Annotated in this window: 55 protein-coding genes, 1 tRNA gene, 1 other RNA gene and 2 riboswitches (1 of these 59 only partly in view); of the genes, 25 read left to right on the top strand and 32 right to left on the bottom strand. The window is 65.7% G+C overall.

The features are described 5' to 3' along the window. Positions 1–383: 383 nt before the first annotated feature. From HCZ97_RS20475 to HCZ97_RS13490, 7 genes are all read right to left on the bottom strand, one after another. Positions 384–572, bottom strand: a complete 189-nt coding sequence (locus tag HCZ97_RS20475) for a hypothetical protein (RefSeq protein WP_217701786.1) — start codon at positions 570–572, stop codon at positions 384–386. Positions 573–796: 224 nt separating this feature from the next. Further along, positions 797–1,846 carry an amidohydrolase gene (locus tag HCZ97_RS13465; RefSeq protein WP_217701787.1) on the bottom strand — a complete coding sequence of 350 codons (1,050 nt, stop codon included), beginning with the start codon at positions 1,844–1,846 and terminating at the stop codon, positions 797–799. Between the two features lie 48 nt (positions 1,847–1,894). Further along, on the bottom strand, positions 1,895–2,896 hold the full coding sequence (locus HCZ97_RS13470) for an ABC transporter ATP-binding protein (RefSeq protein ID WP_167689238.1): 1,002 nt from the start codon (positions 2,894–2,896) through the stop codon (positions 1,895–1,897). After that, complete coding sequence (locus HCZ97_RS13475; protein WP_167689239.1) at positions 2,893–3,891, bottom strand: ABC transporter ATP-binding protein; 999 nt, start codon at positions 3,889–3,891, stop codon at positions 2,893–2,895. Before HCZ97_RS13475 ends, HCZ97_RS13470 begins: the two co-directional genes overlap by 4 nt. After that, entirely contained in the window at positions 3,888–4,808 is a 921-nt protein-coding gene (locus HCZ97_RS13480; RefSeq protein WP_167689240.1) for an ABC transporter permease, read from the bottom strand. The genes HCZ97_RS13475 and HCZ97_RS13480 overlap by 4 nt, the downstream gene beginning before the upstream one ends. Beyond that, complete coding sequence (locus HCZ97_RS13485; protein WP_167689241.1) at positions 4,808–5,782, bottom strand: ABC transporter permease; 975 nt, start codon at positions 5,780–5,782, stop codon at positions 4,808–4,810. The genes HCZ97_RS13480 and HCZ97_RS13485 overlap by 1 nt, the downstream gene beginning before the upstream one ends. 61 nt (positions 5,783–5,843) lie before the next feature. Then, positions 5,844–7,424 (bottom strand): ABC transporter substrate-binding protein, encoded by a 1,581-nt coding sequence (locus HCZ97_RS13490; protein WP_167689242.1) that lies wholly within the window; start codon positions 7,422–7,424, stop codon positions 5,844–5,846. Between the two features lie 229 nt (positions 7,425–7,653). On the opposite strand from HCZ97_RS13490, the gene HCZ97_RS13495 reads away from it, so the two are divergent. The 5 genes from HCZ97_RS13495 (at position 7,654) to kdsA (ending at position 12,748) form a co-directional block, all read left to right on the top strand. Beyond that, positions 7,654–8,589, top strand: a complete 936-nt coding sequence (locus tag HCZ97_RS13495) for a LysR family transcriptional regulator (protein ID WP_167689243.1) — start codon at positions 7,654–7,656, stop codon at positions 8,587–8,589. 1,194 nt (positions 8,590–9,783) lie between these two features. Then, positions 9,784–9,860, top strand: a tRNA-Arg gene (locus tag HCZ97_RS13500). Between the two features lie 223 nt (positions 9,861–10,083). Then, on the top strand, positions 10,084–11,073 hold the full coding sequence (locus tag HCZ97_RS13505; protein ID WP_167689244.1) for an SIS domain-containing protein: 990 nt from the start codon (positions 10,084–10,086) through the stop codon (positions 11,071–11,073). A 20-nt stretch (positions 11,074–11,093) separates the two neighbouring features. Next, complete coding sequence (locus HCZ97_RS13510; RefSeq protein ID WP_167689245.1) at positions 11,094–11,915, top strand: 3-deoxy-manno-octulosonate cytidylyltransferase; 822 nt, start codon at positions 11,094–11,096, stop codon at positions 11,913–11,915. Continuing rightward, positions 11,912–12,748 carry a 3-deoxy-8-phosphooctulonate synthase gene (gene kdsA / locus HCZ97_RS13515; RefSeq protein ID WP_167689246.1) on the top strand — a complete coding sequence of 279 codons (837 nt, stop codon included), beginning with the start codon at positions 11,912–11,914 and terminating at the stop codon, positions 12,746–12,748. The genes HCZ97_RS13510 and kdsA overlap by 4 nt, the downstream gene beginning before the upstream one ends. Before the next feature lie 124 nt (positions 12,749–12,872). Here the strand turns inward: kdsA and HCZ97_RS13520 are convergent, their stop codons facing one another. Beyond that, positions 12,873–13,535, bottom strand: coding sequence for an ABC transporter ATP-binding protein (locus HCZ97_RS13520; protein ID WP_167689247.1), 663 nt, complete (start codon positions 13,533–13,535; stop codon positions 12,873–12,875). Next, positions 13,535–14,680 carry a capsule biosynthesis protein gene (locus HCZ97_RS13525; RefSeq protein ID WP_167689248.1) on the bottom strand — a complete coding sequence of 382 codons (1,146 nt, stop codon included), beginning with the start codon at positions 14,678–14,680 and terminating at the stop codon, positions 13,535–13,537. The genes HCZ97_RS13520 and HCZ97_RS13525 overlap by 1 nt, the downstream gene beginning before the upstream one ends. 342 nt (positions 14,681–15,022) lie before the next feature. Between HCZ97_RS13525 and HCZ97_RS13530 the strand changes: the two genes are divergently transcribed. Next, positions 15,023–15,814, top strand: coding sequence for an ABC transporter permease (locus tag HCZ97_RS13530; protein WP_167689249.1), 792 nt, complete (start codon positions 15,023–15,025; stop codon positions 15,812–15,814). Between the two features lie 70 nt (positions 15,815–15,884). On the opposite strand, the gene HCZ97_RS20615 is transcribed toward HCZ97_RS13530, so the two are convergent. The 5 genes from HCZ97_RS20615 to rfbC form a co-directional block, all read right to left on the bottom strand. After that, positions 15,885–17,051: a DUF2793 domain-containing protein gene (locus tag HCZ97_RS20615; protein WP_254871529.1), complete on the bottom strand. Its 1,167-nt coding sequence runs from the start codon at positions 17,049–17,051 to the stop codon at positions 15,885–15,887. Positions 17,052–17,135: 84 nt separating this feature from the next. Then, on the bottom strand, positions 17,136–18,014 hold the full coding sequence (gene rfbA, locus HCZ97_RS13540) for a glucose-1-phosphate thymidylyltransferase RfbA (RefSeq protein WP_167689250.1): 879 nt from the start codon (positions 18,012–18,014) through the stop codon (positions 17,136–17,138). Then, positions 18,011–18,862, bottom strand: coding sequence for a dTDP-4-dehydrorhamnose reductase (gene rfbD, locus HCZ97_RS13545; protein WP_167689251.1), 852 nt, complete (start codon positions 18,860–18,862; stop codon positions 18,011–18,013). Before rfbD ends, rfbA begins: the two co-directional genes overlap by 4 nt. Then, positions 18,859–19,896, bottom strand: a complete 1,038-nt coding sequence (gene rfbB / locus HCZ97_RS13550; RefSeq protein WP_167689252.1) for a dTDP-glucose 4,6-dehydratase — start codon at positions 19,894–19,896, stop codon at positions 18,859–18,861. Before rfbB ends, rfbD begins: the two co-directional genes overlap by 4 nt. After that, positions 19,893–20,450: a dTDP-4-dehydrorhamnose 3,5-epimerase gene (gene rfbC / locus HCZ97_RS13555; protein WP_167689253.1), complete on the bottom strand. Its 558-nt coding sequence runs from the start codon at positions 20,448–20,450 to the stop codon at positions 19,893–19,895. Before rfbC ends, rfbB begins: the two co-directional genes overlap by 4 nt. 314 nt (positions 20,451–20,764) lie before the next feature. On the opposite strand from rfbC, the gene HCZ97_RS13560 reads away from it, so the two are divergent. Further along, positions 20,765–21,325: a L,D-transpeptidase gene (locus HCZ97_RS13560; RefSeq protein WP_167689254.1), complete on the top strand. Its 561-nt coding sequence runs from the start codon at positions 20,765–20,767 to the stop codon at positions 21,323–21,325. A 37-nt stretch (positions 21,326–21,362) separates the two neighbouring features. Here the strand turns inward: HCZ97_RS13560 and trxC are convergent, their stop codons facing one another. After that, complete coding sequence (gene trxC / locus HCZ97_RS13565; RefSeq protein ID WP_167689255.1) at positions 21,363–21,830, bottom strand: thioredoxin TrxC; 468 nt, start codon at positions 21,828–21,830, stop codon at positions 21,363–21,365. A 122-nt stretch (positions 21,831–21,952) separates the two neighbouring features. On the opposite strand from trxC, the gene HCZ97_RS13570 reads away from it, so the two are divergent. Further along, complete coding sequence (locus tag HCZ97_RS13570) at positions 21,953–22,837, top strand: alpha/beta fold hydrolase (protein WP_167689256.1); 885 nt, start codon at positions 21,953–21,955, stop codon at positions 22,835–22,837. 280 nt (positions 22,838–23,117) lie between these two features. Further along, complete coding sequence (locus HCZ97_RS13575) at positions 23,118–23,324, top strand: cold-shock protein (RefSeq protein WP_167689257.1); 207 nt, start codon at positions 23,118–23,120, stop codon at positions 23,322–23,324. A 71-nt stretch (positions 23,325–23,395) separates the two neighbouring features. Here HCZ97_RS13575 and HCZ97_RS13580 read toward each other — a convergent pair whose 3' ends face one another. Then, positions 23,396–24,025 carry an arylesterase gene (locus tag HCZ97_RS13580; RefSeq protein ID WP_254871530.1) on the bottom strand — a complete coding sequence of 210 codons (630 nt, stop codon included), beginning with the start codon at positions 24,023–24,025 and terminating at the stop codon, positions 23,396–23,398. Between the two features lie 73 nt (positions 24,026–24,098). Between HCZ97_RS13580 and HCZ97_RS13585 the strand changes: the two genes are divergently transcribed. The 4 genes from HCZ97_RS13585 to HCZ97_RS13600 all read left to right on the top strand — a co-directional run bounded on the left by HCZ97_RS13585 (position 24,099) and on the right by HCZ97_RS13600 (position 28,660). Continuing rightward, the gene (locus HCZ97_RS13585) at positions 24,099–24,797 is read left to right on the top strand and encodes an ABC transporter ATP-binding protein (RefSeq protein ID WP_167689259.1); all 699 of its coding nucleotides are present in this window, start codon (positions 24,099–24,101) and stop codon (positions 24,795–24,797) included. Then, positions 24,794–27,325 (top strand): FtsX-like permease family protein, encoded by a 2,532-nt coding sequence (locus HCZ97_RS13590; protein ID WP_167689260.1) that lies wholly within the window; start codon positions 24,794–24,796, stop codon positions 27,323–27,325. Before HCZ97_RS13585 ends, HCZ97_RS13590 begins: the two co-directional genes overlap by 4 nt. Before the next feature lie 94 nt (positions 27,326–27,419). Beyond that, positions 27,420–27,647, top strand: coding sequence for a hypothetical protein (locus HCZ97_RS13595; protein WP_167689261.1), 228 nt, complete (start codon positions 27,420–27,422; stop codon positions 27,645–27,647). After that, entirely contained in the window at positions 27,644–28,660 is a 1,017-nt protein-coding gene (locus HCZ97_RS13600) for a hypothetical protein (RefSeq protein ID WP_167689262.1), read from the top strand. Before HCZ97_RS13595 ends, HCZ97_RS13600 begins: the two co-directional genes overlap by 4 nt. Positions 28,661–28,933: 273 nt before the next feature. Here HCZ97_RS13600 and gcvP read toward each other — a convergent pair whose 3' ends face one another. The 4 genes from gcvP to HCZ97_RS13620 form a co-directional block, all read right to left on the bottom strand. Then, complete coding sequence (gene gcvP / locus HCZ97_RS13605) at positions 28,934–31,786, bottom strand: aminomethyl-transferring glycine dehydrogenase (protein WP_167689263.1); 2,853 nt, start codon at positions 31,784–31,786, stop codon at positions 28,934–28,936. A gap of 71 nt (positions 31,787–31,857) precedes the next feature. Continuing rightward, positions 31,858–32,217: a glycine cleavage system protein GcvH gene (gcvH, locus tag HCZ97_RS13610; RefSeq protein WP_167689264.1), complete on the bottom strand. Its 360-nt coding sequence runs from the start codon at positions 32,215–32,217 to the stop codon at positions 31,858–31,860. 19 nt (positions 32,218–32,236) lie between these two features. Then, a complete protein-coding gene (gcvT, locus tag HCZ97_RS13615; RefSeq protein ID WP_167689265.1) occupies positions 32,237–33,361 on the bottom strand; it encodes a glycine cleavage system aminomethyltransferase GcvT in 1,125 nt (374 codons plus the stop codon). A gap of 76 nt (positions 33,362–33,437) precedes the next feature. After that, a riboswitch (glycine riboswitch) is annotated at positions 33,438–33,505 on the bottom strand. Between the two features lies 1 nt (position 33,506). Further along, positions 33,507–33,595: riboswitch (glycine riboswitch) on the bottom strand. A gap of 58 nt (positions 33,596–33,653) precedes the next feature. Beyond that, a complete protein-coding gene (locus HCZ97_RS13620) occupies positions 33,654–34,100 on the bottom strand; it encodes an Rrf2 family transcriptional regulator (protein WP_167689266.1) in 447 nt (148 codons plus the stop codon). Positions 34,101–34,275: 175 nt separating this feature from the next. Between HCZ97_RS13620 and HCZ97_RS13625 the strand changes: the two genes are divergently transcribed. Next, positions 34,276–34,845: a gamma-glutamylcyclotransferase family protein gene (locus HCZ97_RS13625; protein WP_167689267.1), complete on the top strand. Its 570-nt coding sequence runs from the start codon at positions 34,276–34,278 to the stop codon at positions 34,843–34,845. A 120-nt stretch (positions 34,846–34,965) separates the two neighbouring features. On the opposite strand, the gene gltX is transcribed toward HCZ97_RS13625, so the two are convergent. The 4 genes from gltX to mgtE form a co-directional block, all read right to left on the bottom strand. Beyond that, the gene (gene gltX / locus HCZ97_RS13630) at positions 34,966–36,303 is read right to left on the bottom strand and encodes a glutamate--tRNA ligase (protein WP_167689268.1); all 1,338 of its coding nucleotides are present in this window, start codon (positions 36,301–36,303) and stop codon (positions 34,966–34,968) included. A gap of 55 nt (positions 36,304–36,358) precedes the next feature. Beyond that, entirely contained in the window at positions 36,359–37,402 is a 1,044-nt protein-coding gene (locus tag HCZ97_RS13635; protein WP_167689269.1) for a putative zinc-binding metallopeptidase, read from the bottom strand. Positions 37,403–37,734: 332 nt separating this feature from the next. Then, positions 37,735–38,292, bottom strand: coding sequence for a 5-formyltetrahydrofolate cyclo-ligase (locus HCZ97_RS13640; RefSeq protein WP_167689270.1), 558 nt, complete (start codon positions 38,290–38,292; stop codon positions 37,735–37,737). Continuing rightward, a complete protein-coding gene (gene mgtE / locus HCZ97_RS13645; protein WP_167689271.1) occupies positions 38,289–39,719 on the bottom strand; it encodes a magnesium transporter in 1,431 nt (476 codons plus the stop codon). Before mgtE ends, HCZ97_RS13640 begins: the two co-directional genes overlap by 4 nt. 152 nt (positions 39,720–39,871) lie before the next feature. Between mgtE and guaD the strand changes: the two genes are divergently transcribed. Continuing rightward, positions 39,872–41,167, top strand: coding sequence for a guanine deaminase (gene guaD / locus HCZ97_RS13650; protein WP_167689272.1), 1,296 nt, complete (start codon positions 39,872–39,874; stop codon positions 41,165–41,167). 26 nt (positions 41,168–41,193) lie between these two features. Continuing rightward, positions 41,194–41,667 carry an ion channel gene (locus tag HCZ97_RS13655; protein WP_217701788.1) on the top strand — a complete coding sequence of 158 codons (474 nt, stop codon included), beginning with the start codon at positions 41,194–41,196 and terminating at the stop codon, positions 41,665–41,667. A gap of 63 nt (positions 41,668–41,730) precedes the next feature. Here HCZ97_RS13655 and HCZ97_RS13660 read toward each other — a convergent pair whose 3' ends face one another. The 3 genes from HCZ97_RS13660 to HCZ97_RS13670 form a co-directional block, all read right to left on the bottom strand. Further along, a complete protein-coding gene (locus HCZ97_RS13660) occupies positions 41,731–43,071 on the bottom strand; it encodes an 8-oxoguanine deaminase (protein WP_167689274.1) in 1,341 nt (446 codons plus the stop codon). 4 nt (positions 43,072–43,075) lie between these two features. Then, a complete protein-coding gene (gene hisN, locus HCZ97_RS13665) occupies positions 43,076–43,876 on the bottom strand; it encodes a histidinol-phosphatase (RefSeq protein WP_167689275.1) in 801 nt (266 codons plus the stop codon). An 89-nt stretch (positions 43,877–43,965) separates the two neighbouring features. Next, positions 43,966–44,334: a helix-turn-helix domain-containing protein gene (locus HCZ97_RS13670; protein ID WP_167689276.1), complete on the bottom strand. Its 369-nt coding sequence runs from the start codon at positions 44,332–44,334 to the stop codon at positions 43,966–43,968. A 344-nt stretch (positions 44,335–44,678) separates the two neighbouring features. On the opposite strand from HCZ97_RS13670, the gene HCZ97_RS13675 reads away from it, so the two are divergent. Next, entirely contained in the window at positions 44,679–45,635 is a 957-nt protein-coding gene (locus HCZ97_RS13675) for an NADPH:quinone oxidoreductase family protein (protein ID WP_254871531.1), read from the top strand. A 76-nt stretch (positions 45,636–45,711) separates the two neighbouring features. On the opposite strand, the gene HCZ97_RS13680 is transcribed toward HCZ97_RS13675, so the two are convergent. Further along, a complete protein-coding gene (locus HCZ97_RS13680; RefSeq protein ID WP_167689278.1) occupies positions 45,712–46,599 on the bottom strand; it encodes a LysR family transcriptional regulator in 888 nt (295 codons plus the stop codon). Between the two features lie 125 nt (positions 46,600–46,724). Here HCZ97_RS13680 and HCZ97_RS13685 point away from each other — a divergent pair, with 125 nt between their 5' ends. After that, a complete protein-coding gene (locus HCZ97_RS13685; protein WP_167689279.1) occupies positions 46,725–46,943 on the top strand; it encodes a DUF1127 domain-containing protein in 219 nt (72 codons plus the stop codon). A gap of 424 nt (positions 46,944–47,367) precedes the next feature. Beyond that, positions 47,368–48,105 carry a Bax inhibitor-1/YccA family protein gene (locus HCZ97_RS13690; protein ID WP_167689280.1) on the top strand — a complete coding sequence of 246 codons (738 nt, stop codon included), beginning with the start codon at positions 47,368–47,370 and terminating at the stop codon, positions 48,103–48,105. 305 nt (positions 48,106–48,410) lie between these two features. On the opposite strand, the gene HCZ97_RS13695 is transcribed toward HCZ97_RS13690, so the two are convergent. The 4 genes from HCZ97_RS13695 to rnpB all read right to left on the bottom strand — a co-directional run bounded on the left by HCZ97_RS13695 (position 48,411) and on the right by rnpB (position 51,149). Then, positions 48,411–49,139, bottom strand: a complete 729-nt coding sequence (locus HCZ97_RS13695) for a GNAT family N-acetyltransferase (protein WP_254871532.1) — start codon at positions 49,137–49,139, stop codon at positions 48,411–48,413. A gap of 112 nt (positions 49,140–49,251) precedes the next feature. Next, positions 49,252–49,419 carry a 50S ribosomal protein L33 gene (gene rpmG / locus HCZ97_RS13700; RefSeq protein ID WP_007799108.1) on the bottom strand — a complete coding sequence of 56 codons (168 nt, stop codon included), beginning with the start codon at positions 49,417–49,419 and terminating at the stop codon, positions 49,252–49,254. A 328-nt stretch (positions 49,420–49,747) separates the two neighbouring features. Further along, positions 49,748–50,479, bottom strand: coding sequence for a PRC-barrel domain-containing protein (locus HCZ97_RS13705; protein ID WP_167689281.1), 732 nt, complete (start codon positions 50,477–50,479; stop codon positions 49,748–49,750). A 242-nt stretch (positions 50,480–50,721) separates the two neighbouring features. Next, an RNA gene (rnpB, locus tag HCZ97_RS13710) (RNase P RNA component class A) lies at positions 50,722–51,149 on the bottom strand. 181 nt (positions 51,150–51,330) lie between these two features. Between rnpB and HCZ97_RS13715 the strand changes: the two genes are divergently transcribed. The 6 genes from HCZ97_RS13715 to HCZ97_RS13740 all read left to right on the top strand — a co-directional run. After that, a complete protein-coding gene (locus HCZ97_RS13715; protein WP_167689282.1) occupies positions 51,331–51,786 on the top strand; it encodes a universal stress protein in 456 nt (151 codons plus the stop codon). A 172-nt stretch (positions 51,787–51,958) separates the two neighbouring features. Further along, positions 51,959–52,768: a hypothetical protein gene (locus tag HCZ97_RS13720; protein ID WP_167689283.1), complete on the top strand. Its 810-nt coding sequence runs from the start codon at positions 51,959–51,961 to the stop codon at positions 52,766–52,768. Positions 52,769–52,996: 228 nt separating this feature from the next. After that, positions 52,997–53,563, top strand: a complete 567-nt coding sequence (locus HCZ97_RS13725) for a NifU family protein (protein WP_167689284.1) — start codon at positions 52,997–52,999, stop codon at positions 53,561–53,563. Between the two features lie 163 nt (positions 53,564–53,726). After that, entirely contained in the window at positions 53,727–54,338 is a 612-nt protein-coding gene (tsaB, locus tag HCZ97_RS13730; protein ID WP_167689285.1) for a tRNA (adenosine(37)-N6)-threonylcarbamoyltransferase complex dimerization subunit type 1 TsaB, read from the top strand. Continuing rightward, positions 54,335–54,757, top strand: coding sequence for a GNAT family N-acetyltransferase (locus tag HCZ97_RS13735; protein WP_167689286.1), 423 nt, complete (start codon positions 54,335–54,337; stop codon positions 54,755–54,757). Before tsaB ends, HCZ97_RS13735 begins: the two co-directional genes overlap by 4 nt. A 142-nt stretch (positions 54,758–54,899) precedes the next feature. Then, positions 54,900–54,918 carry the 5' end (the start) of a BMP family protein gene (locus tag HCZ97_RS13740; protein ID WP_167689287.1) on the top strand. 989 nt of this gene lie beyond the right edge of the window, so the window shows 19 of its 1,008 coding nt (coding positions 1–19); the start codon lies at positions 54,900–54,902; its stop codon lies off the right edge, out of view.

Below are 54,918 nucleotides of genomic sequence, written 5' to 3' on the forward strand. Positions count from 1 at the left end.
GCTTGTCTACTTGCCGGTGCCCAAGACCGAAAAAAACGGGTCATCCCAGCTGTCCGGAGGGGCAGATGCCCATAGTTCAATCACTTGCTCCTTGCCGAATGCAATTCCGGAACAAGGATGCCCGTACCGCCCGCCCACCATGAAACTGTCATGTTTGGGATGCCCTCCGGGGAGGGCCCAAGGGGCAAGGCCCGCTTGCCGCCCGAGGAAACCTCCCCACCCGAACGCCATTGCCCCTCGCCTAGGGCAGGTTCGCAACCGCCAAGAATGGGTCGAACGCTGCCTTGTTTCCGCCGGGCGATCACCTGAGCTAACCCCATCGAGTGGTCCGGCCTACCTGCCAATGCAAGGTCGGCCCAAGCGAGCGATCCACCCCTCTCCTGTCAAGACGATCGGGAGTTCTTCGGGGGTGTCTTGTCATCCGGCATCGGCGATCGATAGGCCTCTCCGCCCCGGCGCTTGCGAAACTCGGCTTGTGCCGCACTGCGCAGGTCGGAATCGCGCACAACACGGGCGGCGGTGCTGGCCATCACCTTGGCGGCGGTAACCATCGCCTTGTGGGCGTGGGGCATCTTGCCCTGCGTGACCGTCTGCCAGGTGTGGAAAGGCGTGCCGATGACGGTGGTCGCCGTCAGGCATTGCGCAACAGGAACAACGTTGCTGACATCGCCAACATCGGTAGAGCCGAAGAACAGCCCCGGCTCTGTCGGCAGAGCAAGGATACCCTCGTGCAGATTGCGCGGGTATTCCAGTTCGGCACCGAACGCCGCTGCGCTGGCGCGGCGGTCGCTGTCGGTCAGCGCAGCGTCGGCAAGACGGTCGGCATACTCGTGGTCGGTCTCGTCATAGCCGGCGCGCCGATTGCCTCGAACGCCTCGTGCATCGCTTCTTCGAGAGCGCGGTTCGGCAGGATGCCCGAGGTCGCGCGGTCGAAGACCACCTCGAAGGTCGTGTCGGTCATCAAAGCCGCGCCCTCGGCGATGCGCAGCACCCGCGCATAGAGGTCCTCCGCCTCGTCCAATCGGGGCGCGCGCACCAGATAGAGACCCTCGGCGTAGCCCTGCACCACGTTCGGCGATGTCCCGCCCGTGTCGGTGATCGAATAATGCACGCGGCAGTTCGACGACATGTGTTCGCGCATGAAGTTGATGCCGATGTTCATCAGCTCAAGCGCGTCAAGCGCGCTGCGCCCGACCTCGGGGCTGACGGCGGCGTGGGACGACCGACCTGTAAAGCGGAAATAGGCTTGCTTGTTGGCAAGCGTGGCCGCGGACATGACAGCGTTGTAGGGCGCCGGATGCCAGCAGAAGGCCGCGTCGAGACCGTCGAAACTGCCTTCGCGGGCCATGTAGGTCTTGCCAGAGCCGCCCTCTTCTGCCGGGCAGCCGAAATAGCGCACCCGGGCCTTGACCCCGGCCTCGGCCAGCGCGTCGCGCAGGGTTACGGCGGCCAGCAGGGACGCGCTGCCTAGCAGGTTATGGTGGCAGCCATGCCCCTTGCCGCCCTGCTCCAGCGGTTTCTGTTCGGTCAGCCCTGCCTCTTGCGAGAGACCCGCGAGCGCGTCGTATTCGCCCAGGAACCCGATGGTGATATCGCCCTCGCCACATTCAGCCATGAAGGCGGTGGGCATTCCCGCCAGGTTGCGGGTGATGGTGAAGCCCTCCGCTTCCGCCGCCGCGATGTGTTCCTCGACGGAGCGGACCTCCTCCCAACGCAGTTCCGGCATGCCCCAGAGCCGGTCGCTCAGCGCGATGAAGGTCGGGGCCTTGCGGTCAGCGAGCGCCGAAACGGCGTCCGTCGACAGCATGTCGTTACGCAGGACGGGGTCGGGTGTTTCTGCAGTCATGTTATTCTCTTGTCAGCTCGGTTTTTCGTTGGAAAAGCGGCGTGTGGCTCAGGCCGTATCGTTCAGATGGCATGCCGAAAGGCGCCCCGGGGCGATCTCACGCAGCGCCGGACGCTCCGTGCGGCAGCGCTCGGTCGCCCAGGGACAGCGCGGGTTGAACGCGCAGCCCGGCGGCGGATTGAGCGGCGAAGGGAGTTCGCCCGCGATCGGGGCGTAGTCGCGTTTGCCGGCCTCCAGACTGGGCACCTGATCGATCAGAAGACGGGTGTAGGGATGGTTCGGATCGCCATAGAGCGCGTCCGTCGGCGCCACCTCGACCACGCGACCAAGGTACATGATCACCACCCGGTCAGAGATATGCTCCACCACGCCCAGGTTGTGGGAGATGAACAGATACGTGAGGTCGAGCTCGTCCCGCAGATCCATGAAAAGGTTCAGGACCTGCGCCTGGATCGACACGTCGAGCGCGGCGACGGACTCGTCGCAGATGATCAGGTTCGGGTTGACCGCGAGCGCCCGGGCGATCCCGATGCGCTGGCGCTGGCCGCCGGAAAACTGGTGCGGGAACCGGTCGATGTAGGCACTCGACAGCCCGACCTTTTCCATCAGGGAACCGACGTAGTCGCGCTGCTCACGGCGCCTGATCCGGCCATGTTTGACCGCCGCCTCGCCGATGATGTCCACGATCCGCATACGTGGGTTGAGAGAGGCGAAGGGATCCTGAAAGATCATCTGAACGCCAAGATCGAAGGCGCGATGCTCCTTTGCGGTCATCTCGGCCACGTCCTTGCCACGCCAGCGCACGCTCCCGCCCGAGGGCGTACTGATCCCGGCAAGCATCCGGGCAACCGTCGATTTGCCACAGCCGGACTCGCCGACGATGCCCACGACCTCGCCGCTCTCGACAGTGATATCCACGTCCTGGACGGCCTGCACATTCACGGGGCGGTTCTTGCCGCCGAAGAGATTTGTGATCCGACCGCCCAGGCTCACCGGTTGTGAAAAGGTCTTGGACAGGTTGCGGATCTCGAGAATTGGGGCCTCGGTCATTGATCTCCTCCAGTCTCGGGGTGCCAGCACCGGAATTCGCGTGTGTTGCCAAGCGACGTGACGCCCGGCGTCTCGCGGCATTGCTCGGTCGCGCGATGGCAGCGGTCGCGGAAGGCGCAGCCCTCGCCCAGCTCAAGCAGCGAAGGTGTCATGCCTTCGATCTGATGAAGCCGCGCGCCGCGCGTGCTGCCCGACGGGACTGAATCGATCAGGCCGCGCGTGTAGGGATGCATCGGGTGATGGATGATCTCGTCCGTCTCGCCCGTCTCGACGATCCGGCCCGCGTACATCACCGCGATGCGGTCGGCGAGGCCGGCAATGACCGCGAGGTCATGCGTCACCCAGATCAGCGCGGTGCCGGTTTCCCGGCAAAGCTCTCTCACCTCGTGGATGATCTGCCCCTGGATCGACACGTCGAGCGCGGTGGTGGGCTCATCGGCGATGATCAGGCGCGGCCGGTTCAACAGTGCGATGGCGATGGCGATCCGCTGCCGCATGCCACCCGACAGCTCGAATGGATAGCAGCGCAGCCGCTCGTCGGGCGACGGGATGCCGACCTTGACCAGCACGTCCCGCGCCCGCTGCCGGGCCGCCGCGGAGCTGACCGTCTCATGTGCCTGGATCGCCTCGATCATCTGGGTATCGACCCTGAGAACCGGGTTGAGCGTCATGGACGGATCCTGGAACACCACTGCGATGTCGTTGCCCCGCAGCCGGCGCAGCTCCCGCTCCTTCATGGCCAGCAGGTCGCGGCCATCGAACTCGATGCTGCCGCCGACGATGCGCCCCGGCGGGTCGATCAGACCAAGGATCGAAAACCCGGTGATGGACTTGCCGGAGCCCGACTCGCCGACCAGACCAAGGATCTCCCCGGGTGCCAATTCAAGGTCGACGCCGTCCACCGCCTTCACCGCTCCGAAGCGCGTGAGGAAATGGGTCTGGAGGTTCTGCACTCGCAGAAGCGGCATGGTGTCTGTCGTCTGGCGGGCGGTCATTGGGCGTTCCTCGGGTTGAGAATGTCGCGCAGATGGTCACCGACAAGATTGATGCCGAGGACGATCAGGGTCAGGGCAATACCGGGAAAGAGCGAGATCCAGTATTCGCCGGACATCATGAACTCGAACCCGTTCGCGATGAGCATGCCAAGTGACGGCTCCGTCACCGGCACGCCGATGCCAAGGAAGGACAGCGTTGCCTCTGCGGTGATTGCGTGGGCAAGGTCGATGGTCGCGATGACGATCAGCGGCGGCATCGTGTTCGGCAGCATATGGCGGAAGATGATCCGACGCGATCCAAGCGAGAGGCTGCGCGCCGCCAGCACGTATTCGCGGTTGCGCTCCACGATCGCCGAGCTTCGGGCCGTGCGCGCGAAATAGGCCCATTGGACAACGATCAAGGCGATGATCACCTTGTCGATCCCCTGGCCCAGCACCGACAACAGGACAAGCGCCACGAGGATCGCCGGAAAGGAAAGCTGGATGTCCACCGTACGCATCAGGATCGCATCGACCACGCCGCCGAAATAGGCCGCGATAAGACCAACGGCGGTCCCGATGAACAGTGCGCCTGCGACGGCGCTGAAGGCGACGATCAGGCTCGTGCGCATCCCGTAGAGGATGGCCGAGAGCACGTCCCGCGCCTGTCCGTCGGTTCCAAGCCAGTAGGTGATGTCACCCGACGAGGACGTGCTGAGCGGGGGCAGCTGCGAATCGAAGATATCGAGCGTGCCGATGTCGTAAGGGTTCTGCGGCGCGACCCAGGGGGCCAGGAAAGACGGAACCGTAAGACCGACAAGGATGATCAGGCCGAATACGGCGAGCGGGTTTTCGAAGAACTGCCGGACGATCCGGCGGAACGGCGTATCGGCGCGGGTGCGGGCGGGTCTGTCGGCAGAAGTGGGTTGCACAGTCATCAGTCACGGACCTTTTCGCGGGAACTGGGGTCGATCACCATGTAAAGAAGGTCGATCACGAGGTTCAGCAGGACCAGGAACAGGACCATGATGAGCACGTAGGCGACGACCACGGGCCGATCGAGCGTGAGGATCGAGTCGATCAGCAGCTTGCCCATGCCGGGCCAGGAGAAGACCGTCTCGGTGACAACGGCGAAGGCCAGCGCCTGGCCGAATTCGAGCCCTGCCACGGTTATGATCGGGATGAGCACGTTCTTGAGCAGATGAACGCGCAGGATTCGCGAGGAGGAGAGCCCCTTGGCGCGGGCGAACTTGATGTAGTCCATCGCCTGGATCTCACGCGTCGCCGCGCGGGTGACCCGGATGATAAGAGACGCCTTCGTCAGACCGAGGGTCAGCGCCGGCAGGATCAGATGTCGCAAGCCGTCGAGGGTAAGGATGCTCAGCTCGATCGGGCCAACCTGGACCGTTTCCCCCCGACCGGATGTCGGCAGGATGCCAAGTTGCACCGCGAAGAGCATGATGAGGACCATGCCGACCCAGAAAGTCGGAAGGCTGAAGCCAAAGATCGAGCCCGTCATGATCACCTTGGAGAACGTCGCCTCGGGGCGCAGCCCCGCGATGATGCCGAGTGGGACGCCTATGACGACGGAAAAGAACATCGCAAAGCCGACGAGTTCGACCGTGGCCGGCATCCGTTCGAGAATAAGTTGCAGCGCGGGCTCGCCGGTAAGGAAGCTGCGTCCGAAATCCCCCTGCAGCGCGCTGCCCAGGAAGGTGATGTACTGCACGAAGATCGGCCGATCGAGCCCGAAGCTCTCGCGCACTGCGTCTCGCTCGAGGTCCGTTGCCTCTGGGCTGACCAGCATCGAGATCGGATCCCCGACAAGGTAGATCCCGACAAAGACAAGGACGGACATGACAAGAAGGACAAAGAAGGCCTGCAACAGCCGATTGATGACGAAAGCCGACAAGGAGCGTCTCCCACGCGTTAGAGGTTGCCCGCAGCCCAGAGGGCTGCGGGCCTGCGATGGATCACTCGGACCGGGTCACGTTCTGCGGCAACGTGAACTGGTCCGCGCGCGCTTCGTATTCGAGATCCGCGCGCAAGCCCCAGGACGGAACCTCGAAATGGATCGGCAGGATCGCGAAGTCGGACATTGCGAGCGCATCCGCCTCTTCCAGAAGCTTGGCGCGCGCGTCATCGTCCATCGTCTTGCTCGCCTCGCTCAGCAGCGCGTCAAGCTCGGGGTTCGAGTAGCGGCCGGCATTCGCGCTGCCCTGGCCCGCGTCCTTGTCGTAGGTCGCCAGCTGGGCGCCTAGGGTCGTGCCGATCTCGCCGGTGTTGTTGCCCCAGGACGCAAGGTAGGCACTGTAGGCGCGATGGTCGCGGTTCTTGAAGAAGACCGGCGCCGCCGCGGCATCAACAGCAGTCTTGACGCCGATCCGGCTCCACATCGCGGCAACCGTCTGCGCAACACGGGCGTCGTTGACGTAGCGCCCACTGGGCGAGCCGAGAGTGATTGAGAACCCATCGCCGTACCCGGCTTCCTCAAGCAGTTGCGCTGCGCGTTCGGGGTCTGCGGGGGCGGGTACCTCATGATCTGCACTGGTCCCGAACATGTTCGGCGTTCCAAGGCTGCCGGCCGGTACGGCGGCGCCCCCCATGACACGGCTCGCGATCCCTTCACGATCAATCGCCCGGAAAAGCGCCTCGCGGACTTCCTTGATCTTGAGGGGGTTTTCGCCGTCCGTTCCGGAGATCCCCGGGCTGTCGTCCCGTTCCTGATCCAGGGCGATAAAGATGACCCGTGCGGGCGGGCCCGAGACGATCTTCGCGTTCGCATCGCCTTCGATCTGGCCAACGCTCCCGGTGGGCACGTCCTCCATCATGTCGATGTCGCCAGCCAGAAGTGCTGCCGAGCGCGTTGCCGGATTTGTCATTGGCCGCATGATGACACGGTCCCAGTCCGGCGCCTCGCCCCAATAGGACGTGTTCGCTTCAAGTATGAGGTCCGCACCCTTCTGCCAGGACACGAAGGTGAACGGCCCGGTGCCGATGAGCCCTTCGCCACGGTTGAGTTCGGTGGTGGTCCGCCCCTCGGGCGCGTCCCCGGAAGCGGCGGCTTTCGACATGATCGGGAGGTTAACCAGGTCGACCGTCAGGTTCGGATAGGCCTGCTTCGTGGTGATGCGTACCGTGGTATCATCCAGCGCCTCGACCCCGGCGATCTGCCGCGTGAACAGCGTAAAGGGCGTGGGACTGTTCGGCACCTTCGCCACCCGGTCGAGCGAGAAGACCACGTCCTGCGCGGTCAGCGGCGTGCCGTCCGAAAAGGTCACCCCTTCCCTGAGATGAAAGTCCCATTCCGTCGGGCTGGCCAGTTCCCAGCTTTCGGCCAGAAGCGGCTCGATCGCACCTTGCGCGTCCTGGCGGACGAGCGGTTCGAATATGGCGAGAGAGACCTGCATGTTCGGCGAGAGGACGTGGAACTGCGGGTCCAGCGAGGACGGTTCAGACTTGGTGCCGATGACCAGATCTTCGGCGCTGACCGGCGAGCAGGCCAGCAGAAGCGCGGCAGTACTCGCGAAGAGATGCGAACGTGTGAAGCTCATTCTTTTTTCCTTATGGGCGGGCGTCGGATCTTCGACGCGGGCCCTTTCCCTGTTGATCAATAACGAAAACTCGATGAGCAAAAGACATGGCCATGACGACTTGTCGCCGTCGCCTTCACCTGCTGACTTTTTCCGGTTTTCGCGTCGATACGCCTAGTCTGAAGCGATACCCCGAAGGCATGCAATGAACTAATCTGGCGTTTAAGATGACTTTTGGTTATCGTGCCGCATGGATATTCGCCAGCTTCGCTACCTCGTATACACGGCTCGTTACTCGAGCTTCCGCATCGCAGCCGACAAGCTGAACGCGACACAGCCGGCGGTCAGCAAGGGCATCCGCGTCCTGGAGCAATCCGTCGGTGTCCGCCTTCTGGACCGTGGACCATGGGGCGTGAAACCAACTGAGTACGGCGAGCGATTGATCCAGTACGGAGAGGTGCTCCTGGCCCTGACGGAGGAAGCCCGCACCGAGATCGACGCCATGCTGGGCGCAAAGCGCGGCCGCCTCCGGGTCGGCTCGATCGCCACGACCGTTCGCGGTGTCGTGCCCACCGCGGCCCGCCGCTTCCTCGAGAAATCCCCCGAAGTCGATCTGAACTTTTACGAGGAACTCTCACCCGCCCTCCAGGCGCAGCTCCTGAAGGGATCGATCGATGTCGCCGTGATGTCCCGACCGCACGACTTTCCGGATGAAGAGCTGGAATACCGGGCCCTTCTGAACAGTCCGATGCAGATCGTGGCCGACGTCGCACATCCACTCATGCGACGGGAGCGGCTCTCTCTCAGTGATTTGACCAGTTTTCAGTGGATCCTGCCCGCGCGTCCTGACCCTGATCGCCTCGCCCTCGATTCGCTGTTCAGCAAGGCGCAGCTTCCACTGCCGAAAGCGGTGTGCGAGACGACATCCTCGCGCTTTCAGGTGTCCATGCTCGCGGGCTCGCCATGGCTGAGCTACCTGACAACTTCCAGCGCCTACACCTCCGTCGAAAATGCGCAACTGGCGCCGCTTCCCCTGCTGCGCTCGCCTGCCTGGACGCGGTCCGTTGGCGTTGCCTATCGCAAGCAGCGCGTGTCACGACCCATCATTGACGGGTTCCTTCGCGAACTCGAGATTGCCTCTGCGGAATACACCGCCAGTTTGGGCTCTGGTGCGCAAACCCGGTGAAGGGTGAGGTTAAGCCCCACTTCCTGCATGATCTCCTTAACAGCGCCCCGAGCTTCCCTCCGGGCCACGCGCTTAAAACCGGAGCACTTGCAAACCTTGCAGGGCCTCTTGCCTACGATGGAGCGCTGTTTGACCGGCTTGACCGGCGAGCCAACGCAATCGATCCGCGGGCAATCCTAAACACCCTCCGTGCTGACCACGAAGCCCTTCGCGATCGAGCCCGGATCGAAAGTTCCGTGCTATAAAGTCACCACTCGCACCGCCTCGCTAAGCGACACGCTTGGAATCCAACGACAACGCCTGCCCGCACCCTCAGGAATCTGGCAAGGTACCGGATGAGGGCATCAGAAAGCGAAGCGGCAGGATCGCGCTTGATGCTGGCGACTTGAGCCCATCTTGACGCTTGGGAACCTTGGGTGCTAGTCTGATAACTTATAAGAAATCAAAAAAATTGCGCGTTAGCTCTAGCTAGATCCCGATCTACAGGCTGCGGCTGCCGCGCCCCTTTTATACGTTCGCTCCCAACCGCCCGGGCCACTCCCGGATAAGTCCTTCAGACGCCTCCATTCATTCCGCGCGGGCAGCGGGGAATCAATTGCGCGAAGATTTTCGCGCAATAAATCTATGCCGCCAATTTAAATCTCCACTTTAATACGCACTAACGCCTTCTCTGCATATCCCATAAGCAGATTCCAATCACCACGCCCCAACGTGCGCGTGAAAACCCTATCTGGTTGATTGACACGCATACTTGATCGCGCATGATTTGAACGGGCATGTCTTATTGCCTAATAGCCACAGTCAAACGGGCGCTCCCGCTTAGCGCATTGGCTTCCTATTGCAAAACAAGATCAACATCAGCAAGGTGCCCGCGTGCAATCGACTCCGAAACGGGCGTGGCATCAGTAAGCCAGAAAAAGCCCGGTAAATTTTTAGTGCACATTCTGGGGATTAAAACGGGACATGACTATTAGAGTATTCACCTGCCACGACTGCGGGCACAAAATGCGTTTTTTCGGCAAGCATTGCGGGAAATGTTACGCGCAAAAACTACCCCACCAATTGCCGTCTCTCTGGCTCACTGGTGCGGCCATCGCCTTGATTCTGCTCATCATGGTTCTGGTGTCGCTTCTTACCTAGGGCGCGCTGAGCACTTGCAAATCGGGACCATATCGCTGAGAAGCATTTGGCCATGGCCCCGTAGCTCAACTGGATAGAGCAGCCGACTTCTAATCGGCAGGTTGAGGGTTCGAGTCCTTCCGGGGTCGCCAGGCAATTCAAGCCCAGCCAATCGCCCCTCACCGACATGACAGGAAACCGGGCGGTATATGGGGATGTACCGCCCGCTTTCACCTTCAGCCAGCGTGCCCCCTTGGCCCCGACCGTGGATGCCGCCGACGGGGGTCACCCCCTATGGCCTTGCCGCGAAGTTCATGCTAACTCTCAGGCCCTTATCGGAATGGCCGCCTGACGGCCCGATCGGAGTAACCTGACATGCCGAGCAGGGCCGAGCCTCTGGACCCCTCCCTTCCCAATGACACGCTGCTTGCCACCGCCCGCCGGGTGCTGCAGACCGAAGCTGATGCGCTTGCGCATCTGGCTGCCCATATGCCCGAAGATTTCAGCGCCGCCGTGGCACGCATCCTGGCCTCCAAGGGCCGCGTGATCGTTTCCGGCATCGGCAAATCCGGCCATATCGGGCGCAAGATCGCGGCCACCCTGGCCTCGACCGGGACGCCCGCGCAATTCGTCCACCCCGCAGAGGCCTCTCACGGGGATCTCGGCATGGTGACGCCTGCGGACATCTGCCTGCTGATCTCCAACTCCGGGGAAACCGCTGAGCTGCGCGACCTTGTTTACCATTCTCAGCGCTTCTCGATCCCGGTGATCGGCATCTCCTCGCGCCCCGAGTCGACGCTGATGGCTGCGGCGGATTACCGGCTGACCCTGCCGGCGCTGCCCGAAGCCTGCTCCATCGGCATGGCTCCCACCACGTCGACCACCCTGACCCTGGGCCTGGGCGATGCACTGGCCGTGGCCCTGATGGAAGAGCGCCATTTCCTGCCCGAGGATTTCCGCATCTACCACCCCGGCGGCAAGCTGGGCGCGCAGATGACCCGCGTGGGCGACATGATGCACCGGGGTGAGAGCCTTCCGGTGATCGACGTCGAAAGCGGTATGAATGACGTGCTGCTGACCATGACCTCCAAGGGCTTCGGCATTGCCGGGCTGACCCGCGACGGCGTGCTTGTCGGCGTGATTACCGATGGTGACTTGCGCCGGAACATGGAAGGGCTGATGCAACGCCCTGCCCTGGACGTGGCCAACAAGACCCCGGTGACCGTGGGCCCCGACATGCTTGCGCCAGAGGCGCTGGCCCTCGTGAATGACCGCAAGATCAGTGCGTTGCTGGTCGTGGACGCACAGAACCGCCCGCTGGGCGTGCTGCATGTCCATGACTTCCTGCGCGCCGGCGTGATGTGACCCTGCTGACGGATCCCGATATGAAGACCGTGATTTTCATCCCCGCCCGATATGCCTCTACCCGCTACCCGGGCAAGCCCCTGGCAACCCTGGCCCTGCCCGATGGCAGCCGGAAGAGCCTGATCCAGATGAGCTGGGAAGCGGCAAGCTCCATCGCCGGTGTCGATGCCGTCTACGTGGCCACTGATGACGACCGCATCGCAGAGGCCGCGCGGGCCTTCGGCGCCGATGTGGTCATGACCTCCGAAGAGTGCGCCAATGGCACCGAACGCTGCGCCGACGCCCTGGCCAAGAGCGGGATCGACGCCGACCTGGTGGTCAACTTCCAGGGCGATGCGCCCCTGACCCCGCCCTGGTTCGTCGAAGAGCTGATCGCGGCGATGAAGGCGGATCCCTCTGCCCCCATGGCCACGCCGGTGTTGCGCTGCGATCCCCAGACCTATGCCAACTTCCTTGAAGACCGCCGCAACGGCCGCGTCGGCGGCACCACCGCCGTCTTCGGCGTGACCGGCAATGCGCTCTATTTCTCCAAGGAAGTCATCCCCTTCGTGGATCCGGAAAAGCTGCCGGACCCGGTGCCTGTCTTCCACCACGTTGGCGTCTACGCCTATCGCCCCGATGCCCTGGCCGCCTATGTCGCCCAGCCCGCCACCCCGCTGGAACAGCTGGAAGGGTTGGAGCAGCTGCGCTTCCTTGAAACCGGCGTGCCCGTGCGCTGTGTGGAGGTCGAAGCCCGCGGCCGCGTCTTCTGGGAGCTTAACAACCCGGCCGACGTGCCCCGCATCGAAGCCGCCCTGAAGCAGATCCATGCCTCCACTCAAACCCAGACAGGTGCCAAATGAGCAAGATCGTCCAGGTCGCCGATATCGCCATCGGCGGCAACGAACCCTTCGCCCTGATCGCCGGCCCCTGCCAGCTGGAAAGCCTGGATCACGCCCGCATGATGGCCGAGAAGATCGCCGAGGCCTGCGCGCCCACCGGCACGAAGTTCATCTTCAAGTCCAGCTACGACAAGGCCAACCGCTCCTCCATCTCCACCACCCGTGGGCTGGGCATGGAAGAGGGTCTGTCGATCTTGTCCAAGATCCGCGATGAATTCGGCGTTCCGGTGCTGACCGATGTACATGACGCGCATCAATGCGGGCCCGTGGGTCAGGCAGTGGACGTGCTGCAGATCCCCGCCTTCCTCTGCCGCCAGACCGACCTGCTGCTTGCCGCAGGTGAGACGGGCTGCGCGGTGAACGTGAAGAAGGGCCAGTTCCTTGCGCCCTGGGACATGGGCAACGTGGCCTCGAAGATTGCCTCGACCGGCAATGAGAAGATCATGCTCTGCGACCGGGGCACCAGCTTCGGTTACAACACTCTTGTCACCGATTTCCGCGGCCTGCCCACCATGGCGCGCACGGGCTACCCGGTGGTCTTCGATGCGACCCATTCGGTGCAGCAGCCCGGTGGCCAGGGCACGACCTCCGGCGGCCAACGCGAATTCGCCCCCGTGCTGGCACGGGCCGCCGTGGCCGTGGGTGTCTCTGCGCTGTTCATCGAAACCCACGAAGACCCGGACAATGCGCCGTCCGACGGGCCCAACATGATCCCCATCGAGCAGATGCAGGGTCTCATTGGCCAGCTGCGCGCCTATGACGACCTGACCAAGGGCTTCGACCTGATGGTCTGACGACCCTGCGCCGGCTACAAGCTCCGGGGGCTTTGGCCCCCGACGCAGGCCGGGCGTTCGATGCGCCCGGCCTGCGCCCTCGGGCTCTTCGTAAAAGCAGGTGCTTAGTAAAGGCATGGGGGGCTCAGGCGGCGCCCGCCATGACATGCTGGTGATGGGCGATTGCCTCTTCAAGGTCGTCGTAAAGCGTCAGCTCTCCGTTCTCCAGCACCGCGCCCATGTCGCAAAGTTCCCGCACCTGGATCATGGAATGGCTGACCACCACAGCCCCGGCCCTCTCCATCCGGGCGCGGAAGACCTCTGCGCTCTTGGCGCGAAAGGCAGCATCCCCAACCGATGTGACCTCGTCCACGAGGTAGGTGTCAAAGGGCAAGCCCATGGAGACGCCGAAGGCCAGCCGCGATCGCATCCCGGCGGAATAGGTCTGCACCGGCAGGCGGAAATGGCCGCCAAGTGCTGCAAACCCCTCGACGAAGTCGACCAGTTCTCTGCTGTCCGCCCCGTAGATCCGGGCCACGAAGCGCGTGTTCTGGATCCCCGTCAGATGCGGGTGGAAGGACCCCGCGAACCCCACCGGCCAGGAGATAGAGCCGGTCGACGAAACGCGCCCGCCCGTTGGTTTCAGGGTGCCCGCGATGATCTTCAGCAGGGTCGATTTTCCCGCCCCGTTGCGCCCAAGCAGCGCCACCGCACGCCCCGAGGGGAAGGTCGCGTTGATCTGGTGCGCCACAAGCTTCCTGGTGCCGCCGCGCCGGTAGACCATCGACAGGTTCTCAAACCGGATCATCAGCGCCGGTCCTTCAGCGCATAGACCGTGATCGCCAGGATCAGCCAGGTCAGGAACAGGAAAAGTCCGACAAACCCTAGCAGCAGCCCGCGCTCGGGAAAGCGCGATGTCTCTGCCCGCGTGGGGGCCACATGGGCGGCCAGGTATCGGCTCTTCCGTCGGGCCTCTGCCTGGGCGAGGTCGAAGGATGCAAGGGCAGAGGTATAGCTTTCCTCCGCGAACTGGCGATCCACGACCAGTTCCTCGTATTGCCCCATGACCTCTGCTAGCCGCGCGCCCGCCGCGCCGCCATCCATGCCCAGCTTGGAACGTTCCGCCGCGATCCGCGCTTCGATCGTCTCGATCCGCAGGGCGGTCTGTTTCACCCGCGGATCGCTGGCCCGCGTGGTCCCGGCCAGAAGATCGGCATCGATCAACGCTTCCGCCAGCTGTTGCTGCAGATGCGCCAGAAGCCCGGCCTGGCTGGCCACGTCCGTTTCCGGATCGACCAGCTGGTTGCGATTGCGGAACTCCGTCACAGCAACACGCGCCGCGCGCAGCCGTTCCCGGGAGATCTCCAGATCCTCCTGCGCGGAGCGGATCGTGTCGCCCTGGGCGATATCGCTCAGCCGATTGATCAGGGCAGAGCTTTTCTCAAGCAGGCGTTCCGCGATCTGCTGGGCGTCCTGCGGGGCAAAGGCAAGCACCCGCACCTCGATCAGCTCCGTGCCACTGTCGTATTCAATGCGTACCTTGCGCTGCCAATGGGCCAACAGATCCTCGATCGCGCCGGAGGGATCATAGGCAAAGACCGGATCGGCCTGGGAATCGCCCCAGTCCCAGCCGGGCCGGGACCAGATCGCCGCCAGGTCCAGCTCTGCCGCCATCTCCTCTACCAGCTCCTGGCTTTGCAGGTATTCGTAAAGGATGTCCGCATCCCGCGTGCCGGCCCCGGAAAACTCGGAGATCCCGCCAAGCAGAGAGACCGCCGGGCTCTGATCTTCGGCCCGCACGGAAAAGGCCACGGTAGAGGCATATTGATCCGCCGCCCGCCCCCAGAGGTACCAGGCAGTGAGCCCCAGCGGAGCAACCACCGCCACCAAGAGGGAGACCAGCAAGGCCAGATGCCGCCGCCGGGGGCGTGCGGCCGCGGCGGGCGGAGCCACTAGGTTCTGCTGCACCTGGCGCAGCGGCGTCGGCGGCGCGGGCCTGGCCGCCGGCTGGCTTGCTGGCTGGGGGGCAGGTGCGGCAGCTGGCGGGCGGGCTTGCGCGGCGGCCCCCGGCGACCGGGCCTTTGCGGCAGCCGCCGCGTGACCGGGTCCGGCTGGCCTCGCAGGCCCTGCCCGACCGGCTGCTGCTGGCTCGGCTTTTCCGGGGACTTCGGTTCCGGGGACTGGGGGGCGGATCTGTTGTGTCACTCTGCACTTGGCAATTTGTTCACTGTTCGCCGCCAAACTACGGGCGAGAGGATCACAAATCGTAAAGATCCCAAGGAGGCAGAACAGAAGATGCAGGGCACCCTGACGCCGCATCGCCGCCCACTGGCGGGCCTGCGCACCATCGGCGCGCTTGTGCTGCGGGAAATGGCCACCAGTTATGGGCGCTCGCCCGGGGGCTACCTATGGGCGGTGATCGAACCCGTGGCGGGGATCGCGCTGCTGTCCTTCATCTTCTCGATGGGCTTCCGCGCCCCGGCGCTCGGCGTCAGCTTTCCGCTGTTCTACGCAACGGGGATGCTGCCCTTCCTCCTCTTCACGCATCTCTCCTCCAAGGTGGCGCAAAGCCTTGATTTCTCACGTCCCTTGCTGGCCTACCCGGCGGTGACCTGGCTGGATGCGATCCTGGCGCGCTTCCTGCTGAACCTGGTGACGCAGCTCATGGTCGGGCTGCTGGTGCTGGGCGGCATCCTGGCCCTTTTCGACACCCGCGCGGTGCTGGATCTTTCCGCGATCCTGGCGGCCTATGGGCTGGCTGCCCTGGTCGGCCTGGGCGTGGGCGTCATGAACTGCCTCCTGCAGGGGCTCTTCCCGGTCTGGATCCACGCCTGGTCGATCCTGATGCGCCCGATGTTCCTGATCTCGACCATCTTCTTCACCTTCGAAAGCGTGCCGTCGCCCTGGCGCGATGTGCTCTGGTACAATCCGGCGGTGCATTTCATCGGGATCCTGCGGCGGGGCTTCTATCCCGGCTATGACGCCGCCTTTGCCTCTCCGCTCTATGTCACCGGGATCGGGCTGGGGTTGCTGGCCATTGGACTGCTATTCCTGAGCCGGGCACATCGCCACATCCTGAACCGCTAGGCGGCAACGCGAAAACCCGCCGCGCGACGGCGCGCACGGCGGGTGGTCGTCTTGCGGGACAGGCCCGGTATCAGAACCAGCGCCCGATCTTTAGCTTGCCCCCGTCGATGGAGGTGACGGTGCCGGTGAAACTGGCCGGGTCGGTGACGATCGCCGCATTGCCATTGGTGCAGAACTGCGTGCCATCGGCCCAGCGGATGTATTCGCCATTGGCGTTGGAGCCGCTCTCCACCACCGCGCCCGTCGGGCTGCCCGCGCTTTCCGATACGGTGCCCACCACGGAGGCCTGGGTGAACAGTTCGACCCACTCGGCCCAGGCGCTGGCAGCATAGCCCCGGCACCAGACCCGCTGACCATCCTCGGCCACGTAGATCTGACGCGCGGAAGAGGCCCCGCCGCGCAGGACCATCAGGCTTGCCCCGGACGGGTCGCCCTCAGGGCAATTGCTGCCAGAGGCGGTGAAGCTGTAGATCCCCGCCGCAAGGCACAGGTCCGCATCGTCAGAGGGCGCGGCAAGCCCACCCGCGCTGTCGCCCAGCCCGAAAGCCCCGACCGGCATGAGCCGCCCCGCCGTGGTGTCGCCGGCATGCGATTGCACCGCCGCACCGCCCAGCGTGCCCTCATCCGGGTCGACCTCTAGCGCCGTGGTCCAGCTGCTGCCATCGGGCGACACCTTGATCGAAAAGGCATCGCTTCCCGCCAGCCCCATCTCTGCCCGCCCGCTCCAGTTGCTTTGGTAGAGCAGGCTGGCGGTCTCGCCCGTGGCGGCCTTGTTGATCTTGACCTGATGGCCGTTACCCGCGTGGCTGAACAGCACCGCAGGGGCGGAGACGCTCAGCCGGTTGGTGGCATCGGCAGTGGCGCTGACGCCAAGCTCTGCAACCTGCATGGGCAGATCGCCCGCATCCTGCCAGGCATTGTCGCGCCATGTGACGACCTGGTCCTCATCCAGCACATAGGCCCGCCACCCGGGCTTCGGCGCCTGAAAGATCCAGGTCAGCCCGTCCCGCGTGGCGATGGCGCCATCCTGCCCCGCCCAGTCACCGCTTGCCCCGCTGGCAACGATATGGCGTTCGCCCTCTGCCGGGCTGGCGGGCGGCGCGGTCAGGTCGCGGTCACTCACCGCCAGCTGGACCAGCGTATCCAGCAGTTGCAGCGCCTCGTTGTGGGTCACGTGCTTCTGGGCCTGCGACGGCATGAGATAGGGCAGCGAAAGGATGGCAGAAATGTCCGGCATGGGGCCTCTCCTGGATCAGGTTTGCCGCCGGAGGCTAGGAGAGCACCGTAAATCTTCCCTGAGACCACCGTGACGGTCGCCCCCTCAGCGGCGCTCCACCAGGTCGCGCAGGTAAAGCCCGTAGCCGTTCTTGCCGAACAGCCCGGCCCGTTCCAGCAGCGCGCCATCATCGATCCAGCCATTGGCATGGGCGATCTCATCCGGGCTGCCGATCTGCTGGCCCTGTCGTTCGGACAGGGTGCGCACGAAGTTACCCGCGTCCAGCAGGCTGGCATGGGTGCCCGTATCCAGCCAGGCATAGCCGCGCCCCATCTGCTCCACCCGCAGGCTGCCGTCCTCAAGGTAGCTTTCCAGGACCGAGACGATCTCAAGCTCGCCGCGCGCCGAAGGGGTCACCCGGCGGGCGCGGGCCGGGGCACTGCCATCCAGGAAATACAGCCCCGTGACCGCGTAATTGGACGGGGCGCGGGCGGGTTTCTCCACGATATGGCGGACGGTGCCGTCGGCCTCGAAATCGACCACGCCATAGCGTTCCGGATCCGCCACACGGTATCCGAAGACCGTCCCGCCGCATTCCGCCACATCGGCGCAGGCCATCAGCTCGGGCAGGCCATGGCCAAAGAACAGGTTGTCGCCCAGGACCATGGCGCTTGGCGCGCCGTCCAGGAAATCCTCTGCCAGCAGGTAGGCCTGGGCCAGCCCCTCCGGCCGGGGTTGCGCGATATAGGTAAAGCGCAGGCCCCATTGGCTGCCATCGCCCAGCAGGCGTTCGAAAGGCGCGCGGTCTTCCGGCGTGGTGATCACCGCGATCTCGCGGATGCCGGCCAGCATCAGGACCGACAGGGGGTAATAGATCATCGGCTTGTCGAAGACCGGCAACAGCTGCTTGGACACCCCCATGGTGATCGGGTAGAGCCGCGTGCCGGTGCCCCCGGCCAGGATGATCCCCTTGCGTTCGGTCATGTGGCCGTTGCCTCCAGCTCTTGCAGGACCGCATCCAGCCCCCGGCGCCAGTCCGGCGGCGCGATGCCGAAGTCCTCCGTGATGCGCCCGCAGTCCAGACGCGAATTCAGCGGTCGCACCGCCGGGGTCGGGTATTGCGCGGTGGGGATTGGCGTGACGGTGACCGGGCGGCCCGCGCGGGCAAAGACCTCTTGCGCGAAACCGGCCCAACTGACTGCGGGCTGGCCGGCGAAATGATAGATCCCGCCCGGATGCCCGCCGCCCAGGGCCCGCCCGAGAGAGATCAGCGCCCGCGCGATATCCGCCGCCGGGGTCGGCCCGCCGATCTGGTCATCGACAACGCTCAGCTCCGACCGGCTTTCGGAGAGCCGCAGCATGGTCTTGACGAAATTGTTGCCATGGGCGGAAAACACCCAGGAGGTGCGCAGGACCGCCCACCGCCCGCCGGCTGCGGCCACGGCGCGCTCCCCGGCCCGCTTGCTGCGACCATAGGCGTTCAGCGGATGACAGCGGGCGCTTTCGCGCCGGGCCATCCTGCCCCGCCCGTCAAAGACGTAATCGGTCGAGACATGCAGGAAGGGCAGCGCCGCCTCCGCACAGGCGCGCGCCATTTCGCCGGGGGCGGCGGCGTTGATCCGGGTTGCCAAGGCCTCTTCCTCCTCGGCCCGGTCCACGGCGGTGTAGGCTGCGGCATTGATCACTGCGTCCGCCTCTGTCGCGGCGATCACCTCGGCGCAGGCGCCCGGCTTCTCCAGGTCCGCCTCTGCCCGGCTCAGGGCCGTCACCTGGGGAAAGCGCTGCAATTCGCGGCCCACCTGCCCGTCCGCTCCGAAGACCAATACCCTCATGCGACACCAAGCCTCCGTCCGACGCCGTCACGCGCCTGCAGGGCCCGCCACCAGCTTTCGTTTTCAAGATACCAGCGCACCGTGCGGCCGATCCCCTGTTCCAGGGTGACAGTCGGGAGCCAGCCCAACTCCTCGCGGATGCGGGTGGCGTCGATGGCATAGCGCTGGTCATGGCCCGGGCGGTCCGCAACGAAGCGGATCTGCCCCGCATAGGGGGCGGCGCCGGGACGCTCGCGGTCAAGGCAGGCGCAAATCATCCGCACCAGGTCGATATTGCGCGCCTCTGCATTGCCGCCCACGTTGTAGCTGCGCCCGGGCACGCCACGGGTCAGAACGGCCAGCAGCGCCTCTGCGTGATCTTCTACGTAAAGCCAGTCGCGCACGTTCTCACCCGCGCCGTAAACCGGGATTTCCCTGCCGGCCAAGGCGTTCAGGATCACCACAGGCACCAGCTTCTCCGGGAAGTGGAAGGGCCCGTAATTGTTGGAACAATTCGACAGGACCACGGGCAGCCCATAGGTTTCCGACCAGGCGCGCACCAGGTGATCAGAGGCCGCTTTGGAGGCCGAATAGGGGCTGTTGGGCGCATAGGGCGAGGTTTCCGTGAAATAGCCCGTCGGCCCGAGAGAGCCGAAAACCTCGTCCGTGGAAACATGGTGAAACCGGAATGTCTCTGGACGTCCCGCGCGCTGCCAATGGGCGCGGGCCGCCTGGAGCAGGGTCATCGTGCCGGTGACATTGGTATCGATAAAGGCCGCCGGCCCGTCGATGGAGCGGTCCACGTGGCTTTCGGCGGCGAGGTGCATCACCGCATCCGGCGCATGGCGCGCAAAGATCCGGTTCAGCGCCGCGGAATCGCGGATATCGGCCTGCTCGAAGCAGTAATTCGGGTGATCGGCCACGCTGGCGACGTTCTCAAGGCAGGCGGCATAGGTCAGGGCATCCAGGTTCACCACCGCGTAGCCGCGCGCGATCGCCAGCCGCACCACGGCAGAGCCGATGAACCCCGCGCCGCCTGTGACCAGGATCTTCATGCCGCGCCCTCCAGTTCAAACGGGCTTTGCACCGTGCCCCAGGCCGGGGCGGCGGCATCCTTGTCCGACAGCACCGGGTCCAGCACACCCCAGTCGATCCCCAGGCTATCCCAGCGGATCGCGCCATCGGCCTCCGGCGCGTAGTAATCGGTGCATTTGTAGATGACTTCGGTGTCATCCTCGCGGGTGACGAAGCCATGCAGGAAGCCCGGGGGAATCCAAAGCTGACGACCGTTCTCGAAGCTCAGCTCGACCCCCACCCATTGCCCGAACCGGGCAGAGCCACGCCGGAAATCCACCGCCACGTCGAACAGGCGCCCGCGCCCGCAGCGCACCAGCTTGCCCTGGGCGTGCGGCGGGGCCTGGTAGTGCAAGCCGCGCAATGTTCCGGCCTTTTGCGACAGCGAATGATTGTCCTGCACGAAATCCACGTGGATCCCCGCGCGTTCAAAACTGCGCCGGTTCCAACTTTCGCTGAAAAAACCCCGGCTGTCGCCGAAGCGCTTCGGGGTCAGCAGCAGTACCTCTGGCAGTTTGGTTGCCGTCACTTCCATTCTGTCACGCCTTCTGGCCATGCGCCGCCACGCGGTTCTCACGCGCCGGCTGTCCTTGGGTATAAGCCTTCGATACCGGGGAAAGACTTAATTTTTCCCTTCCATCTGCAAGGCTGCTGCGCGATCAGGGGAGAGCCGCGTTTGCGCGGTCCCGCACGCCGCTGAAACGCTGATGCCGGGCATTCGTCCCGTATTTGCAAGAGATTTCACGGCGAATCACCCTTTTCCGGTTAAACTTTTGCAATAGCTTACGTCTTCACACCCATTCTGCCCGATAGACTGAGCAGTGCATCCTTTCTGCCAGGAGGACTACGATGATCAGCCGCCGACACTTCCTTGCGACCTCCGCCGCCGCAACCCTTGCCCCCGCGCTTCTGCACGCCGCCGAAACGCCCCAGATCCTGATGCCGCAGAAGGTCAGCTTCTCTCCGCAGTACCAACCCGGAGAGATCGTGATCCTGCCGCGCTCCTATTTCCTCTATCACGTCACCGCCCCGGGAGAGGCGATGCGCTACGGCATCGCCGTGGCTCGCCCGGGCCTGGGCTTCACCGGCACCGCCACGATCAAGCGCAAGGTCGAATGGCCCACCTGGCGCCCGACCGCTGAGATGATCGAGCGCGACCCGGCCCATTACGGCAAGTTCAAGGGCAACGATGATCGCATGCCGGGTGGCCCCGGCAACCCGCTGGGCGCACGCGCCATGTATCTCTACCAGGGGAACAAGGACACCTACGTGCGCATCCACGGCACTGTCGAACCACGGTCGATCGGCCACAATGCCTCAAGCGGGTGTTTCCGGATGATCAATGAACACGTGATCGCGCTTTACGACGAAGTGCCGATCGGCACCAAGGTCACGGTCCTGCAATCCTGACCCGCGCTGCGCTTTCGGCAACTGGCCCGGGGCGCAATCAGAGCGATTTCACCCAAGAGGTAATGCCGGGCGCGCGCTGCGCGCCCGCTTGCCTCTTGCGCTCCCGCCCGCCGGACCAGGCGATCATCGTGGGAATGCCCCGGATCTGGTAACGCTGGTTGGCGGCCTGGTGGGCCTCCGTGTTCAGCTTGACCAGACGGGCCTCACCGCGCAGCGTTCCGGCCGCCTTGGAGAACTCGGGCGCCATCATACGGCAGGGGCCGCACCAGGGGGCCCAGAAATCCACAACCAGCGGCACCTCGTCGTTGCGAGCGGCCTTTTCCAGCGTTGCAAGGTCGATTTCCACCGCCTTGCCCGGCATCAGCTGCGCACCGCATGTGCCGCATTTCGGTGCTTCGGACAGCCGCGCCTCCGGCACCCGGTTCACCTGGCCGCAGTCCAGGCAGGTCAGCTTCCGTGCCGCCTGCTTCGCATTTGTCCGCTTTTCCGCCGTCTGGTTGCTCATGCCCTGTCTCCCGTCTGCCAGCTGACATATAGGACGCGCATTCCCGCGCCGAAAGGGCGGAACCCCGCGCCGGCCCCCGGCGTTTGGTCCCGCCCCACCAGCGCCGCCTGACCGGACGAACAATGCCGCACCGCCTCATTCCCGCCCTTCTGCTGCTGATCCTTTCCGCCTGCTCCTCCCTTCCGGGGCCAGAGCGCGCCGGGGTCTTCCCCATGCTGGAGGACGGACAGGCCCGGAAAGGCATCCACAGGGTGATCCTGCTGATCCCCGGGGCCTTCGAATCCGTCAACATCTTCGCCCCGGCGCTGGACTGGCATCTGCCCGATACCACTGTGGTCGCCTATCGCTTCCCCGGCATGGACGGTCTGCCCCAGGATCACCGGGTCGACATGGACGGCTCTGCCCAGCTGATCGCGGATTACGTCAATGACCTCGACCCGGACGAGGTCTACGTGATCGGCTATTCCACCGGTGGCCCCATCGCCATCGAAACGGCGGAGCGGCTGACCACGCCGCCGCAGGCCATGGCGCTGATCTCCTCGGCGGCAGAGATGCCCTCGGCGATAATGGCCTCCCTGCGCGGCGCGGTGGACGTGGCAGAGGCGATGCTGCGCGTCGGCACCACCCGCTCGGACGCGGCCCTGACGGAAAACTACCGCACCCTGCTCTATGGGCGCGAACACTACCAGGACAGCGCCACCGCCAGCCTGTCGCAGTCTGAGGCGGAAGAGGTCCGCGCGGTCATGGTGCGCCCCTCGCTCAAGCTGTCGCTGGCCCATTCGGCCAGCCTCATGACCTGGCGGCTGGATGCGGACAGGGATCTTTCGGACACAAGAATCGGCTTCTTCCACGGCGGCGCGGACCCGGTCTTCCCGGTCGAGGCCACCCAGACCTTCGCCGCCCGCGTTCAGGCAGAACAGTTCCTGATCTACCCCGGACAGGGGCACCTGCTGTATGAAACCTCGCGGCGTCTCTTCGATGACATCCGGGATTTCTTCGCGCTCTAGGCCAGCTCGGGCACTTGCGTGAAGGGATCGTCAAAGGGGCTTGGAAAGCTCCCCGAAAGCGCCTGCGGCAACAGCGTTGACAGGCGCGCCACCCGCATATCGGGCCGGCAAAACACGCATATAAACGTTAATACTTGCTCAACAGGTCGATTCGGATGCACAGTTAATATGCATCGTTACAGCTTTAGACGGGCGTCATCGACTGCCCCCTGCCCGACCGGCCAAGGACGAAGCCAGGCTGCCACATACCGTGGGCAGCGCCTCGGCAGGACCATCGGAAATGAACAACGGTGTCGTCAAATGGTATAACTCCGTGAAAGGTTACGGATTTATCGCACCCGAAGGCGGCAAGAAAGATATCTTCGTCCATATCACCGCGCTGGAACGATCGGGCCTGACCGGCCTGTCGGACAACCAGCGGGTGCGGTTCGAGATCAAGGAAGGCCGCGACGGCCGCGAATCAGCGATCAACCTTCAGGTCGACTGAGCACGGGCGGACAGGGGCCGCCATCCACTGGATCCGCCGGAACGACGAAGCCCGGTGCACCGATGCGCGGCTCAGCGCTTGTCCGGCACCCGGTCCAGAACCTCCAGAACAGAGGGGCCAAGCGCCTCGACGATCCGGGCCACGCCCTGAGCGGACGGATGAATCCCGTCCGGCTGCATGTGCCCGCGCAGATCCGCTGGATCGCCGCTGTCGCTCAGCAGGCCAAGGAAGCTGGGTACGAAGACGGTTTCGAACTGATCCGCCAGCTCCGGGTAGATCGCATCGAAGGCGGCCTTGTAATCGGCCCCGAAGTTCTGCGCCGATTGCATCCCCACAAGCAGCATGGGCAGATCCCGTGAAGCACCAGCCTGCAGGATCCCCTCCAGGTTGGCGCGTACTGTGGCGGGATCGGTGCCCCGCAACAGGTCATTGCCGCCCAGGATCACCATCAGCGCCTCGACCTCCGGGGTCAGCGACCAGTCGATCCGTGCCAGCCCGCCAGCTGTGGTATCGCCAGAGACACCGCCATTGATCACCGTGACCTCGCGCCCCTGATCCTTCAGCCAGTCCTCCAGCTGGGGCACCAGCCCGCTGCCCTGCTCCAGGCCGTAGCCCTGTGTCAGGCTGTCCCCGAACGCCAGCAGGGTCACCGGCTCTGCCTCTGCCGCCACCGCCCACATGGCGGCACAAACGCCTAACATTGTCGCGACCGCCTTGCCCCGCAGAACAGACCGCCCATATGCAAGACTGGACCCAACAGCGCGAAGGCCCGCCATGCATGACCAAGTGATGACGCTCACCGGGGCCCAGCTGGCCCTTGATGGCAATGCGGGCCGGGTAGAGATCCTGCACGGCATCGACCTGTCCGTCACGCGGGGTGAGACTTTGGGGCTCATCGGGCCTTCCGGGTCTGGCAAGTCTTCTCTCCTCATGCTGATGGGCGGGCTGGAAAGCGCCACCGGCGGCCGGGTCGAGGTGCTGGGCCATGATCTGACCGCCATGTCCGAAGACGCGCTCGCCCGCTTCCGCAGGGAACATATGGGGGTGGTCTTCCAAAGCTTCCACCTCATTCCCACCATGACCGCGCTGGAAAACGTCGCAACCCCGCTGGAACTGGCCGGGCACCGCGACGCCCGCGACCGCGCCCTGGCAGAGCTTGAGACGGTCGGCCTGGCCGCGCGGGCCAATCACTACCCCGCGCAGCTCTCGGGCGGCGAACAGCAGCGCGTCGCCCTGGCCCGCGCCTCTGCCCCCCGGCCCGCGATCCTGCTGGCCGATGAGCCCACCGGCAACCTCGATGGCGCCAATGGCACGGCGATCATGGACCTGCTGTTTTCCCTGCGCGACCGGCACGGGGCCACGCTGATCATGGTCACCCATGCGCCGGAACTGGCCGCGCGATGCTCGCGCGTGATCCGCCTGCGGGACGGGCGGCTGGATGACACCCCCCCTGCGCAAGAGGCCGCAGAGTGAGCAGCCTGCGCGCCGACCTGCGCCTGGCCGCCCGTTTCGCCGCCCGCGAATTGCGCGGCGGTCTTTCGGGCTTCCGCATCCTGATCGCCTGCCTGGCGCTTGGCGTGGCCGCGATTGCCGGCGTCAGCTCCGTGCGCTCCGCGATCGAGGCCGGGCTAGCCGCCGAAGGGGCCGCCATGCTGGGCGGCGATGCAGAGGTCTCCCTGACCTACCGCTTTGCCACGCCCCAGGAACGCGCCTGGCTTGAGGAACGCGCGCTGGCCACGTCAGAGGTCGCCGATTTCCGCTCCATGGCCAGCCTGGGCGATGACCGCGCCCTGACCCAGGTCAAGGCCGTGGACAGCGCCTACCCCCTGACCGGCACGGTCGCGCTGGATCCGCCCATGCCCCTGGCCCAGGCGCTCGCGGGCCGCGATGGCTCCCCCGGCGCGGTGATGGAGCCGGTGCTGATGGACCGCCTGGACCTTGCGCCCGGCGATAGCTTCCAGCTGGGCGGGGAAACCTTCACCCTCATGGCCGCGCTGACGCGCGAACCGGATGCCAATGCCTCCGGGTTCTCGCTGGGACCACGCACACTGGTGCTGCGCGATGCGCTGCAGGGCACGGCGCTGCTGGCGCCCGGCACGCTCTTTGACAGCCATTACCGGCTTCTGCTGGCCCCGGAAACGGATCTGGAGGCGCTGGAAACCGCCGCGCGGGATCACTTCGCGGACAGCGGCATTCGCTGGCGCGATGCCCGCAACGGCGCCCCCGGCATTGCCACCTTCGTGGACCGGCTGGCCGCCTTCCTGATCCTGGTTGGGCTTGCAGGCATGGCCGTAGGCGGGGTCGGGGTCTCTGCCGCGATCCGGGCCTACCTCTCGGGCAAGATCGCGGTCATTGCCACGCTGCGCACCCTGGGGGCGGAGCGGCGGGTGATCTTCCTGACCTATTTCCTGCAGATCGGCGCGCTGGCCGGTCTGGGCATCGTGATCGGGCTGGTGCTGGGCGCGCTGGTGCCGCTGGCGCTGGCGCCCGTTCTTTCGGCCCGCCTGCCCGTGCCCGCACAGTTCGGCATCTTCCCCGCCGCCCTGCTGGAGGCCGCGCTCTATGGTCTTCTGACCGCGCTGATCTTCACGCTCTGGCCGCTGGCCCGGGTCCAGCAGATCCGCGCCGCCTCCCTGTTCCGCGATGCCGGGGCCTCTGGTCCCGGGCTGCCACCACGGCCGATGGCGCTGGCGATCCTGGGGCTGGTGGGGCTGCTGATCGGCACGGCGGCGCTGCTGTCGGAAAGCGCCCGGCTGACCCTCTGGGCGGCGGCGGGCCTGCTGGCCGCGCTGCTGCTGCTGGCGCTCTCGGCGGCAGGCATCAAGGCTCTGGCGCGCCGCGCCCGTGGCCTGGGTCGGGGCCGCCCGGCGCTGCACTGGGCGCTGGCCGCCATCTCCGGCCCCCGGACAGAGGCAACGGCGGTGGTCCTCTCTCTGGGCCTCGGCCTTTCGGTGCTGGCCTCCGTCGGGCAGATCGACGGCAACATGCGCCGCGCCATCGCCCAGGACCTGCCGGACCGCGCGCCCTCCTACTTCGTGGTCGATATCCAGCCCGACCAGATGGATCCCTTCCTTGCGCGCGTCGAAGAAGACCCCGGCGTTAGCCGCGTGGACCGCGCGCCCATGCTGCGCGGCGTAATCACCCAGATCAACGGCGCGCCGGCCCAGGAGGTGGCCGGGGATCACTGGGTGCTGCGCGGGGATCGCGGGATCTCCTATGCCGGGGCCATGCCCAAGGACACGCGCCTGACCGCCGGCAGCTGGTGGGGTCCCGATTTCACCGGCGCGCCGCAAATCAGCTTTTCCGCCGATGAGGCCGCCGAACTGGGGCTGAGCCTTGGCGACACCCTGACCGTCAACGTGCTGGGCCGCGACATAGAGGCCACGATCACCTCCTTCAGAGAGGTCGATTTTTCCACCGCCGGCATGGGCTTCATCCTGGTGATGAACGAAGCCGCGCTCTCCGGCGCGCCCCATAGCTGGATCGCCACGATCTACGCCGATAGCGCGGCAGAGGCACCCCTGATGCGCGACCTGGGCCGCAGCTTCCCCAATATCACCGCCATCCGCGTGCGCGACGCCATCGACCGCGTCAGCGCGCTGCTGGAAGGGATCGCGGCGGCGACCTCCTACGGGGCGCTTGCCACGCTGCTGACGGGCTTCCTGGTGCTGATCGGCGCGGCGCTCTCGGGCGAAAGGGACCGGGTCTATGAAAGCGCCGTGCTCAAGGTGCTGGGGGCGACGCGGGCGCGCATCCTGCAAAGCCTGGCCCTGCGCGCGGCCCTGCTGGGCGCAAGCGCCGGGGTGATCGCCCTGGGCGCGGGCATCGCAGGTGGCTGGGCCGTCTGCCACTACGTATTCGAGACAAGCTATTCCGTGATCTGGCCCAATGCCCTGGCCGTGGTGCTGGGCGGCCTGGCCGCCAACCTGCTGGCCGGGCTGGCCTTTGCCTGGCGGCCGCTCTCGGCCCGTCCAGCGCAGGTACTGCGCGGCCGGGATTAGGTCAAACTTTAGAAGATAGACTTGTCGCGATCTTTCAAGGCCGCGGTAATCTTCTCACAACACTTTGTCCGCATCCCCAAGACGGAGCGGACCTTTGAACATACCCAGTCTTTACGACCCCTGCTGGACCGTCGCACTGCTGGACAGCTGGCGGCTTGAGGGGTGCTCGCTCGGGACGCGGATGCTGGTTGCCCGGCTGCGCGTCCAGGTACGCAATGTACCCGCCTCCATGCCAGAGGCCGTGGCCCTGCTGCATGGGTATTTCAACACCAATCCGGCCGTGCGCGACGACCTGCCGGATGTCATCCGGAGAGCCGCATGAAGACCCAGATGCTGACGGTCCGCCAGGCCGCGCAGAAGATCCGCGACGGGGGGCCTTCGGGCATGCCCCTTGTCATCGCCGGCAGCGAAGAGGCCCTGCGCGCCCTGCCCTGCGGCAACTGGATCGGCGGCACCGCTTGCTATTTCTTGACCGAAGAGGGCGGGATCTGCGACAGTGCCCGCGTCATGGTGACAGAGATCCCCAGTGCCACGGACAGCCTGATCCGCCACGTTCCAGCGGCAGAGCTGCCCTCTCTGACCTCGGGGCGCTTTGGCAACGGCATGAGCTTCGTGCTGATCCCCGCCTTTTCCACCGCGCACCAGCGCTTTGCCATCGACGGGCCGGGCTATGAGGGCCTGTTCGATCAGCCGCTGATGGGCTGGGTGACCGGCAGGCTGCTGGAGGCGGAGCCCGCCGTGCTACCGCTGGTCATCGACGGCACCACCGGCAGGGCCCATGCCGATGGCGCCCTGATCATGCACCTGGCCCTGCCGCCCGACCGGATGGCCCGGATCGACATCGTGACCCTCTTTGACCAGGACGCGGATCCGGCCCGCAGCTTTACCTTCACCGAAACCGGGTTTTCCGCGCGCACTGCCCTTGTCGGCGGGCAGGAAGTGGACCTGGCCACCTATCTCACGGAGCAGGGGATCGACACCCGCCTGCCGCTGGTGGCCGATTACGCTGGCGCGCTGGTCAATGTCTCTTTCAGGGAGGTCAGCGCCGAAAGCGGCGTGTCCTTCTACGCTCCGGTCATGGCCGGCGTGGAATATCGCCTTGCCCGCCCCCTGGCGCTTCCCTACCCGGAGGAATTCGCCCGCCAGTGCAGCGGCGACGGGGGTAGCCAGCTGGCCTGCAACTGCATCCTGAACTACGTCCACGGTGGGCTGGAAGGGCGCAGCACCGGCAGTTTCACCGGCCCCGCGACCTTTGGAGAGATCGCCTACATGCTGCTGAACCAGACCATGGTGCGACTGGAAGTCGTAGCGGCAGAAGGCGAGCGGGTGGCCTGAGGCTCCGGGGTGAGCCAGGGGGGCTTGCGGTGCTGCGAGGGTGTCTCGTTGCCGGGGGCAACGGCACCTGCGGCGGCGGGTCAGGGGGGCGCCGCCCCCCGCCTCCGTGCCGGAGACTCCCCCTGAAGTATTTTCAGCCAGGTGAAGACAGGGGCCCCTGCGACGATTGCCGCGCGGGGCCCGGTCTGACAGGCGCGGCGGGCGGGGGCGTGGCCGTAGGCACGCGGGTCGACGCCGCGCGCCCGGATGCCATGGCGCGCGGCGGTCTTGCCATTACTCTGCCGCTTCGGCGTAGTCGCTCATCGGCGGGCAAGTGCAGGTCAGGTTGCGGTCGCCCCAGGCGTTGTCGACTCGGTTGACCGGCGGCCAGTACTTGTCCACCCGGAAGGCACCGGGGGGGAAGCAGCCCTGTTCGCGGGAATAGCCGCGGTCCCAGTCGGCAGCGACAAGATCCTCTACCGTATGGGGGGCGAAATGCAGCGGGGAGTGCTCCGCGCTGACCTTGCCCTCCTCGACCTGCGCGATTTCTTCCCGGATCGCCAGCATGGCGTCGCAGAAGCGGTCCAGTTCTGCGCGGGTCTCGCTTTCGGTGGGTTCCACCATCAGCGTGCCCGGGATGGGGAAGGACATGGTGGGGGCGTGGAAGCCGCAATCGACCAGCCGCTTGGCGATGTCATCCACCGTCACGCCGACCTCTCCGAAGGGGCGGGTGTCGAGGATGCATTCATGGGCCACGCGCCCCTGGGGCCCCTTGTAGAGCACCTCGTAGGCGCCCTTGAGGCGGGCGGCGATGTAATTGGCGTTCAGGATGGCCACCTTGGTTGCCTGGGTCAGCCCCTCGCCGCCCATCAGCAGGCAGTAGGCCCAGGAGATCGGCAGGATCGAGGGCGACCCATAGGGCGCCGCCGCCACCGCGCCGGAGCCGCCCGTGGCAACGTGGCCCGGCAGGTGTTCGGCAAGGTGCGCGCCCACGCCGATCGGGCCCATGCCGGGGCCGCCGCCACCGTGCGGGATGCAGAAGGTCTTGTGCAGGTTCAGGTGGCTCACGTCACCGCCGATATCGCCGGGGCGCGCAAGGCCCACCATGGCGTTCATGTTGGCCCCGTCGATATAGACCTGGCCGCCGTGATCATGGGTGATCTTGCAGACCTCGCGCACCGTTTCCTCGAAGACCCCGTGGGTGGAGGGATAGGTGATCATGCAGGCCGCCAGGTCATCGGCGTATTTCTGGGCCTTCTCCAGGAAGTCGCCCAGGTCGATATCGCCGTTGTCACGCGCCTTGACCGGCACGACCTTCCAGCCGGCCATCTGGGCCGAGGCCGGGTTCGTGCCATGGGCCGAGGTCGGGATCAGGCAGATGTTGCGATGCGCCTCGCCCCGCGCCCTGTGGTAGTTGCGGATCGTCAGCAGCCCGGCGAATTCCCCCTGCGCGCCCGAGTTCGGCTGCATGGAGAAGGCCGCGTAGCCGGTGATCTCGCAAAGCTTGGCAGAGAGATCCGACAGCAGCTGGCCGTAGCCCGCCGCCTGGTTCGCCGGACAGAACGGGTGCAGGGAGGAGAACTCGGGCCAGGAAATAGGCTCCATCTCCACCGCCGCGTTCAGCTTCATCGTGCAGGAGCCTAGAGGGATCATCGCCCGGTCCAGCGCAAGGTCGCGATCCGCGAGGCGGCGCATGTAGCGCATCATCTCGGTTTCGGCCCGGTTCATGTGGAAGATCTCATGCTCCAGGTAGGCGCTTTCGCGCGCCAGGGCATCGGGGATCAGGTAATCATAGGGGCCTTCCGCCGCCGCGCCGGGCATCGACAAGCCAAAGGCGCGCCAGACGGCCTCGATCGTGGCGGGGCGGGTGCATTCGTCCAGCGTGATGCCGATCTTCGTCTCGCCCACGCGGCGCAGGTTCAGCCCCTCGTCCAGCGCGGATTTCATCACTGCGGATTGCAGCGCGCCGACCTCCACGTGGATCGTGTCGAAATAGGCCTTGGGACCAACCTCGAAGCCCGCCCCTTCAAGGCCCTTGGCCAGGCGCACGGTCTTGCGATGGATCCGCTGGGAGATGCCCTTCAGCCCCTCCGGCCCGTGGAAGACCGCGTACATCGACGCCATCACCGCCAGCAGCGCCTGCGCCGTGCAGACGTTGCTCGTGGCCTTCTCGCGACGGATATGCTGTTCGCGGGTCTGCAGCGCCAGCCGGTAGGCGCGGTTGCCCCGGGCGTCGATGGACACGCCCACGATCCGCCCGGGCATGGAGCGCTTGTAGGCATCACGGCAGGCCATGTAGGCCGCGTGCGGGCCGCCATAGCCCAGCGGCACGCCGAACCGCTGGGTGGAGCCCACGGCGATATCCGCGCCCATCGCGCCCGGCTCCTTCAGGATGCACAGCGCCATCGGGTCCGCGATGACGATGCCGACGGCCTTGGCACCGTGCAGCGCCTCCATCTGCTCGGTGAAATCGGTCAGCTCGCCATGGGTGCCGGGATACTGGAAGATCGCGCCAAAGACCTTCTCGGCCTCCAGCTCCGCGGGCTCGCCAAGGATGATCTCGATCCCCAGCGGCTCGGCCCGAGTGCGGATCACATCGATGTTCTGGGGATGGCAGTTCACGTCGACGAAGAAGGCCCCAGCCTTCGATTTCGCCACCCGCTGCGCCATGGTCATCGCCTCCGCGGCGGCAGTGGATTCATCCAGCAGGGAGGCATTGGCGATATCCAGCCCCGTCAAGTCGCAGATCATGGTCTGGTAGTTCAGCAGCGCCTCAAGCCGGCCCTGGGAGATTTCCGGCTGGTAGGGCGTATAGGCCGTGTACCAGGCGGGGTTTTCCAGGATGTTGCGCTTGATCGCGGGGGGCGTGATCGTGTCGTGGTAGCCCTGCCCGATCAGGCTGGTCAGCACCTTGTTCTTGCCCGCCACCCCGCGCATGAACTTCAGCAGATCCGCTTCGGACAGCGCCGGCCCGAAGTCCAGCGGCTGGGCCTGGCGGATCTGCCTGGGCACCGTTTCCCCGATCAGCGTGTCAAGGCTGTCCGTCCCGATGACCTTCAGCATCGCCTCCATCTCGGCGGGCGATGGCCCGATGTGGCGGCGGTTGGCAAAGTCGTAGGGGCGGTATTCGGTCGGGGTGAAGGGCATCGAATGCTCCGGGCTGTCAAGGAAGGGGGCGAGGCGCCCAATGCGCCTCGCGTAGGGCCGTAGCCCGCGGATCAGGCGATGAACTTCGCGTAGGCCGCCTCGTCCATGTAATCGTCCATCTGGGACGGATCGGACGGCTTGATCTTGAAGAACCAGGCGTCGCCCATCGGGTCGTCATTGATCTTGGAGGGGTCCTCCACCAGCACTTCGTTCACTTCCACGATCTCGCCGTCGATCGGCGCCAGGATGTCACTGGCGGCCTTGACGCTTTCGATCACGACGACCTCGTCGTCCTTGGCCACTTCCGTGCCTTCCTCGGGCAGCTCGACGAAGACGATGTCGCCAAGCTGTTCTGCGGCATGTTCGGTGATCCCCACGACGATCAGGTCGTCTTCGGGGCGCAGCCATTCATGTTCTTCGGTAAATTTCATCTGGTCGATTCCCTGTCTGTCAGCGTTTGAAGTTGGCAGGTATGAAGGGCAGGCTGTCAACGCGGATCGGAAGCCGCTTGCCGCGCAGCTCCGCCTCCAGCGCCGTGCCGGCCGCGGCAAGATGCGCCGGGACATAGCCCATGGCCACCGGGGCCTGCAGGCTGGGTCCGAAAGCGCCAGAGGTGATCTGACCCACCTCTGCATCCTCGTGGAAAAGCGTCACGCCTTCGCGCATGGGCGCGCGGCCCTCCGGGCGCAGGCCGACGCGCAGGCGGGCGGGGCCGGTTTCCAGCTCCGCAAGGATCTTTTCCGCCCCGGGGAAGCCCCCGGCGCGCGCCCCGCCATTGCGGCGCGCCTTCTGGATGGACCAGTGCAGCGCGGCTTCGGCGGGGGTGGTGTCTTCGGTGATGTCATGGCCGTAAAGGCACAGGCCCGCTTCCAGCCGCAGGCTGTCACGCGCGCCCAGCCCGATGGGCGCCACGCCCTCCTGGTTCAGCAGGGCCCGGGCCAGCGCCTCGGCCTCCTCGGCCTGCACGGAAATCTCGTAGCCGTCCTCACCGGTGTACCCCGAGCGCGAGATCCAGCATTCCGCGCCCCCGATGGAAAGCGTGCGCACATCCATGAAGCGCATCTCGGCCACCTCGGGCGCCAGCGCGGCCAGCGCCGCCTCTGCGCCGGGGCCCTGCAGGGCCAGCAGGCAGCGATCGGTGATCTCCACCACCTCGATGCCGGGCAGGCTGTCCTGCATATGGGCGATATCGGCGGCCTTGCAGGCGGCATTGACCACGACGAATAGGTGATCGCCCCGGTTGGCGAACATCAGGTCGTCGCGGATGCCGCCGGCGTCATTGGTCAGCAGGCCGTAGCGCTGGCGGCCCTCGCCCAGGCCCAGCACCGCCGCCGGGATCAGGCTTTCAAGGCCAAGCGCCAGGGTCTCGGGATCGGCCCCCTTCAGCACCACCTGCCCCATGTGGCTGACATCGAACAGCCCGGCTGCGGCGCGGCAATGCAGGTGCTCCTTCATCACGCCCATAGGGTATTGCACGGGCATCTCGTAGCCCGCGAAGGGCACCATCTTGCCGCCAAGCTCCTCGTGCAGGGCTTTCAGCGGCAGGTGTAGAAGGGCATCTGTCGTCTCGCTCATCCGTCTCTCCAGGCCTCGGCCCTGACGGCAAGCGTCCGGGCATCACGCGCGCGACCTTGCGGTCCCGCAGGATGCCCCCTCTGTTCTTTTGCCTGAGATCGCTATCCCTTCGGCGGACCCGGGACCGGGCCTCTCTCCAGAGTGTTCGTACCGACCGGTCCTGAAGCCTGAGAGTTTCCGGGGCGGTTGCTCCTTCGGCACCGGCTTGCGCCGGATTCTCCCGTGTCGGTGGCGTCTGGATAGCGTCGCTCCCGCAACAGTGCAAGCCCGCTGCGACGGGCCGGTCGCAATATCAGCCCGCGCAGGCGAAAGGGGTCATGAGTTCGGCAAGACCGCCGTTTTCCTCGACCAGTTCGCCCAGGGTGGATTCATCCAGCGTGGCATAGAAGGCCTCTGTCGCGCGGGCGATCGCCAGGCGCAGGCGGCAGGCCCCGATCAGCGGGCAGGTGTTCTCGTCATCCGCGAAACATTCCGCGATCGGCACCGTGCCTTCCACCGCGCGAAACACGTCGCCCACCCGGATCTCATGCATGGAACGGCCAAGCGCCATGCCCCCGTTGCGCCCGCGATGGGTCTTCAGGTAGCCAAGCTGGCCCAGCCGGTTGATGACCTGCGCCAGGTGATTTTCCGAGATGTTGCAGACCTCGGCGATCTCGCTCTTGGTGACCAGGCGATCCTGGTGCACCGCGCAATACATCAGCACCCGCATGGAGATGTTCGTTCGTTTGGTCAAACGCATCTTCTGTTCCTTTCGGCCAAACAGCCCCTACCCTGCCGGATGCGCCACCGCCCGCGCGGCCGGTGGTCCGATCTGCGCGGCGCACGGGGGCCAGCTTGCCGGCAGGATCACACCCGATCATACTGTGACCCGATACGAACAAGGTGTATTTGACCTGCATCAAATGGAACACGTAATGCACGCCACAGATCCTCATTTCTTCGGCTATGGCAGCCTGGTCAACCGCCGGACCCATGTCTACGGCGGCGCGCGCCCCGCGGTGGCAGAGGGCTGGCGACGTGTCTGGCGCCACACCGCCCTGCGGCCCTTCGCGATCCTCACCGCCGTGCCAGCCCCCGGCACCCGGATCGAGGGGCTGGTGGCCGCCGTGCCGGGCGCCGACTGGGCCGCGCTAGACGAACGCGAATTCGCCTATGACCGGGTGCTGACGGCGGATGTCAGCCATGACCTTGCGCCCCCGCCAGAGGTCGCGATCTACACGATCCCCGAAGACAAGCATCCCCCCGCACCAGAGCCCACGGCGATCCTGCTGAGCTATCTCGACGTGGTCGTGCAAGGCTATCTCAGAGAGTTCGGCGAAGCGGGCGTCGCACGGTTCTTTGAAACCACGGACGGCTGGGAGGCCCCGGTGCTGCAGGACCGCGCCGATCCCGCCTACCCCCGCGCCCAGCCCCTGACCCCGCAGGAGCTGGCGCTGGTGGACCATTGGCTGGACAGGCTTGCCTGCCCCCTCCTCCAGGCCTGAAGCGCGACCGGCAGAAACGCAAACGGCGGCCCCCAAGGGAGCCGCCGTTCGCTAAATCCGCAGGATGGGTGCACCCCACCGCCCTAACCGTCTGCCCCAGGCAGCCCGGCCCGAGAGCGCTTATGCGCCCTGCTTGGCCTTGATCACCTGGAGAAGCGGCAGCACCTGGCTCATGTCCGGGCCATGGGCCTGGCCGGTCAGCGCCTTGCGCAGCGGCATGAACAGACCCCGGCCCTTGCGGCCCGTGGCGGCTTTCACCTCGGCCGTCCACTTGCCCCAGGTCTCGGAATCGTATGGCCCCTCCGGCAGCAGCGCCAGCGCCTCTGCGACGAATTCGCGGTCCTCCTCCTCGATGACCGGCTCGGCCCCTTCAGAGAACATCTTCCACCAGCCGTCGACATCCGACAGCACGGTGATGTTGTCCCGCACCACGGTCCAGAAGGCCTCTGCCTGGTCTTCCGGCACACCGGCCTGCAGCACGCGGTCCTTGACCTGCGCCAGGGAGCGGCCCTGCAGCACATGGGCGGTCAGCGGGAACAGGTCGTTCTCGTCGAACTTGGTCGGGGCAGAGCCGAACTGGTCCAGGTCGAAGCCTTCCGCGATTTCCTCCACGCTTTCGCGCAGCTCCACCGGCTGGGAAGACCCCAGGCGCGCCATCAGGCTGAGCAGCGCCATCGGCTCCACGCCGCGGGCGCGCAGATCACGGATCGACAGCACGCCAAGACGCTTGGACAGGGCCTCGCCCTGGGGGCCGGTCAGCAGGCTGTGGTGGGCAAAGCTGGGCACCGTGCCGCCAAGCGCCTCGATCATCTGGATCTGGGTCGCGGTATTGGTCACGTGGTCAGAGCCGCGCACGACATGGGTCACGCCCATTTCCGTGTCATCGACAACGGAAGCCAGCGTGTAAAGCACCTGCTTGTCGGCGCGGATCAGCACCGGATCGGAAACAGAGGCCGCATCGATGGAGATATCGCCCAGGATGCCATCGGCCCATTCGATCCGCTGCTGGTCCAGCTTGAACCGCCAGACGCCATCGCCACGCTCGGCGCGCAGCTTGGCTTTCTCGTCATCGGACAGGCCAAGGGCGGCGCGGTCATAGACCGGCGGCTTGCCCATGTTGAGCTGCTTCTTGCGCTTCAGGTCCAGTTCCATCGGCGTTTCGAAGGCCTCGTAGAAGCGGCCCATCTCGCGCAGGCGGTCGGCGGCCTCCGCGTAGCGGTCAAGCCGCTCGGACTGGCGCTCCACGCGGTCCCAGGTCAGGCCCAGCCATTCCAGGTCTTCCTTGATCGCATCCACGTATTCCTGCTTGGAGCGCTCCGGATCCGTGTCGTCGATCCGCAGGATGAAGGTCCCGCCGGATTTCCGGGCGATCAGGAAGTTGAAGAGCGCGGTGCGCAGGTTGCCGACGTGGATGTAGCCGGTGGGGCTGGGCGCGAAACGTGTGACGATGGCGGACATAAGCATGACTCCTGTTGGCCGCCAATTGTCACAACCCCGCCCCTTTGTCCAGAAATCAGCCTTGCCCGGCGGCCCGGCGGACGACCAGGTCGATGAACTCCAGCTTGCCGGCCACCGCCGGGGTGATCACGGCGGGGGCGAAATCCAGCAGGCCCATTTCGCGGTTCAGCTCGTTCAGCACCAGGCCCAGCGTCCGGTACCGGCGCAGCATCGCATCGACAGAGGTCGGCTCCTGCTGCATCGGGATCAGCCCCAGCTCTTCTGCCGTGTCCAGCACCGCCGCGATATCAAGGTACAGCGCCCAGGTTTCGGCCCAGTCCTCCCAGGGGTGCATGGTGGCATAGGCGCTGATGTAATGCTCTTCCCAGCCCTTGGGCGCGCCCTTGGCGTAATGGCGTTCCAGCGCCGCGCCATAGGTGGGGTTCTCATGATCCCCGAAGAGCGCCTTGAACTGGTCCTCGCACTGGCCGCGCACCAGCACATCCCAGTAGTAATGGCCGACCTCGTGGCGGAAATGGCCGATCAGCGTGCGGTGGGCCTCGTTCATGTCGACGCGGATCTGTTCGCGCTCCGCCGGATCGGCCTCGCGGATGTTAATGGTGATCAGCCCCTCGGCATGGCCGGTATAGACGCGCTCTGCCTCGCCCGCCTTGCGCCACAGCCCGTCGTCCAGCGGATCGCCCATGAAGGCGAAGCTGAGCGGAGGGCTCGTCTCTGCGCCAAAGGGCAGGCCCAGCCGTTCCAGCGCGTAGATCAGCCGCCGCTTGGCCGCCTCCAGCCGCGCCCAGCGCGCACGGTTGCCCTCCACGGACATGTCCGGCACCGTCTCATTCAGCGCGCAGCAATCGCAATAGGCATCCCCGCCCAGGGGCACGGTGCGGTTGCAGACCTGCTCCTCGGCGTAGTTGCGGCAGGGCACGACCTGCGCGCCGCACCCGTCAGAGCCCAGCGGCCCCAGGCAGCGCAGGTGATCGCCCTCCGGCTCCATCGCGGTGACAGCCTTGCAGGTCTGGCACCATCCGGTCTGACGCCCGCAGCTGGTGCATTGGGTGTTGTCGAAGAACAGGCGGTTGCCGCAGGTACAGGTATAAAGACGCATGGTTTCTCCTTGGCATCGGACAATCGTCCGACACCGGCCCCCGGTTCCCTGCGCCTGGCGCGGGACGTTCGGGTAATGACGTTCCAAGTCGCGTAGTCCGGCAGGATGTAGATCGAAATCTGCGCCTTGCGAGGGGAGAAACCCGTGGACACGAAATCCCCCTCCAGGCCACAGGCATAACGGGAGTGATGACGCCCAACCCCGATGATCGACGGCCCGCCAAGGGATCGCCCCCAAGGCACCGGATCCCGGCCCGCCCCCTCCCGGAAAAGCGCCAGCAGGGCGCGCCGCCGCTCCGGTAAGACCCCTGCAAGAAACGCCTCTGGGGGTCTTTACGGGGTGATGACCTCGGCCTCGGTGATGATCAGGTCCAGCTTCTGATCGGTGGCCTCCAGCGGCAGGTCCGCATCCTCCTGCGCGCCATAGGCATAGCCCACCGCCAGGACCGGTTTCTGGGCCCGCAGCCTTTCCAGCGTGCGGTCATAAAAGCCCCCGCCATAGCCCAGGCGATAGCCCGCGCGATCAAAGGCGACCAGCGGCACGATCAGGATCTCTGGCTGCATCCAGAGTTGCGGCACCGGAACAAGCACGCCAAAGGCCCCCTCCTCCATGGCGCAGCCCGGCTCCCAAAGGGCAAAGCGCAGCGGCTGCCCCGGCCCCTCGACCACCGGCACGCCGACGGGTCCATGGGCCGCGGCCTCTTCCATGGCGGCCAGCGGCGGGATCTCCGTGCGGATCGGCAGGTAGCCCGCCAGGGGCACGCCCCGGTAGCCCGCCAGGAAAGACGAAAGCACGCCGCCCCGCCCCGGCCCGGCGGCCTCATGGGCGGCCTTGCGCCGGGCGAAGGCCGCCTTGCGGGCCTCTGCCTTGCGCGCCGCCAGCGCGCTCACAGCAGCACCATCGCCGCAAAGCCCAGGAAGGCGAAGAAGCCCACCACATCCGTCACCGTGGTCACGAAGGTCCCCGAGGCCAGCGCCGGATCGACCTTCATCTTCTCAAGCATGACCGGGACGATGGTGCCCGCGATGGCCGCCACGAAAAGGTTCACGATCATCGCCACGGCAATCACCATGCCCAGCAGCGTGCTGCCGAACCAGATCGTGGCAATCACCCCCATGATCACCGCAAAGGCGCCGCCGTTCAGCATCCCCACCGCGCCTTCGCGCAGGATCACCCGCCAGACGTTCGACCCGGTAAGGTCTTTCGTGGCAATGGCCCGCACCGCGACGGTCATGCTTTGCGTGCCTGCGTTGCCGCCCATGGAGGCCACGATGGGCATCAAAACCGCCAGCGCCACGAATTGCTCGATCGTGCCCTCGAACATCGAGATCACGAGAGAGGCCAGGATCGCCGTCACCAGGTTCACCGCAAGCCAGGGCAGGCGCTGGCGCAGGGTGTCCAGCACCCGGTCGTTCAGGCTGCCTTCACCCACACCGGCCAGGCGCAGGATGTCTTCCTCGTGTTCCTCGTCCAGCACGATCATGGCGTCATCGATGGTGATCACCCCGACAAGACGCTCGTCCTCGTCCACGACGGGGGCGGAAATCAGGTGGTACTGGTTGAAGGCATAGGCCACGTCGCCCTCGTCCTGCATCGCCGGAATGGTGCGGAAGGAAGGTTCGGTGATATCGGTCAGCGCCGTTTCGCGCGGGCTGGCCATCAGCTTGCCCAGGGACGCGTGGCCCACGGGCTTCATCCGCGGATCGCAGAGGATCACGTGGTAGAACTGCTCCGGCAGATCCTCGCGTTCGCGCATGAAGTCTATCGCCTGGCCGACGCTCCACAGCTCGGGCACCGCGACGACCTCGCGCTGCATCAGACGGCCGGCCGATTCCTCGGGGAAGGTCAGCGCCTGCTGGACGGCCACCCGGTCGCTGTCTTCCAGCGCGCCCAGGATCGCATCCTGCTGATCCTGTTCCAGGTCTTCCAGTAGGTCGACCACGTCATCGGAATCAAGCTCGCGGACGGCGTCCATCAGCACATCCGGGGTCAGCAGGCTGATGACCTCTTCCCGGATTGATTCATCCAGTTCGGACAGGATCTCGCCGTCGAATTCCTTGCCGTAAAGCTCGATCAGCCGCCGCCGGTCATAGGCGTTGACCTGTTCCAGCACGTCGGCGATGTCCGCCGCGTGCAGCGGCTCCATCAGCTCGACCAGCTGCTCCCGGTCGCCCACGTCCACCGCATAGAGAATCGCCGCGACCGTCTTGCGGTCCAGCGAATAGCTGCCTTCTTCTTCGGTCTCGGGATCCGGGCTGAATTCGGGCTCTGCTCCGGGGCCGGAGGTCTTCTCGATATCCTGCTCGGTCTCGGTCATGGGCAGCCCTTTCCTGGTCACCGGGACCATAGTGTGACCCGGCTTGGTTAAACAATGGCGCAGGTGGAATTTACCCCCCGGGGGCAGACAGATAATGTAATCGCCGATGAAAGCGAATCCGGTTGGTTCGGCGCAATGGAAAGGGACCCGCGATGTCCAAGACGATCCTGCTCAAAGGTCAGCTTCTGGACTTCACCGGAGACCCCTTCGCCCAGCCCCACGAAGAGGTGACGCTGATCGAAACCCGGGGCGCGGTGGCGATCCGGGGCGGAGAGATCCTGGACCGGGGCCCGGCGGACCGCCTGGCCGCCGCCTATCCCGATGCGCAGGTCGAAGATCACGGGGACGGGCTGATCCTGCCCGGCTTCGTGGATTCCCACGTCCACTACCCCCAGACCGCGATGATCGCCAGCTGGGGCAAGCGCCTGATCGACTGGCTGAACACCTATACCTTCCCAGAGGAAAGCCGCTTTGCCGATCCCGAGTACGCCGCAGAGATCGCATCGCGCTACCTCGACCTGACCACCGCCCATGGCACGACCTCCATGGTCAGCTTCTGCACCATCCATTCCGCCAGCGTCGAAGCCTTCTTCTCAGAAGCCGCCAAACGCGGGCAGCGGGTCATCGGCGGGCGCACCTGCATGGACCGCAACGCGCCCGACAGCCTGCGTGACACCGCCCAGACCGCCTATGACGAAAGCAAGGCGCTGCTGGAAAAATGGCACGGGCAGGCACGGATTTCCTACGCGATTACCCCGCGCTTCACGCCGACCTCCACGCCGGATCAGCTTGCCGCGCTCGGCGCGCTCTGGGGCGAACATCCAGAGGTGCTGATGCAGACGCATCTCTCCGAACAGACGGATGAGATCCAGTGGGTGCGGGAGCTGCATCCAGAGGCCCGCGATTACCTGGATACCTACGAAGCCCATGGCCTGCTGGGCGAAAACGGGCTCTACGGCCATGCGATCCACCTTGAGCAGCGAGAGATCGACCGCCTGAAAGAGGTGAACGCGGCGCTGATCCACTGCCCCACCTCCAACTGCTTCATCGGCTCGGGCCTGTTCGACATGCAGGGGCTGAAGCGCGAAGGCCTGCGCGTGGGGCTGGCCACGGATACCGGCGGCGGGTCGGATTTCTCCATGCTGCGCACCATGGCCGCCGCCTACGAGGTCGCGCAGCTGCGCCACGTGGCGCTGCACCCGGCCCAGCTGCTCTGGCTGGCCACGGCCGGCAGCGCCGGCGCGGTGGGCATGGCGGACCGGATCGGCACCCTTGCCCCGGGGTCGGAGGCCGATATCATCGTGCTCGACCTGGCCTCGACAGAGGCAATCGCGCAACGGTCCCGACGCGCCAATGACCTGTGGGAGGCCCTGTTCCCCACGATCATGATGGGCGACGACCGGGCGCTGCGCGCGGTCTGGATCGGCGGCAGAAAGGCACTTGGCTGATGGACCCCGAATACGGAAGCCACCTCATGGCGATGCTGCCCACGCTGGCGGTCGGCTTTCTCATGGTCACCGCCTCCATGATGCTGTCCATGATGACCTTCTTCGGCCTTGAAAGCCTGGTGCGCCGGCTGCGCCCCTGGTTCCTGCGCGATCCCCATTCGCCGCGGCTGATGGCCATGCTGGCGCTGACGGTCACGATCTCTCTTGCGCAGGTGATCTTCAACGTCTGGGCCTGGGCCTGGTGCTACATGTGGCTGGGCATCTTCAACGATATCGCCGATGCGCTCTATTTCTCCATCGTCGCCTTCACCACGCTCGGTCTCAACGACGTGGCCATGCCCCAGGAATGGCGCCTGCTGGGCGGGGTAGAGGCGATCAACGGCTTCATCTACATCGGCATGATCTCTGCCATGATCCTCGACATGATGCGCCGCGTGCGCCAGGGCCAGAACGAGCTGGAAGAGCAAGAGGCGATGACCGCCTCCGACTGGGCCCCCTGATCGCCCTTCAAACGGGCGGCCCGCCGTGAAGCGCGCGCCCGGTTGATCAGGGTCAGGCCCGGTTCAGCCCGCCAGCGCCCGGGCGCGGCGGTTCTGTTCCTCGATCAGCACGGGCAGGTCCAGGTGCGGCATACGGCCATCGCGCACCACCTGGCGACCCTCGACGATCAGGTGCTTCACCTTCATCGGGCCGGCCAGCAGGAAGGCCGCCGGATCCCAGCTGCCGGCGCTCTCGATGCCGGAAACATCCCAGATCGCCACATCCGCGCGCTTGCCCGCCGCCAGCCGCCCGCAATCGGGCCGGCCCAGCACATCCGCGCCGCCACGTGTGGCGATCTCAAGCGCCTCTCGGGCGGACATGGCATCGGCGCCGCGGCTGACCCGCTGCAACAGCATCGCCTGGCGCGCCTCTGCCGCCAGGTTGCCCGCATCGTTGCTGGCCGATCCGTCCACGCCCAGCCCCACCTTGACGCCGGCATCCCGCATCGCCCGCACCGGCGCGATGCCGGAGCCGAGCCGGCAGTTGGAACAGGGGCAATGGGCAACGCCCGTCCCGCTGCGCGCGAAAAGGGAAATCTCCTTCGGATCCAGCTTCACGCAATGCGCATGCCAGACATCGTCGCCGGTCCAGCCCAGATCCTCGGCATATTGCCCAGGACGGCAGCCGAACTGGGCCTCGCTATAGGCGATATCCTCATCGTTTTCGGCCAGGTGGGTATGCAGCATCACCCGCTTGTCCCGCGCCAGAAGGGCGGCATCGCGCATCAACTCGCGGCTGACGGAGAAGGGCGAACAGGGCGCCACGCCCACGCGCACCATCGATCCCTCCTTCGGGTCGTGGAAGGCGTCGATCACCCGGATGCAATCCTTCAGGATGGCGGCTTCGTCCTCAACCAGGCTGTCAGGCGGCAGGCCGCCCTTGCTCTCGCCGATGGACATGGCCCCCCGCGTGGGGTGAAAGCGCAGGCCCACCCGCGCCGCCGCCTCGATCGTGTCCTCCAGCCGCGCGCCATTGGGATACAGATACAGGTGATCGGAGCTGAGCGTGCAGCCCGAAAGCGCCAGCTCCGCCAGGCCGATCAGCGCAGAGATATGCATGTCCTCGGGGCCGAAGCGCGACCAGATCGGGTAAAGCGTCTTCAGCCAGCCGAACAGCAGCGCATCCTGCCCGCCGGGCACCGCGCGGGTCAGCGTCTGGTAAAGATGGTGGTGCGTGTTCACCAGCCCGGGCGTCACGATGCAGCCCGCGGCACAGATCCGTTCCGCATCCGGCACGTCCAGCCGGGGGCCGATGGCCCGGATGATCCCGTTGGAGATAAGGATATCGGCCCCGAAAAGCTCGGTTCGCCGGTCGTCCATCGTCAAGATGTGATCCGCCCCGCGGATCAGCAGAGGCTTGTCCATGGCCTCACATTCTTGTCATCGCGGTCAGAATGTCCAGTGCCTGTGCATGAAGCTGCGGATTGCAGGCCGCCAGCACCCGCCCGCCGTTCAGCGCCGGGCCGCCCTGCCAATCCGTGACCACGCCGCCCGCGGCCTCGATCACGCCGATCGGACCTTGGATGTCATAGGCGTTCAGACCCGCCTCGATCACCAGGTCCACCTGGCCAGAGGCGACCAGCGCATAGGCATAGCAATCGATCCCGTAGCGGGTCAGCTTGACCTTCTCGGCCACCGCGCGGAAGGCCGCGCCCTCTTCCTTGCTGCCCACCTCGGGGAAGGTTGTGAACAGCACCGCCTGGGACAGATCGCTTGTGGCGCGGGTGCCAAGGGGGCCTTGGCCATGGGGGCCGCGCATCTGCGCCAGGCCGAAACCGCCCCAGAAACGCTCACCGATATAGGGTTGATCCACCATGCCCAGCAGGACCTGCTCCGGGGTGGAAAGGCCGATCAGCACACCCCATGTCGGCGTGCCGCTGACAAAGGCGCGGGTGCCGTCGATGGGGTCCAGCACCCAGGTCATGCCGCTCTCGCCCTCGGTGCTGCCGAATTCCTCTCCCAGGATGGCATCCTGGGGACGGCGGCGGGCCAGCACGGCGCGCATGGCCTGTTCGGCGGCGCGGTCGGCCTCGGTCACGGGGTCATAGCCCCTCGCCAGCTTGTTGTCCTCCGACAGGTTCGCCTGCCTGAAAAACGGCAAGATGGCCGCGCCTGCGGCGTCGGCCATCTCATGTGCAGTCTCAAGTAGCTCTGTCTGTAGCGCGTCCATTCTGCCCCCTCGCCGGCTCTTGCCGGTGTCCGGGCCCGATCAGGCGGGCCCAAGTTTGGGAACAGGGCTAACGCGCGACGGCGCTCAACTCAAGCGACGTCGCTCAGCACGCGCGCCAGTTCGAACAGGCGGCGGCGCTGGTTCTCGGGGATCGCGTAGTAAGAGCGGATCAGGTCCAGGGCTTCCTTGTCGCCCATCACGTCCGCGGGCACATTGCCCCCGCCGGATGCGGCACCTTCGGCCTCAAGCCCTTCGAAGAAGAAGCTGACCTGAACGTCAAGCGCGTCGGCGATATCCCACAGGCGGGAGGCGCTGATGCGGTTGGCACCGGTCTCGTATTTCTGGATTTGCTGGAACTTGATTCCGACGCGCTCTGCAAGTTGCTGCTGAGTCATGCCGACCAGCCAACGGCGGTGGCGAACACGTTTGCCCACGTGGACATCTACTGGATGAGTCATTCGCGGCTCCTGAAGTGACCTGTAAAGCGGCTGGCGTTGGGGGAGCCGGCGCCGAGCCTGTGCAGGTCTTGGTTGCATTTGACGCGCAGCACATCCCTACAGCGCGAAATTGATCGTAACAGCTTTACATTTGTAAGCAAGTTTTAGGCTCCCGAAAGAGCTGACTGACGATCTGGTTAACTCAATTCTCGGACGAGCCGCAAGTATATTTGACTTCACAAATCGATCACGGACTTGAAACACATTCCGCATTGCAGCAACGTTTCCCGAGTATTTTCGTCAAGCGGGAAATTTGACTGGATGATCTATCTTTCAGAAAACACACGACAATGGCGGTATGTCAGTTGAAAGCCCTTGTCTGCAGGACCTTCGACGCGCCGCCCGAACTGGAACAGATCGCCGCACCCGAAGTTTCCCCTGGGGAAGTTTTGCTGGAAATTGAGGCATGCGCCCTGAATTTCGCGGACCTGCTGATGCTCAAGGGCCGTTACCAGGATACGCCGACCCCGCCCTTCACCCCGGGGATGGAGGTTGCAGGCACAATTTCCGCGTGTGGGCCCGGTGTCGCGCTGGCTCCCGGCACGCGTGTGACACTTTTCTGCGGCGCCGGCGGCCTTGCTGAACAGGGGGTCTTTCCCGCTGAACGGGCCGTCCCCCTGCCCGACGGGATGCCCATGGACGTGGCTGCGGCCCTTCAGGTCGCCTATGGCACGAGCCACCTTGCCCTGACGCACCGCGCCCGGTTGAAGGAAGGCGAAACGCTGGTCGTCCTTGGTGCAACCGGGGGTGTAGGGCTGACCGCGACAGAGATCGGCAAGATCCTGGGTGCGCGGGTTATCGCCGTGGCCTCGGGCGCGGAAAAGGAAGTCATCGCGCGCGAGGCCGGCGCCGATCATTTCCTCGACAGCAGCACCTGCGATCTGCGCGCAGAGCTCAAGGCGCTTGGCGGGGCGGATGTGGTCTATGACGCGGTGGGCGGGCAGCTGTCCCAGGATGCCTTCCGCGCCTGCAATCCCGAGGCCCGCATCCTGCTGATCGGATTCGCCAGCGGCGACCTGCCAGAGGTCAAACCCAATCACATGCTGGTCAAGAACATCGACCTGCTGGGGTTCTACTGGGCGCCCTACTTCAGGATTCGGCCAGAACTGGCCCGCGACAGCCTTGCCACGCTGATGCACTGGTACCAAGAGGGGCGCATTCGCCCCCATATCTCGCACCGCTTCCCGCTCGACCGGGTGGAAGAGGGATTCGAGGTGCTGCGACGGCGCGAAGCCGCCGGCAAGGTCGTGATCACAATGTAGCCGCCGCGCCCTGCAGGCGGCGCGGGCCGGCACATATCCGGCCCCGCCCGCTTGCCGGAGCTCTCAGGCCCAACCCTCAGGCCACATCGCGCTGCTGCCGCTGGCCACCCTGGCGCTGCCCGGCATAGCCAAGGCGCAGCATCTCCGCCACGCGCCGGGCCACTTCGGGCGCGGAGCGGTCCTGCACATACATGGAGATCTTCTGCATCCCCAGGTCCGGCAGCTCTCCGCCGTGGCGCACCTGGCTCAGCTGCTGCGGCTCCGTGCCTTCGATCATCGCGGTCACCGCCAGGTCGGCGGAAACCGTCGCCTCGATTGTGCGGTCGGAATAAGTGTCCACCGCGTTTTCCCAGTCCAGCCCGGCCTGCTCCATCACCGCGATGGTGCCAGGGCGGAACAGGCAGTTGCGCCCGGAGGCATAGCGCAGCGGGCGCTGCCGCCAGGCATGGCCCCCCGGCGCGCCGATCCAGCACAGCGGGCGTTCATCCAGCACCTCGGCGCGGGCATCGGGCTCGGCCTCCGTGGTCAGGATGATATCCACTTCGCCACGGTCGAACTGCTCCTTCAGCTGGGTGGTATAGGCCGACAGAAGCTGCACCTTCATGCGCGGAAACTCTGCCGAGAACTGCTGCAAGACCTGCGGCACCACCGGGTAGACGATGTCATGGGGCACGCCCATGATGATCTCGCCCTCGTATTTCTTGCTGGTCAGCCGCGCCATGGCCTCGTCGTTCATCTCCACCATGCGGCGCGCATAGCTCAGCAGTTGCTCCCCCGCGGCGGTCAGCGACACGCGCCGGTTCGACCGGTCCAGCAGGTCGATTCCCAGCATCTCCTCCAGCCGCTTGAGCTGCATGGAGACGGCGGATTGGGTGAAATTCAGCATCCCCGCCGCCTTGGTCACGCCACCATGATCGGCCACGGCCACGAAGCTGCGCAGGGAGGTCATGTCGAGATTTCGCATTCATCACACTCCTTGATGGAAGTTCTCAGGAACATTCATTTTCAATATTGATCATGACAGGGCATACACATCAACAGAAATCATCACCTCAACGACTCGCATCACGAACAAGAAAGGACAGAGACATGAGCACTTCCTGGATCGCATCCGCACCGGCGCAGCTTCAGACCCGCAAACCGAAGTCCCTGTTCGGCCGCGTGATGCTGATGATGGGCATCCACCGCGAACGCCGCGCCCTGCACCACCTGGACGAGGCGCTGCTGCGCGACATCGGCATCAGCCCCGAAGAGGCCCGGCGCGAATCCGCCCGCCCCGCCTGGGACGCCCCGAACCGCTGGCGCTGACCCGTCCAAGGTGACCGGCGCCAGGTGATCGGCAAGGACCACAGGCAAAGGGCGCCCGCGCCCCTGCCTCCCTACGATCGCGCGCCCAAAGGCCAGCCCCAGGGCCCGCCAGCCTTCCCCGACAGCCCGCCGCGGGATCACCCCCCGCCCCGGCGCGGCCATGCTCCCCGTGACGCCCCTTCACCCGGGCGCTCACAGGCCCCTCCGGGGGCCTCCTGCCCCGCAAAATGGTCCTGCGCCAAAGGGTTTGCCCCCTCCCGGCGCTGCCCCGGACCCGTTTTGCGGGGCTTTTTTCACGTTCGCGTCAGGCAGGGACGATTCAGTCACATCCTTCGCGTGTAATTCTTGAAAAGACCGCCCCGCTCACCGATATTGGACCAGAATGTCCCCGAAGGGGGGTAAGGGATTTCAATCGGAGGCTTAAATGGCTGAATTCGACACGATGCGCTCCGCGGCCGGGACCCGGACCGCTGCGATCGACGAGGGGCTGCGCGCCCATATGAACAAGGTCTACGGGACCATGTCCGTGGGCATGCTGCTGACCTTCCTCGTCGCCTGGGCCGTCGGCTCCACTCCGGAGCTGCTCTCGGTCTTCCGCGATCCGCAGACTCTGCAACCCAACCTGATCGGCTGGGTGGTGATGTTCGCCCCCCTGATCATGGTCTTCGCCTTCGGCGCGATGCTGAACCGCCTGTCCGCCGCCGGCGCACAGCTCTTCTTCTACGCCTTCGCGGCGGTGATGGGCCTGTCGCTCAGCTGGATCTTCGTGGTCTTCACCGGCGTCTCCATCGCCCAGGTCTTCCTGATCACGGCCATCGCCTTCGCCGGCCTGTCGCTCTACGGCTACACGACCAAGCGTGACATCTCCGGCTGGGGCACCTTCCTGATCATGGGCGTGATCGGCCTGCTCGTCGCTTCGGTGGTGAACATCTTCCTCGCCTCCTCGGCGCTGCAATTCGCGATCTCCGCGCTCGGCGTGCTGATCTTCGCGGGCCTCACCGCCTACGACACGCAGAACATCAAGAACACCTACCTGCAGATGGCCCACAGCGGCGACCGCGAATGGCTCGGCAAGGCCGCCATCATGGGCGCGCTCTCGCTCTACATGGACTTCATCAACATGTTCATGTTCCTGCTGCAGTTCTTCGGCCAGCGCGAATAATCCGCGCCACGCCCCCTAACACCGCATGACCCGACAGGGCATGTGCGAAACGGCAAGGGCCGGTCCGCTGGACCGGCCCTTTTCATGTCATCCGGGAGCAACGGCCGATGCCCCCATCGAGGGGGCCTTGCCCGTCAGCGCCCCAGGGGGCCGCTGCCCCCACGACCAGGGCACCGCACCGGAACAGCCGCCGACACCAGCGGCCAGCCACCCTCCCGGCCGCCCGCCACCCGGCGACCGCCCCATCCTTCTTCTTGCCGAAAAACTCCCGCCGGAGGCTCCCGCCCCCGGCAGCAAGCCCTGCCCTATCCAGCTGCGTCCCACCGCATCTGGACCGCGGGGAACAACACCCCCGTCGGCAGGCGCACATCCACCCCGGCGCGGCGGGTAAAGCCCAGCGCACCATAGAACCCCTCGGCCGTCAGGGTGGACTGGCAATGCAGGGTCGTCACCCCCGCCGCCCGTGCCGAGCGCAGGACCCGGCTGATGATCTTGCGCCCCAGCCCCTGCCCAACGGCATCGGGATCAACGGCGACATGTCTCACATGCCCCTCTCCGGCGCGGCCTGCGGCGCCATGGGGCGAAAAATCGGTCCAGCCACCCGCGGCCAGGACTCGGTCGTCAATCTCTGCAATGAAATAGGTGCCACAGGTCAGCAGGCTTGGCCGGGCCTGTCCGATCAGCGGCAGGGCCTCGCGCAGAAGCCCCGGGTCGTAATCCGGCGCCAGCAGCGCCCTGTAGGACCGGGCAAGCATCCGGCTCACCGCTTCCGTATCCGCCGGCATGGCGGGCCGGATCATCAGGTCCTCGCGCTGCGACAGCGCCGGGACCGCAGGCGCAGCCTGCGTCAGGGGAGTTCCGGCACCGGGTGCCAGAAGCGGCGCGGACAGAAGGGCCGTGCCCCCCTCCGAAACGCTCAGCTCCGGCAGGTCCTCAGGCGGGGCGGCAACCGGTGGCCGACAGTGTTCGTCTGGGGGCGGATCCCGCCGGTCAGGCGACCGGCAAAGATCCGGCGTGGGTTCGAGGGCAGCCATAATGGACCTCCATGTCTCTGGGCTGTGGAAGAGAGAGACAGAGTGCGGCCCGAAAATGAAAAAGCCGCGCTCTGCGGCGCGGCTTTTGCATGGTCTTCAAGGTGTTAAGATCTTACTTGATCTTGCCTTCCTTGTACTCGACATGCTTCCGCACCACGGGATCGTACTTTCGTACGGTCATCTTTTCGGTCATGGTCCGCGCGTTTTTCTTGGTCACGTAGAAATGGCCCGTGCCCGCGGTCGAGTTCAGACGGATCTTGATGGTCGTCGGCTTCGCCATTTTGCTTCTCCTACAGCAGGCGCACCTCGGCCACCCGCGAAATCTCTTGAAGCCCGCCTTTTACCCGCCGCGCGCCATGAGTCAACCGCTGAATCCGGGATTCTCACGCAAAAAGCCTCAACGACACCGGGAAGACACCGGAACGCCACGTGCCGCGCCCAGGACAATACCCAAGACAAGACCAAGCTAAGGCCGCATATGGACCAGCCGCCGCCCCTGCGCGACCGCAAAAGCCCCTCCCCCTCCCGGCCGAACAAGAAAAAGGGGCGGCCTAAGCCACCCCTTTCCCTCGATCACGCCCCGCCAAGCGGGGCGATGCCGGCCGGTGTCACTCCACCGGTGCGGCGTCCATCGTGCCCATGCCGGTGCCGGATTGCTGCATGGAGGCATTCTCGGCCTCGCGCGCCTGATCCTCGACACTGACGAATTCCTCGGCCGCGGTCAGGTCTTCCTTGGTGGCAGAGGTGAACAGACGCGGGTTGCCTTCGTCATCGGCAATCACTTCCAGGCTGGCCATCTCGACGGCGACGTGTTTCTCGCCGATGCCAAGGAAGCCACCCACACCGATCACGGCACCACGGACGGAACCGTCCAGGCCGATGATCAGGTTGTCGATATCGCCGACCACGACGTCATCGTCGGTATAGACGGTCGCGCCCATCAGGTCCGCGGCAAGGATCGTGTCCTCGTCCTGCATGGTGATCTGGCCATCGACAGGCTTGGCCGGGGTTTCGGTCTCGGCCATGTCATTGGCATCCGCGTCACCGGCGAAGGGATCATCGGTCACCGGGGCGCCTTCGACCATCTCGCTTTCGGGCGTTGCGCTGTCGGTCATGGTGCCGCCGGGCATGGTACCATCGTCGGTTTCAGCAATGTTCTCCTCGGGCATCGGAGAGCCGTCTTCGTTCATCTGGCTGTCGGTGTTCTCGGCCGGCGCTTCCGTGGCGGATTCGGGCACAAGCGTGGCGTCATCAGCCGCCTGGGCAAAGCCGGCGACAGGCGCGGCGGCAAGCATTGCGATAAGGGCGGCACTGCTGGTCGTCTTGAAGAAACGGGTCATTGTGTTCTCCTCCTGAAAAGGGCGCATTGGTCTGGCGCCGTGATGCAGGCTCAACCCCGCATCCTGCCCTTCGTTCCCACCGCTCACGGGGGCTGAGCGCCCTTTGGCCGATGCAGGCAGGGCGCGCAGGCGGGTTCCCACCAACGCGTTCGAAAATAGCGAAATTCTCGCCCCAAAACGGGGTCTGAGCCCCGTCCGGGCCTGGGCCCGGCCGACCGGGGCCAGATGGAAACAGATGAAAGACGCGCGGAGGGCCTGTAAGCCGGATTTTGTTCCCCGGCCCGTCTCCGGAACCGGTTCGATGACCATTCGTCTGGACACAGGGTTACCCCTGCGCCTCTAGCTGCCAACCCGGATCTCCGGGCCAAGGCGGCCCTGCGGCGACTGCGCCCGAAGGTGCGGACCCGCGTGAGATCCCTATTCGGCATTGCTCCCGGTGGGGCTTGCCATGCCGGTCCGGTTACCCGTCCCGCGGTGCGCTCTTACCGCACCGTTTCACCCTTACCCTGACCGTTCTTGCGAACCTGGCCCCAATGGGGCCGATCAGGGCGGTCTGTTCTCTGTGGCGCTATCCCTGGGGTTGCCCCCGCCGGGCGTTACCCGGCACCGTTGCCTTGTGGAGTCCGGACTTTCCTCGGATCGCAAGACCCGCGGCCATCCGGCCCTCCGCGCGAAAGCCCCTGTAGCCCGGCCCGGCCCTGCCGGTCAATCGCCCCTTTGCCCGGCCGCGTCATCCCCTGCCACTTTCGCCCGGAACAGGCCGCGATCCATTGCCCGGCCCCGGCACGCGCCTTTACCGTTGCCCGTGACGTGGCTTTGCGTCATCATCCTGATCCGAAGGAAGGGACGCCATGCGCAAGTTTCTCGTCATCCTGGATGACAGCCGCGAATGCCTGAACGCCATGCGCTTTGCCGCCATGCGCGCCGCGCATTCAAAAGGGGGGGTCGCGATCCTGTCGATCATCCCGCCCGAAGAATTCAACCACTGGATCGGTGTCGGTGACATCATGCGCGCCGAGGCGCGCGAACGCATCGAAGCCCATTTCGAGGTTTTCGCGAAATGGATGCGCGACCGCCAGGGGATCGAGCCTGAGCTGGTGATCCGCGAAGGCGAACCCTATGAGCAGATCCTGACCCAGATCCGTGAAGACCCCGAGATCGGCGTGCTGGTGCTGGGGGCTGCCGCCAACAAGTCCGGCCCCGGCCCGCTGGTCAGCCACATGAGCCGCAATGCCGGCTCCCTGCCCGTGCCGGTGACCATCGTGCCGGAAGACCTGTCCAAGGAACGGCTGGAAGCGATCACCTGATCGCCTCCGCCCCCGGCGGCCCCAAGGCCCCTCACCGCAGGCGCATCAGATCATTCCAAGACTGGCAAGACCCTCAGACTGGCAGGCCCCTTTACGCAGGGGCAGGCTTCCCGCATGGGTTTCCCCTGCGTAGACTTCCGGTGCCCCCCTCCCTGATCAGGATCGGTTCGCCATGACACGCCTTCGCCCCCTGGCCCTCTCGCTTGCCCTTGCCCTGCCGCTGCTCAGCCAGGCCATCCCCGGACAGGCCGCCACCGGCTATTCCCAGGGCGAAGCGCCCTTCAGCGCCGACGGGCTCTCTTCAGAAGAGATCCTCCAGCTGGAATATGCCCTGCTGCTGACGGGCCACTTCAGCCGCACCCCCGATGGCACATGGTCAGAGCCAGAGGACCGCGCGCTGAAAGCCTATGCCGAAGACGCGCGCGGCATTCCCACGCCCTCGCTCCTCGACATCGTCGAAGGCAAGGCCGAAAAGGTCGTGCCCACCAACCGCGAAGCCGGGACGGTGCTGTGGGATTACGTCACCGAATGGGACGGCAACGGCTGGGCGGACAAGTATTACGGCCAGATCGACAAGACGATCTCGACCCCGCTGGACCTGATCCCGCCCTATGACCCGGATCGGGAGGTCGCCGCCCAGCTGGACAGCGCGCCGATCAACATGCTGCTGGTGGGGCTGGCCGATGACGGCTCCTGGCACGACTGGCTGCTCGAGGTCCGCGATCCGCTCTACACCGGGCACGATGAAACCGCGAACGGCGAACGGGTGACCAGTGGCCGCGCGCTGGAGCGCTACAACTATTACCACTCCTTCCCGGACCCCGATGCGCCGGGCAGCAACCTGCTGCTGGTGCTGGCCGCGGATGACGCCAACAGGGGCCGCGCCTTTCTGATGGCCTTCGGGATGCGCGACGGCAGCCAGCCCGTGCCCGCGCTGCCCGCGGACGGCCCCCTGCATGAGCTGATCGACCTGGCGCAGTGACCCGATGCCAGTCTGGGACCAGTCAGCGGGGCGCTCTTGCCCCACCCAGCGCACGCGGCCTTAACTTAATGCGCCCTTAACCTGTCGCGCGCTGCGCACCGACGTAATACCGACGTGATACCGATGTATTACAGACGCGATACCGACGGCCTGATTTAGAATCGTTCCAATTCTTGACAGATTGGCTGCGAAAGCGCATATCGGAGGCCAGACAGAAAGGGTCCGCAGATGTTCATCCAGACCGAATCCACTCCGAACCCCGCAACGCTCAAGTTCCTGCCCGGCCAGACCGTGCTGGACGCCGGCACCGCGGATTTCCCCACCCCCGACGCGGGTGAAAAATCCCCGCTGGCCAAGCGGTTGTTCTCCGTGGACGGTGTGACCGGCGTCTTCTTCGGCACCGATTTCGTCACCGTCACCAAGGCGGATTCGATCGAATGGGACCACCTGAAACCGGCCCTGCTGGGCGCGATCATGGAACACTTCCAGTCCGGTGCCCCGGTCATGGAAGAAGGCGGGCCCGCCCCGGCCTCCGGCCATGCGGATCACGACGGCCCCGACGGCGCAATCGTGACGCAAATCAAGGAGTTGCTTGATACCCGCGTGCGTCCCGCCGTGGCCCAGGATGGCGGTGACATCACCTTCCACGGCTTTGATCGCGGCATCGTCTACCTCTACATGCAGGGCGCCTGCGCCGGCTGCCCCTCTTCCACGCTGACGCTGAAGATGGGGATCGAGAACCTGCTGCGCCACTACATCCCCGAGGTGACGGAAGTCCGCCCCGTCGCGGTCTGACGCCTCCGCCTGAGACATCGCAAAGACCCTCTCCGGCCCGCTTGCGGGCCGGTGTCATTCCGGGCCCCTGCCCAAGCTCCCCTGCCCCGTTTGCGGTCTTCGGGATCTGAACGGCAGGGCCAAGAACAAAGGCCCGTCAGGGCATTTCGGAAAGCTGTGACGGATGAACACTCCCCGGATCCTGGCCTTTGACACCTCCGGCCACTGGTGCGCCGCCGCGCTGCTTTCCGGGGCAGAGATCCTTGACCAACGCTTTGATTCCATGGCCAAAGGTCAGGCCGAACACTTGGTTCCCCTGCTTGAAGGGATGCTGGCCGATGCGGGCATGACCTGGGCCGACCTGACCGCGCTGGCGGTGGGGACGGGGCCGGGAAACTTCACCGGGCTGCGCATCTCCGTCTCGCTGGCACGCGGGCTGGCGCTTGGCCTCGGCATCCCGGCGATCGGCGTCACCGGCTTTGAAAGCCTGGTCCTTGATGCGCCCCGTCCGGCGCTGGCAACCCTGCCCGCCCCGCGCGACCAGCTCTATGGCCAGCTCTGGACCCACGAGGGCCCGGGGGCAGCGCAACTCTTCCCCGCGGGGAACATTCCGCCTGACCTCACCCGGCCCGGCATGGCGCTGCTGGGCGCCGCAGAGGGCGCGCAGAACCCCGCGCCGGCCATCGCCCGCGTCGCCGCCACCCGGCAAGGCGACGCCCCCGCGCCGGCCCCCTTCTACCTGCGTCCCGCCGATGCCGCGCCGCCCCGCGATGCCCCGCCCCGGATCATCCCGTGAGCGACTGGACTCCGCAGTCCCTGGCCCGGCTCCATGCCGCCTGTTTCATCACGCCCCGCCCCTGGAGCGCGGATGAATTTGCCTCTCTGCTTGGCGAAGACGCCTCTTTTCTCATCACCCGCCCCCAGGGCATCCTCCTGGGGCGCTGCGTGCTGGATGAGGCCGAAGTGCTGACAATCGCCGTCGATCCCGCCGCCCGGCGGCAGGGAATCGGGCTGGCGCTCCTGGCCGATTTCGCCCGCCAGGCCTTTGAGAAAGGGGCCGAATCCGCTTTTCTGGAGGTCGCGGCAGACAATCTGGCCGCCCGCGCGCTCTATACCGGGGCCGGTTATATCACCGCCGGACGGCGCCCGCGGTATTACCGCACACCCGATGGTGGCTTGATCGACGCTGAAATCATGTGCAAACAACTTGGGTGACCCTGCGGGACGGAAGGTAATTCTCTACCAATTGGTCAATGAACGCTATTGACCACCGCAAGGCGCTTTGCCCTAAACTACCCCGATCCGAAAGCATGAAGGCCGCGGGCGAAAAAACCGGCCGAGCAACTGGGAGAGACGAATGACCCTCACTACCAAAT

The sequence above is a fragment of the Pseudooceanicola sp. HF7 genome, assembly GCF_011806405.1.
Taxonomy (GTDB): Bacteria; Pseudomonadota; Alphaproteobacteria; order Rhodobacterales; family Rhodobacteraceae; genus Pseudooceanicola.

What these genes read in the sequence shown, in the direction of transcription:
- gcvP (WP_167689263.1), bottom strand. Translation starts at nt 31,786, where the DNA reads ATGCCCTTCACCCCGACCGAATACCGCCCCTACGACTTTGCCAACCGC.
- kdsA (WP_167689246.1), top strand. Translation starts at nt 11,912, where the DNA reads ATGAGCAAGATCGTCCAGGTCGCCGATATCGCCATCGGCGGCAACGAA.
- HCZ97_RS13490 (WP_167689242.1), bottom strand. Translation starts at nt 7,424, where the DNA reads ATGAGCTTCACACGTTCGCATCTCTTCGCGAGTACTGCCGCGCTTCTG.
- rfbB (WP_167689252.1), bottom strand. Translation starts at nt 19,896, where the DNA reads ATGAAGATCCTGGTCACAGGCGGCGCGGGGTTCATCGGCTCTGCCGTG.
- rfbA (WP_167689250.1), bottom strand. Translation starts at nt 18,014, where the DNA reads ATGACCGAACGCAAGGGGATCATCCTGGCCGGGGGCACCGGCACGCGG.
- HCZ97_RS13505 (WP_167689244.1), top strand. Translation starts at nt 10,084, where the DNA reads ATGCCGAGCAGGGCCGAGCCTCTGGACCCCTCCCTTCCCAATGACACG.
- hisN (WP_167689275.1), bottom strand. Translation starts at nt 43,876, where the DNA reads ATGGACGCGCTACAGACAGAGCTACTTGAGACTGCACATGAGATGGCC.
- HCZ97_RS13660 (WP_167689274.1), bottom strand. Translation starts at nt 43,071, where the DNA reads ATGGACAAGCCTCTGCTGATCCGCGGGGCGGATCACATCTTGACGATG.
- HCZ97_RS13680 (WP_167689278.1), bottom strand. Translation starts at nt 46,599, where the DNA reads ATGCGAAATCTCGACATGACCTCCCTGCGCAGCTTCGTGGCCGTGGCC.
- HCZ97_RS13575 (WP_167689257.1), top strand. Translation starts at nt 23,118, where the DNA reads ATGAACAACGGTGTCGTCAAATGGTATAACTCCGTGAAAGGTTACGGA.
- HCZ97_RS20475 (WP_217701786.1), bottom strand. Translation starts at nt 572, where the DNA reads ATGCCCCACGCCCACAAGGCGATGGTTACCGCCGCCAAGGTGATGGCC.
- HCZ97_RS13635 (WP_167689269.1), bottom strand. Translation starts at nt 37,402, where the DNA reads ATGCGTCTTTATACCTGTACCTGCGGCAACCGCCTGTTCTTCGACAAC.
- HCZ97_RS13475 (WP_167689239.1), bottom strand. Translation starts at nt 3,891, where the DNA reads ATGACCGCCCGCCAGACGACAGACACCATGCCGCTTCTGCGAGTGCAG.
- HCZ97_RS13480 (WP_167689240.1), bottom strand. Translation starts at nt 4,808, where the DNA reads ATGACTGTGCAACCCACTTCTGCCGACAGACCCGCCCGCACCCGCGCC.
- rfbC (WP_167689253.1), bottom strand. Translation starts at nt 20,450, where the DNA reads ATGGAAGTGACGGCAACCAAACTGCCAGAGGTACTGCTGCTGACCCCG.
- HCZ97_RS13715 (WP_167689282.1), top strand. Translation starts at nt 51,331, where the DNA reads ATGCGCAAGTTTCTCGTCATCCTGGATGACAGCCGCGAATGCCTGAAC.
- HCZ97_RS13520 (WP_167689247.1), bottom strand. Translation starts at nt 13,535, where the DNA reads ATGATCCGGTTTGAGAACCTGTCGATGGTCTACCGGCGCGGCGGCACC.
- mgtE (WP_167689271.1), bottom strand. Translation starts at nt 39,719, where the DNA reads ATGACCGAGACCGAGCAGGATATCGAGAAGACCTCCGGCCCCGGAGCA.
- HCZ97_RS13655 (WP_217701788.1), top strand. Translation starts at nt 41,194, where the DNA reads ATGGCGATGCTGCCCACGCTGGCGGTCGGCTTTCTCATGGTCACCGCC.
- HCZ97_RS13510 (WP_167689245.1), top strand. Translation starts at nt 11,094, where the DNA reads ATGAAGACCGTGATTTTCATCCCCGCCCGATATGCCTCTACCCGCTAC.
- gcvT (WP_167689265.1), bottom strand. Translation starts at nt 33,361, where the DNA reads ATGAGCGAGACGACAGATGCCCTTCTACACCTGCCGCTGAAAGCCCTG.
- HCZ97_RS13560 (WP_167689254.1), top strand. Translation starts at nt 20,765, where the DNA reads ATGATCAGCCGCCGACACTTCCTTGCGACCTCCGCCGCCGCAACCCTT.
- HCZ97_RS13625 (WP_167689267.1), top strand. Translation starts at nt 34,276, where the DNA reads ATGCACGCCACAGATCCTCATTTCTTCGGCTATGGCAGCCTGGTCAAC.
- trxC (WP_167689255.1), bottom strand. Translation starts at nt 21,830, where the DNA reads ATGAGCAACCAGACGGCGGAAAAGCGGACAAATGCGAAGCAGGCGGCA.
- HCZ97_RS20615 (WP_254871529.1), bottom strand. Translation starts at nt 17,051, where the DNA reads ATGCCGGACATTTCTGCCATCCTTTCGCTGCCCTATCTCATGCCGTCG.
- rfbD (WP_167689251.1), bottom strand. Translation starts at nt 18,862, where the DNA reads ATGAGGGTATTGGTCTTCGGAGCGGACGGGCAGGTGGGCCGCGAATTG.
- HCZ97_RS13570 (WP_167689256.1), top strand. Translation starts at nt 21,953, where the DNA reads ATGCCGCACCGCCTCATTCCCGCCCTTCTGCTGCTGATCCTTTCCGCC.
- HCZ97_RS13720 (WP_167689283.1), top strand. Translation starts at nt 51,959, where the DNA reads ATGACACGCCTTCGCCCCCTGGCCCTCTCGCTTGCCCTTGCCCTGCCG.
- HCZ97_RS13470 (WP_167689238.1), bottom strand. Translation starts at nt 2,896, where the DNA reads ATGACCGAGGCCCCAATTCTCGAGATCCGCAACCTGTCCAAGACCTTT.
- HCZ97_RS13725 (WP_167689284.1), top strand. Translation starts at nt 52,997, where the DNA reads ATGTTCATCCAGACCGAATCCACTCCGAACCCCGCAACGCTCAAGTTC.
- HCZ97_RS13705 (WP_167689281.1), bottom strand. Translation starts at nt 50,479, where the DNA reads ATGACCCGTTTCTTCAAGACGACCAGCAGTGCCGCCCTTATCGCAATG.
- HCZ97_RS13530 (WP_167689249.1), top strand. Translation starts at nt 15,023, where the DNA reads ATGCAGGGCACCCTGACGCCGCATCGCCGCCCACTGGCGGGCCTGCGC.
- HCZ97_RS13600 (WP_167689262.1), top strand. Translation starts at nt 27,644, where the DNA reads ATGAAGACCCAGATGCTGACGGTCCGCCAGGCCGCGCAGAAGATCCGC.
- HCZ97_RS13685 (WP_167689279.1), top strand. Translation starts at nt 46,725, where the DNA reads ATGAGCACTTCCTGGATCGCATCCGCACCGGCGCAGCTTCAGACCCGC.
- tsaB (WP_167689285.1), top strand. Translation starts at nt 53,727, where the DNA reads ATGAACACTCCCCGGATCCTGGCCTTTGACACCTCCGGCCACTGGTGC.
- gcvH (WP_167689264.1), bottom strand. Translation starts at nt 32,217, where the DNA reads ATGAAATTTACCGAAGAACATGAATGGCTGCGCCCCGAAGACGACCTG.
- HCZ97_RS13580 (WP_254871530.1), bottom strand. Translation starts at nt 24,025, where the DNA reads ATGTTAGGCGTTTGTGCCGCCATGTGGGCGGTGGCGGCAGAGGCAGAG.
- guaD (WP_167689272.1), top strand. Translation starts at nt 39,872, where the DNA reads ATGTCCAAGACGATCCTGCTCAAAGGTCAGCTTCTGGACTTCACCGGA.
- HCZ97_RS13495 (WP_167689243.1), top strand. Translation starts at nt 7,654, where the DNA reads ATGGATATTCGCCAGCTTCGCTACCTCGTATACACGGCTCGTTACTCG.
- HCZ97_RS13695 (WP_254871532.1), bottom strand. Translation starts at nt 49,139, where the DNA reads ATGGCTGCCCTCGAACCCACGCCGGATCTTTGCCGGTCGCCTGACCGG.
- HCZ97_RS13620 (WP_167689266.1), bottom strand. Translation starts at nt 34,100, where the DNA reads ATGCGTTTGACCAAACGAACGAACATCTCCATGCGGGTGCTGATGTAT.
- HCZ97_RS13585 (WP_167689259.1), top strand. Translation starts at nt 24,099, where the DNA reads ATGCATGACCAAGTGATGACGCTCACCGGGGCCCAGCTGGCCCTTGAT.
- HCZ97_RS13670 (WP_167689276.1), bottom strand. Translation starts at nt 44,334, where the DNA reads ATGACTCATCCAGTAGATGTCCACGTGGGCAAACGTGTTCGCCACCGC.
- HCZ97_RS13690 (WP_167689280.1), top strand. Translation starts at nt 47,368, where the DNA reads ATGGCTGAATTCGACACGATGCGCTCCGCGGCCGGGACCCGGACCGCT.
- HCZ97_RS13465 (WP_217701787.1), bottom strand. Translation starts at nt 1,846, where the DNA reads ATGACTGCAGAAACACCCGACCCCGTCCTGCGTAACGACATGCTGTCG.
- rpmG (WP_007799108.1), bottom strand. Translation starts at nt 49,419, where the DNA reads ATGGCGAAGCCGACGACCATCAAGATCCGTCTGAACTCGACCGCGGGC.
- gltX (WP_167689268.1), bottom strand. Translation starts at nt 36,303, where the DNA reads ATGTCCGCCATCGTCACACGTTTCGCGCCCAGCCCCACCGGCTACATC.